This is a genomic window from Brevundimonas sp. UBA4553 (genome assembly GCF_002387245.1).
Lineage (GTDB): Bacteria > Pseudomonadota > Alphaproteobacteria > Caulobacterales > Caulobacteraceae > Brevundimonas.
In genome coordinates this window covers 107,044-156,574 of the sequence record NZ_DGLD01000006.1, presented here as the reverse complement: position 1 = coordinate 156,574, position 49,531 = coordinate 107,044, and the positions used below count along the sequence as shown (strand labels likewise).

Below are 49,531 nucleotides of genomic sequence, written 5' to 3'. Positions count from 1 at the left end.
CACCCTCGAACGCGTCCGCAAGATCGTTATCGACCACCTGGACGCCGATCCGGACAAGGTCACGGAAAAGGCCTCCTTCATCGACGACCTGGGCGCCGACTCGCTCGACAACGTCGAGCTGGTCATGGCCTTCGAAGAAGAATTCGACGTCGAGATCCCGGATGACGCCGCTGAGCACATCCAGACCGTTGGCGACGCTGTGAAGTTCATCGACGAGAAGCTGGCTGGTTAATCCAGCTGCGATCCGTCGCACTTCCAAATGATGGCCGCCGTGGCGGGCCCCTAGCGGGACCGTCCGGCGGCCATTATTGTTTTCGGTCACGATTCTTATAGTCCAAGGAGCGCGAACCATGCGCCGCGTCGTCATCACGGGCCTCGGCCTTGTCACTCCGCTCGGTTCGGGCGTGGAGCATGTCTGGCAGGGCATCGTCGAGGGCCGCTCGGGCATCGGTCCTATCACCGCCTTCGACACCGAGGGCTATGGCTGCACGATCGCTGGCGAAGTGCCCTCCGTGGACGGTCGTGGCCGGGGCGCGCCTGATCAGCCGGGCGTGTTTGATCCCGATCAGGTGATGTCGGCCAAGGATCGCAAGCGTGTCGACGACTTCATCCTGTACGCCATCGCGGCCGCCGACGAGGCGCTGGCCGACGCCAACTGGAAGCCTGAGACCGAGGACGACAAGGAAGCCACCGGCGTCATGGTCGGCTCCGGCATCGGGGGGCTGGGCCCCATCGCCGACACCGCCATTGTTCTGAAGGAACAGGGCGTGCGCCGCGTCAGCCCCTTCTTCATTCCCTCGGCCTTGATCAACCTGGCATCGGGCCAGATCTCGATTCGCCACGGCCTGAAGGGCCCGAACCACTCGGTCGTCACCGCCTGCGCCACCGGCGCCCACGCCATCGGCGACGCGGCCCGCATGATCGCCCTGGGCGACGCCGAGGTCATGGTGGCGGGCGGCGCCGAAAGCTCGGTCGTGCCTATCGGCATCGCCGGGTTCCTGGCCTGTAAGGCCCTTTGCACCGCCTACAACGACACGCCCGAGAAGGCCTCGCGCCCCTATGACCGCGGCCACGCGGGCTTCATCATGGGCGAGGGCGCCGGCGTCATGGTGCTGGAAGAGTACGAACACGCCAAGGCGCGCGGCGCCAAGATCTACGCCGAGGTCGTCGGTTACGGCATGAGCGGCGACGCCTACCACATCACCGCTCCGTCCGAGGACGGCGACGGTGGTCTGCGGGCCATGAAGGCGGCTTTGAAGCGCGCGGGCCTGCAACCCTCTGACCTGGACTACGTCAACGCCCACGGCACCTCGACCATGGCCGACTGGATCGAGCTGAAGGCCATTGAGCGTCTGGTCGGCGATCACGCCAAGGACGTCGCCGTCTCCTCAACCAAGTCGATGACGGGCCACCTCCTGGGCGCCGCCGGCGCTATCGAGAGCATCTTCTCGGTCCTGGCCATCCGCGACCAGATCGCGCCCCCGACCATCAACCTGGACGACCCGGAGATGGAGACGCTGATCGATCTGGTGCCGCACAAGGGCAAGCCGATGAAGATCGACGTCGCCATGTCCAACAGTTTCGGATTTGGCGGCACCAATGCGGCCGTGATCTTCAAGAAGGTCGACTGATTTGGCCAAGGCTCCGTCGCGTCGCCCCCCGAAGGTCCGTATTCCCAAGTCGCGGGTGCCCAAGAAAGGTGGCGGAGCACCAAGGTCCAGTCTGGGGGTCGGTCTGATCACCGCCGCCGGGACCCTGGGACTGTTTGTCATTGCGGCTCTGATCGCCTTGTGGGCCGTCTACTGGGGACCGGGGCCGAAGGCGGTCGAGGGTGACACCACCGTCGTCACCCTGCCGTCCGGCGCCGGCGTGCCCGCCATCGCGGCCAGCTTGAAGTCGGCAGGTGTGATCCGTTCGACCGACCTGTTCCGCGCCGCCGTCAGCCTGAGCGGCGCCGACCGCAAGATACGCGCGGGTGAATATGAGGTGCCGTCGGGCGCGTCGCTGGCCACGGTGGTGGGCCTCTTGGTGGACGGCAAGGCGGTGCGCCACTACGTGACCTTGCCCGAGGGCTGGTCCAGCGCCCAGGCGGTCGACATCCTGATGAAGCAGCCGGTCCTGACCGGCGAAGTCGAGGTGCCCGCCGAGGGCAGCCTGTGGCCCGATACCTATGAGGTGGCGCGTGGCGAGACCCGCGCCTCGGTCGTCGCCCGCATGCAGCGGGCGGCCAAGTCCAAACTGGACGCTCTGTGGGCCACGCGGTCGGCGAACACCATCGTCACCACGCCTGAGGAAGCCATGGTGCTGGCCTCAATCGTCGAGAAGGAAACGGGGCTGGCCTCGGAACGGCCCGAGGTGGCGGCGGTCTTCACCAACCGTCTGCGGCTGGGAATGCGGCTGGAGAGCGATCCGACCATCGTCTACGGCGTCACCAAGGGCCGTCCGCTGGGCCGCGGCATCCGCGCCTCGGAACTGCGCGCCCAGACGCCGTGGAACACCTATCTGATCGACGGCCTGCCGCCGACGCCCATCGCCAACCCGGGCGAAGAGGCGCTGAAGGCCGTGCTGAACCCGCCGCGTTCGGAATACGTCTTTTTCGTCGCCGACGGCACCGGCGGCCACGTCTTCGCCCGCACCTACCCCGAGCACCTGCTGAACGTCGCGCGTTGGCGTGAGATCGAACGGCGCAAGGCGGGTCTTCCGCCCGGTCAGACCGCTTCCGTGCCCGGCGCGACATCGACGCCGATGGCTGAAGGAGAGGCGACGCCCGTGGTCATCCCGCCCGGCGCCAAGGTCATCTCCGTGCCGACGGCGGTCGCGCCATGAGTGCGCCTATTTCAGGCATGACCGGCTTCGGCCGTGCCGACGGCGCGCTGGACGGCTGGACCTGGACGGTCGAGGCGCGTTCGGTCAACGGACGCTCGCTGGAGGTTCGCTATCGCGGTCCCGGCGGTTTCGAGAACCTGGAACGCCTGGCCAAGACGGCGGCGCAGGCGCGTCTGAACCGGGGTCAGGTGACGCTGGGCGTTCAGGCCAAGCGGGCCGAGGGGGGCGAGCCCGCGCCGCGCGTCAACGAGGCCGTGCTGGCCACCTACCTGAGGTTGGCGAACCAGTTGGCGGAAGAGGGGGCCGTGCCGCCTTCGGCCGATGGTCTGCTGTCGCTGCGCGGCGTCATCGAAGTGGCCGAAGAGGTCGAGGACCCCGAGGCTCATGCCGCTGTTGAGGCTGCGATCGCCGCGACTGTCGAGCAGGCGCTGGACGCCCTGAAGCTGTCGCGTCAGCGTGAGGGCGAGCAGCTGACGCCCGTGATCCACGACTTTGTCGGGACCATTGAAGCCCTGGTTGCGCGCGCCGAGCAGGAAGCCGCAAGCCAGGTCGAGGCGATCCGCGAACGTTTCACCCGCCGCATCAGCGAACTGGCCCCCGACGCGCCGGGCCTGGACGAGCGAATCTTCCTTGAAGCCGCAGCTCTGGCGACCAAGGCGGACGTCCGCGAAGAGCTGGATCGCCTGACCGCGCACGTCGCTTCGGCCCGGACACTGTTGCAGCAACCCCCCGCCGGGCGGAAACTCGACTTCCTGATGCAGGAATTCATGCGGGAAGCGAACACGCTCTGCTCGAAATCCGCTACCACGCCGCTCACCGGAATCGGCCTCGAATTGAAGGCCGTCATCGAGCAGCTTCGAGAACAAGTTCAGAATGTCGAATAACCGCACCCCCCGCCGTGGCGTCCTGCTGATCGTGGCCAGTCCGTCGGGGGCCGGGAAGACGTCGTTGTGCCGACGCCTGATGGCGGATCACAAGGGATTGGAGTTGTCGGTCTCCATGACCACGCGGGGCATCCGTCCGGGCGAAGTCGACGGCCGTGACTACAACTTCGTCAGCCACGAGGAATTTCAGCGCCTGATCGACGGCGACGCCTTCCTGGAATGGGCCGACGTGCACGGCAACCGCTATGGCTCGCCGGCGGCCCCGGTGAATCGCGCTCTGGCTGAGGGCCGCGACGTCCTGTTCGACATCGACTGGCAGGGCGCCCGCGATGTCGCCGCCAAATGCCCCGGCGACGCCGTTCGCGTCTTCGTGCTGCCGCCCAGCCTGGAGGAACTGCGCCGCCGTCTGGTGACGCGCTCGCAGGACGCCGACGACGTGATCGAACGCCGCGTCGCCAACGCCAAGGGCGAGATCGAACACTGCGACGAGTTCGACTACGTCCTGGTCAACGAGGACTTCGACAGCAGCTACGCCGAACTGGCGCACATCTATCACGCCGAACGCAGCCGCCGCGCCCGCAATCTCTGGGTCGAGGGTTACAAGGGCGCTCTGCTGAAGGAAGTGGTCTGACCGTCTAGCGGAAGACCACCCGCACGCCCGGCTTGACCCGCGACGCCAGCTGTTCGGCGTCCCAGTTGGTCAGGCGCACGCAGCCGCTGGAGAAGGTCTTGCCGACCTTGGACGGGTCCGGCGTGCCGTGGATGCCATAGGTGTCGCGCGACAGGTCGATCCATACCGAACCGACCGGATTGTTCGGCCCCGGCGGCACGATGACCTTGCGGTCGCCCCGGTCATAGCTGACGCGGTCGGGGTCGTAGGTGTAGTTGGGCTCGGGCGCGACGCCGATCACGCTCAGATCGCCCGACGGCGCCGGCCTGGCTGAACTGCCGATGGTGGCCGGGTAGAAAGCCAGAAGTTGGTCATTGGCGTCGTAGGCGCGGACAGAGCGTTCGGCCTTGTCCACCACGATGCGCGCCACATCGGCCGCCAAATCAGTCTGGGCGACCGACGCGACCACGATCTTCTGACCTACCTTGCCGAAATCAACGCCGGGATTGAGGGCGCGAAGCAGACCTTCGGTCATATGGAACTTCTCGGCCAGGGCTTCCAGCGGCGTGGCGTATCCGACGGTCGTCAGCTTCGACATGGCTTGCAAGTCCGACGGGACTTGCCCGATGAATGGCCCGCTCAGATCGGCGGTGGTGATCGTGTAGTCAGCCGTGACGCGGCCGTTGTCGCCTGCGGTCAGTCGTTGAAAAACCTCTGCGTCCAGCACCCCATCCTCAGGCAAGCCGGCGGCCTTCTCGAACGCAGCGATGGCTTGACGCGTATTGTCGCCGCCCAGGCCGTCGATCACGCCAGGCGAGAAGTTGGCGCGGTCCAGCAGGATCTGGGCGCGTGCGATCGCCGGATCGGGCGAAACAGTCGTCGTCTGGTCGTTGGCGGGCGGCGGCGCGGCCTCGAACACTGCCGCTTCAATTGCCTCTCGCGTGAGCGTAGGCATCGGTGCAGCGGCGGGTGGTTGTTCCGGTTTTGGCGTCTCGGCAGGCGATCCGCAGGCGGTCAGGAAGACCAGAGCGAAAGGCAGGGCGGCGGAAGCAAAGAGACGCGATTTCGACATGAAGGCTCCGAAGGTTTCGGGCTCTGTCGAACGCCCCTAGGCGCTGAGACGTTCCTCGGCGGCCGCTGTTCTGGCGGCGAAGAAGGACTTGATGCGGGCCAGGGCGTCCTCGACCTGGGCCGTTGAGACGGCGAAGCTGAAGCGGATGAAGCGGTGGCCGTTGACCGGGTCGAAGTCGACGCCGGGGGCGGTGGCCACGCCGGTTTCGCGCAACAGGGCCTCGCAGAAGCCGATACTGTCGTCGGTCAGGTGGCCGATGTCAGCGTAGATGTAGAAGGCGCCGTCGGGCGGGGCGATGGAGCGCAGGCCCATGGCCGGCAGGGCGTCCAACATCAAGGCGCGATTGGCGCGGTAGACGTCGATATTGGCCTCCAGCTCGTTCTCGCAGTCCATGGCGATCAGACCGGCGTGCTGGCTGAGCGTGGCGGGGGTCAGGAACATGTTGCCGACGCGGGCGCGGGCCTGGGGCACCTCGGCCTCAGGCAGGATCAGCCAGCCCAGACGCCAGCCCGCCATGCTCCAGTATTTGGAGAAGCTGTTGACGATCAATGCGTTCGGCTCGAACTGAAGCATGGATGGAGTTGGACCGGTGTAGGATAGGCCGTGGTATATCTCGTCCGAGATGACAGAGATGTTCCGCTCGCGGCAGACCTCGGCGATGGCCTTAAGTTCGGTCTCGGGGATGATGGTGCCGGTCGGGTTAGCCGGGCTGGCGATGATGACGCCTGCGGGCGCCGAATTCAGCGCGCGCAGGGCCTCGGCGGTCAGTTGGAACCGCACCTCGGGGCCGCAGTCGATCTCGACCGGCTCCATGTGCAGGGCCTTCAACGTGTTACGATAGGCGACATAGCCAGGACGGGCGATGGCCACGCGGTCGCCGGGCTGGAAGCGCATCATCAAAGCCAGCACCAGCGCGGGCGAGGCGCCCGCCGTCATCACCACTCGCTCGGGATCGACGGTCACGCCATAGCGATCGTCGTAGAGCTTGGCGATGCGGGCGCGCAGGGCCGGGCTTTCCCAGTAACCGCCAGGCTCTGAGTCCAGAATGTGGTGCGCCTGGGCGATGGCGGCGGCGGGCGCCCCGGTCGAGGGCTGACCGAACTCCATATGGATGATCGAGCGGCCTTGTGCCTTCAGTTCATGGGCCAGTCGGCTGACGCTGATGGCGCGGAAGGGGTCGATTGCAACGGTCATTGCAGGGCGTCTGCCAGGCGGAGGAAGCCAGCGATGTCGATGACTTCGGCGCGGGCGTCGGGTTCGATGCCGGCTGTTTCGCACAGGGCGGCGCCGCCGAGCTGTTTCAGGCTGGAGCGCAGCATCTTGCGGCGCTGGCCGAAGGCGGCGGCGGTGACGCGTTCCAGCTTCTTCAACCGTTCAGGCGAGGGACGGTCAGCCAGCGGGACCACGTGCACGACCGCCGAGGCCACCTTGGGCGGCGGGGTGAAGGCGGCGGCTGGCAGGTGCATGACGATGCGGGCCTCGGCCACCGCCTGGGTGATGACGGCCAAGCGGCCATAGGCGTCGTCGCCGGGCGTGGCCACGACCCGTTCGGCCACCTCCTTCTGGAACATCAGGGTCAGGGCGCAGGGCGTCCATGGCCCGGTCAGCCACTTGATCAACAGCGGCGTGCCGACGTTGTAGGGCAGGTTGGACACCAGGTGGGCGGGACCCTCGACCAGTTCGGCCTCTCGGACCTTGAGGGCGTCGCCTTCGACAATGGACAGACGGCCCGAACCGTCATCCAGTTCGGACAGAAGAGGGATGAAGCGCGGGTCCTTCTCGACCAGCACCACCTTGCCGGCGTCGCTTTCCAGAATGGCGCGGGTTAGGCCTCCGGGGCCGGGGCCGACCTCGATCACGGCGCGCCCGTCGAACGGTCCGGCGTAGCGGACGATCTTTCGCGTCACGTTCAGGTCCAGCAGGAAATGCTGACCGAAGCTCTTCTTGGCCAACAGGCCGTGGGCGTCGAGCGTCTCGCGAAGGGAAGGAAGGTCCGTCATACGGACGCCTTAGCGCGTGGCGCGCGCCACCGCCATCTCTGACGCCAGTCGCACAGCGGCGATGAAGCTGTCGGCGCGGGCGATCCCCTTGCCGGCGATGTCGAAGCCGGTGCCGTGGTCAGGTGAAGTGCGCACGATGGGTAGGCCGAGCGTTGCGTTGACCCCGCCCCAGAAGTCGAGCGTCTTGACCGGGATCAAGGCCTGGTCGTGATAGAGGCAGACGGTCGCGTCGTAGCGGGCGCGGGCCTCCTCGTGGAACAGGGTGTCGGCGGGCAGGGGGTCGGTGATGTTCAACCCCTCAGCGCGCAGCGCGGCGGCGGCGGGGCGCAGCACTTCGATTTCCTGCAAGCCGATGGCCCCCCCTTCGCCCGCGTGGGGATTCAGGGCGGCCAGCGCCAGGCGCGGCGCGGCGATGCCGAAATCGCGCTTCATGGATTCGTGGACGACCCGGGCGACGCGCATGACGCGCTCGGCGGTCACAAGCTCTGGCAACTGGTCGATTGCGACGTGGATGGTCACCAGGCACGCGCGCAGGTCCTTGGCCGTCAGCATCATGACCGGGCCGCGCGTGCCGCCGAAGGGCATGTCTGCGGTCAGTTCGGCGATGAACTCGGTGTGACCGGGAAACCGGAAGCCTGAGGCGTACATCGGCGCCTTGGCGATGGGGGCTGTAACAACCCCGCAGGCTTCTCCCGACAGGGTCAAACCTACGGCGCGTTCTATCCAGTCGGCCACAGCAGGCGCGTTGCGCGGATCTGGCTGGCCCGGCGTCACCGGCGCAGGAGCGGGTGCGTGGAGGACGGGAATCGCGCGACCGAACACGGCCACGGCGTCGGACGGGGCGAAGATCCGCTCGACCTTGGCGCCCCGGGCCGAAAGCACGTCGGCGTCGCCGATGACAGCAAAGGGGGTGACGGGCGCCAGAGGGCCGGGCGGCGTGGCCAGAATGGGCCACGCCTTGGCGATGATCTCCGGCCCCACGCCGGCGGGGTCGCCCATCGTGACGATGAGCGGCCGTCCGGTCATCACTGCTTGATTTCGATCAGGGCGTCGGCCCGCAGATCGCGTAGATAGCGACGGCCCAACATGGCGTAGTTCTGATTCTGCAGGCGCGATTCAACCTGTTGGGCCGAGGGCGCTTCGGGGCCGCCCAGGCGGCGACCGCAGACGGCCAGGATGTGCACGCCCAGCGGGGTGCGCACGACGCTGCTGACGGTTCCGACATCGGCCGACCGGGCGACCTGCTGGAACTGGGGCAGGAGGTTGGCCACATCGCTTTCGCCGAGGTCAGCACCTAGCATCCCTTGCTCTGCACGTGCGCGTTGCAGGATGTTGTCGCAGGTCGTCCCGCTGCGGATGGCTTCCAGACGCTGGGTTGCGGCGGCGACCTCCGACTCGCTGGCGGTCTCCGGAACCTCGATCATGATCTGCTTCATCTGGACCAGGCTGGTTGCGGCGCCCGATCGCTTGTCACGCATGTACAGAATGTAGACGCCGCCCTCGACGGGAATCGGGTTGGACAACTGACCGACGCTGAGGGCTTCCATCGCCTGCTCAAGCGCGGGCTGGACCGTGCCCTGGACCACCCAGCCTGCGTCACCACCGCGTGCGGCGGAGGGAGCGGCCGAGAACTGGCGGGCGACGGCCATGAAGGGGGCACCCTGAACCATCTGCTGGACCAGTTGGCGTGCGCCGTTCATGGCTTCCTGCATGCCGCCGACGCGGCTGGCCTCAAGGTAGATTTCGCCGACGAGATATTGGGGCTTGGTGGCGGATTCGGTCATCTGCCGCATGGCCTGATCGACCTGGGCGCGGCTGACCTTGGCGCGATCGCGGAAACGACCGCCGACCAACTCACGCCAGCCGATCTCGGTGCGAAGCTGTTCGCGGAACGCCTGGGGGCGAATGCCGCCCTGTTCGAGGAAGGCCAGATAGCTGGGCCCCGTGGTGCCGGCCTCGCGCGCCATGGCGGCGATTTCCTCGTCGACTTCCTGGTCCGAAATCTTGAGCGTCTCGTACTTGGTCAGTTCCGCGGCCTGCAGGTGTTGTTCGATCAGATCGTTCAACGCCTGTTGCTGGATGGCGGCGATATTTTCTTCGGTCGGCTGAACCTGCGACATGGCCATGATGACGAGCATGCGCTGGCGCAGGTCGAAGCCTGTGATGATCCTGTCATTCACAGTGGCGATGATGCCGTCCGACAGGCGGAACTGCGGCGCAGCCGTGGCCCGTTGAGGCGCTTCCTCAGCAGCCGGATTAAGCGTTCCTGCAGCCGGCGCCGGTTGGGCCGGCGTCGTCTGAGCAGCGGACTGACCGACAGCCGTCCCAGCCATGAGGGCGGCCATGGCCACGCCCGTCGTGTAACGCATCAAACGCATCGTCAGTCCTGATTCCCTAAAGCCGTCTCGTCCCCCGTTCAGCGGCGTCATGGACGATGCTGAACCGCGGAGGGCGCGCGCCCCTGTACGCCATGCTTAGCGCATATCATCGCGTTCATAGCCTGAACCTCCAAAAGTGGCGAGGTTAAGTCGAATATAGACCCCTTCCGAGGGCCCGGTTGGGCGCACCCGAGTATTGTCGCGACGCCAACCCAACTCAACACGGAAGCAGTCATCGTCAAAGAGGAGCCCGACTTCCGAGCGGGTGATGATGTCGCGTTCCAGATCGGCGATGCCGTTCACCGTGACGCCCCAGTTGCCGTAGACGAATTGCTGGCCCGTAAGCTGGACGAATTCGTAGTTGCGGTTCAGCGGCCCGGCGACCGGGTTCGAGCGGTCGATGATATAGCTGAGGCTGGCCAGGTTGCGTCGGCCCCATCGACCATCGACGGTCGTCTCAGCCCGACGCACCTCGCCGTTCGGATCGATCGTGGCGTGCGCCCAGCCGCGAATGCGGTCCGACGGCGCGAAAGTCGCCTGAACCACCCAGTCCGAGGTGCGACCAGCAAGGCCGGACGGGTCGTAGAGACGGTCCGGATCATCCGGCGTCGGGGTCAGGAAGGCCGGCTGATCGTCAGCGCGAATGCTGCGGCCGATGAACAGGCTGGCGGAACGATTGTCGCTCCAGCGCAGGGTCGCGCGAGCGCCGGCCGTGAACCGCAGGCCGCCTTCCATCAGATCGTAGCCGGGGAAACGATCCATCCGGAACAGGGACGAATGGTCGAGTTCCAGCGTCTGGCTGTCCTCATTGGGGATGCGCGGGTCCAGATCGGCGTCGGTCGATATCGAAACCTGGGCCATCGGCTCCAGAATTAGATCGGATTCCGCGCTCAGGCGACGATAAAGCGGGTAGCTGACGTCGACGCCGGCGCTGGCTCTGCCCCGTGTGAGAATGTCGTTCGAATCAACACCCATCATCGGCGGCAGGTCATCGACGGAATAGACGTCGTAACGCGCATCTACGAACGGCTCCCATCGCACGCCCAGCGGTGAGATCACCGTGCGCCGCCAATCGACCTGACCGGTGATGCGGCGGCTGTCGACCCCGGGGAGGCCGTCGGTCGGTCCGGGCGGAATCAGCTCGGGCGACAGGGTAGGAGAGCCGACGTAGGCGTCGCGCGTCAGGGCCACGGCGGACCCCCGCAAGCGTAGTCGGCCGCCGAACACCGGGTTGTCCGCTTCCCACCGCCCATCGATCAGCGGTGCGACCAGGGGCAGGGTTTTGTCGTCTTCAAAGACGTTAAGGGCGGGCGTCACCGGATCGAACTCCGCCACCCGCAGGCTCTGCATCGTGAACGCCGCGATCGACAGGTAGGATCTTTGAGTCTGGCGCTCGGCGTACAGCTGGCTGATCAGCCGGCGCCGGTCGCCGTAGTAGAGGCCGTTATCTTGATAGGTGTCGCGGATGCTGTAGCGGTCGAACAGGGTCTTGTCCGAAGTGCGCTCGGCCGTGAAGCCCCAGCGCCAGGGCCCCTGAAGATCAAACTCGCCGTGCGACAGAAGATAGCTGCGGCTGGTTCTGTCGCCGAAACGGACATTGCTCTCGGCGTCACCGTCGCCGTCCTGGTCGAAGTCACCGAAGTTGCGCTCATAGGTGTAACCGCCGCGGACGACGATCGTGCCGGTGTCGAACCGTCGGCGCCATTGCAGGTTCAGGAAGGGCGCGACATCGGTGTTGATCTGCGGGCTGATCAGCCAATCCTCGGATGGCGAGACGACATGCAGATACGGAACTTCCAGCGAAACCCCGCGCCCCTCGTCGAAATCGGGGAAGGGAATGAGGAAGCCTGACGCCCGTTCCACGCTGGGATCGGGGTGGGCGAAGGCTGGCAGGTAGAAGATCGGAACGCCGCCGAGGCGGAAGACGACGTTGCGATACAGGATGGCGCGCAGGTCCTGATCCTGAACAGCCTTGTCGGCCTGGATCGAAATGCTGGGCTGCTTCGGTCCGTTCACGTCGCAGATCGGGCAGGGCGTGAAGATCACGCGGTTCAGTTCGCTGACATTCTCGGACCGTCGCACGGCGGTCGCAGCCATCAGGCTCGCGCCATTGGCCAGACGCATGGCCAGATCCACCGCGACCCCGGCTTCAAGATCCGATTCCAGCTCGAGCCGGCTGGCGTGAACGACCGACCCGTCAGGCGCTATGATTTCAGCGCGCCCCTCTGCGGTCGCGACACCACTGCTGGTGTCATACGTGAGGTGTTCGGCTCGCAGACTATGGTCGCGGATGCGAGCGAAGATTCGATCTGTAGCCGTCCCCTCGGCGGTGATGACGTCGCCCTGACGGCTGGCGGAATTGGCGTCAACGTAGAGGGCGCCAGGCTCCAGCCCGTCCGCGCCGGCCTGGCTTGGCGCTGTGGGCGCTTGGGCAGGGCGCGATTCGCTCTGAGCCATCGCCGGCAGGGCGTGAAAGCAGGCGACAACCGCAGCACCGGCCAGGAGCCGGGCGCGCAGGGCTCCGTTTCGGTTGGTGCTGCGATCACTCATACGGAATCCACTCATTGCCCGGCGACCGGAAGCCGTCCGATTAGCCGTCTTCGGTATAGAACAGCAAGGTAAAGGCGGCGAGCGCTGTCAGCACTGGGGGGAGCCAGGCCGCCAGGAACGGTGGCACCACCTCGGCCGAGCCCATGGCCGACGAGAACTGATTCACGAAGAAGAAGGCGAAGCCGAGCACGACGGCCGCCACGGCCATCTTCGCCAGATCACCCAGCCGCATCAGGCGCAGCGAGAAGGCTGCCGCCAAGATGGACATGGCGGCGAACATCAGCGGCGTCGCCAGCAACTGTTGCAGGCGCAAGCGATAGGCGGTCGAAGCGAAGCCCGCGTCCTCGATCCGCTGAATCTGGTTCGGCAGGGACCAGAAGGGCGTCGACTGAGGCCGAGCAAATCGCTGGAAGGCTTCCTTGTCTGCAAGGTTCGAAGGAAGGTCCAGGGTGGCGTAGCGCACCGCACGCTGGCCGGTTTGAGCGCCTGTGGCGTCGGTCAGGCGCCAGCGGCCAGCCGTCAGCGAGGCCGAAGCGGCGTCGATCCGTTCGGTAAAGGTTCTGCGTCCGCTGGCCGTGGTCGTGTAGATGAAGAAGGTGGCGTCTAGCAGCCGCCCTGTCGCCTGTTCCTGCCGCGCGCCGCGGATGATCATCTGACGGGCGGCGTCCCCTTCGCGCAACCAGACGGCTTGCTGGGTCTCGGCGCCGGGAGACGTGCCGGAAATCCTGCTCCTTTCACGCTGCCACATGCCGTCGCCCGCTGCCGCCAGGGGGCCGAGCAGGGTGACGGTCAGAACGCCCAGAACCAGTGCGCAGCCAGCAGCAGGCAGAACGAAGCGCCAGGCTGAAACGCCCGCCGCCCGCATGGCGATCAGCTCGCTTCGCCGGTTCAGGCCTACGAAGGCCGCCAGAGTGCCGAACAGGAAAACGAACGGCAGCAACTGGATGACGACTGACGGGGACTTCAGCAAAACGAGGCCGAAGATCCGGGCGCTCGACAACTCGCCCGACGAGTTCAGGCCTCGCGAGACTTCGACAAAGTCGATCAGCATCACCAGGGCGGAAATGACGGCGAGGGCGACGGCCAGAGCGCGTAGCTGCTGGACCAGAACATAGCGCTCGATGCGGCCAAGACGTATGCTCACGCGAACCTCGCCTTGAAGCGTTCGAGGGGCACCCAAACGCGGCGGCGGTGCGGCTTGAGCGCACGAAACAGCAGGCGCAACGCCACGAAGCAGGCCGCCAGGGGCAGCAGATATTGCAGCATGTTCAGAGCGCCGTTCCATGCGCTGGCTGCAACCAATCCATATCCGACGACGCGGACCACCAGAAAGACGCCGGCCGCCTTGGCGATGCGGCGACTATAGCCCGTTCGACTGAACGAGCCGCCCAGGATGGCTGTCAGGGCCAGGGCCATCGCGGTCAGAGCGTAGAGGGGGGAAGCCAGGCGCGAATGAGCTTCGGCCGCCAGTTCGCCTCTTGTGCCCGCGCTGTCCAGCAAGGCGGGGGTCGGATCAAACAACTCCGTCAACCAAAGGTCCGACGGCTTGAAGCGGATGCGTTCATTCGTCTTGGTATACGGCGAAAGGTCGAACACCTGCTGATCGAACGAGAGTTGGTTCAGCACGTCGCGAGAGGAATAGCGCTGCATCGATCCGTTCTGCATCGTCAGAACAGGGAGGCCGTCGACGCGCCCGAAGCGAGCGCTTTCGGCGTCCCATGTCGTGACGGTCTTGCCGTTGTCCAGGTAGACGAACAGGTTCTTCAGCAGGCCATTCTGCTCGATCTGCTGAACATAGACGGTCAGGCCGCCCGGGCCCTGGACGAAGCGGCCTTCCTCGACCAGCAGGGCGGCCAGGTCGGTGCGGATGGCGAAGGCCTGACGGCGCGCCTCGCGCTGGGCCCACGGCTGGACGAAGACATTGGTGATTAGGGCGACAACGGCCACGATGACGGCGATCTGGATTGCGGGCCGGATCAGCGACCAGCGGCTTACGCCCGCGGCGTAGGCGGCGGTCAATTCCTGTTCGCGCTGCAGCCGTGTGAGGGCGATCAGCGCGCCCACGAACAGGCCAATGGGCAGGATGACAGCGATTAGTTGGGGAAGAGCCAGCAAGGTCAGCTTGGCCATGACCCAGACGCTCTGGCCGCGTTCAACGATCACTTCAAGCTGGTCAAGGCTCTGACTCAGCAAGCCTATGCCGGCCAGCGCTGCGCACGCCGCCACGACAGGCAGGCCGATCTGGCGGAAGAGGTAGCCCTGAATCAGCGTCATGATCTGGAAAGGAAGCGTTTCGGGGGGCGACTGAGTTGCAGCCGCGAGCGATGCGGGCCATGTAATACACATCCGGGCGCCCCGGCGAAACTGCTGGTGCGCCCTTGTCCGATTCAAGCATGACCGGGGCACAGAACCTCGGCCTGGAGTAGGTTTTATGAAGATCGAGTTCGTCGCTTCCCCCAGCGCCGCAGAAATCCTTGCCGTTCTGGTCCATGAGGGCCGGTCGCTGGCGGGAACGGGCGCGGCGCTCGACGCCGCAGCTGCGGGCGCTCTGACCAAGGCGATGACGAACAGCCGCTTCACCGGCGGGGCCAACAGCAGCCTGAATGTGGCGGCCCCCTCGGGCGTCGACGCCAACGCCGTCTTGCTGGTGGGTGCTGGCGCAGCTGACAGGTTCGATGATCTCGCGGTCGAAACCGCCGCCGCCGCCGCCTATCACGCTACCAAGCTCTCGGGCGCTGAAGCCCTGACGATCGACGCCGCTCATCTGTCGGCAGAACAAGCCGCGCGCGCCGGCTTCGCCGTGCGTCTGGCTGCTTATCGTTTCGTCAAATATCTGACCAAGCAGAAGGCCGACAAGATCCCGTCGGTCACCACGGTCCGCGTTGTCACCTCGGACGTCGCGGCCGCAGAAGCCGCTTTCCAGCCCTTGTCCGCTATTGCCGACGCCGTCCTGTTCTCGCGCGATCTGGTCGCTGAACCCGCCAACGTCCTCTACCCGGCCGAGTTCGCACGGCGTGTGAAGGCGCTGGAAAGCCTGGGCCTGGAAGTCGAGATCCTGGGCGAAGCCGAGATGGAAAAGCTGGGCATGAACACCCTGCTGGCCGTCGGCGTCGGCTCTGAGCGTGAAAGCCAGCTCGCTGTGATCAAATGGAACGGCGGCAAGGTGGGCGAGGCCCCGATCGCCTTCGTCGGCAAGGGCGTCTGCTTCGACACCGGCGGCATCTCGTTGAAGCCGGCCGACGGCATGGAAGAGATGAAGTGGGACATGGGCGGCGCCGCCGCAGTGGCCGGCCTGATGCATGCTTTGGCTGGTCGTAAGGCCAAGGCCAATGTCGTCGGGGTTCTGGGCCTGGTTGAGAACATGCCTGACGGCAAGGCCCAGCGTCCGGGCGACGTGGTCGTGTCCATGTCGGGTCAGACGGTCGAAGTCCTGAACACCGACGCCGAAGGCCGCCTCGTTCTGGCGGACGCCCTCTGGTACACGCAGGAGCGCTTCAAGCCGAAGTTCATGATCGACCTGGCCACCCTGACGGGCGCCATGATCATCTCGCTGGGCCTGGAATATGCGGGCGTCTTCTCCAATGACGACGAAGTCGCCAACGGCATCCTGGCCGCTGGTCCGAAGGTGGGCGAGAACGTCTGGCGCATGCCGATCCCGACGCAATACGAACGTCACATCGACAGCCCTATCGCCGACGTAAAGAACACCGGCAACGGTCGCGCGGGCGGTTCCATCACGGCGGCGCTGTTCCTGCAACGCTTCACCAACGGCACGCCGTGGGCGCACATCGATATCGCCCCGACCGCCTGGGTCAAGGACAGCCGCAATCCGACCGTGCCGGACGGCGCCGTGGGTTGGGGCGTGCGTCTGCTCGACCGCATGGTCGCCGACAAGTACGAAGCCTGATCTGACGCATTCAGGGGTAGGGCCGGATGGCTGACGCAAAGCCGGAAATCTGGTTCTACCACCTGGAGCGATCAACGCTGGATCAGGTGCTGCCGGGCCTGCTGGAGAAGACCCTTCAGCGGGGCTGGCGCGCCTTGGTGCGCGGGGTGGCGTCTCATCGCTTCGACGACATCGACGAGCTCCTGTGGACCTATCGCTCTGACAGTTTCCTGCCGCATGGGCTCGCTTCGGAACCCTATGCCGCTCGTCAGCCCATCCTGCTGTCCGAATCGGGTGAGAACCTGAATGACGCTCAGGCGCTGTTCATCGTGGATGAGTCAGAGCTGGGGGCCACGGAAGGGTACGAGCGGTGCTTCATCATTTTCGACGGTCGAAACGAACAGGCGTTGCAGCACGCGCGCGAACGCTGGCGCACGCTGAAGGCCGCCAACGCCGATCTGGCCTACTGGAAACAGACGGACGAAGGGCGCTGGGAAAAGGCGGCCTGATCATCCTGGGACTGGCGGCCATCGCCGGCTGCTCGTCATCTCCCCCGTCAACGCGTCCTTCGGCGCCCAGCGTGGTCGAGCAGGCGCGTCAGAACCAACCTGTCGGCACGCGGACGCCTCCGATCAACGCCGACATGTGTAAGGCCGCTGAGCTTCAGTGGCTGGTCGGGAAACCCCGCACCGAGATTCCCGTTCCGGTAGATGTCGTCACTCGCCGGGTGGCCTGCACCACCTGTCCAGTGACGGAAGACTATTCACCTTACCGCTTGAATATATTCTATAATCAGCAAACCGGCATCGTCGAGCGCGTGAGCTGCGGCTAGGCCAGAACGGAGAGACGCCATGAAAACGATTCTGATGCTGACGGCATTTGCAGGCGCGGTCGCGCTTTCGGCCTGTGCGCCGACGCAAGAGGGCGGCTCCTCGGCCGGCGGCGAGGCTACGCCGGTGGCGTGCAAGGCCGGTGATTATCAGGAGTATGTCGGCCGCAATCGTTCGACCATTCCCGCCGATGCGCCGCGCGGCCGCATCTTCCGCGTCCTGTGCAGCAGTTGCGCCGCGACGATGGATTATCGCGATAACCGCGTGACCTTTACCTACGACGACAAGACCAATCTGGTGACGCGCGTCAGCTGCGGCTGACCAGGCGTTCCGTCGGGATGCATGCGGAGCGGGGCGGGTCTAGCGACCTGTCCCGCTTTCGCGTTGTAGAGCGTAGATCGCGTCGGCGATGTCCTCGGCCTTGGCCGTGACTACGGTCTGGGCGTCGGCCAGACCACGGTTGTAGAACCAACCGCCAATCTGCCCGCCAAAGAATTCCAGCACCATCTCGGCCTGGAGCTGGCTGATGTCCTGATCCAGCTCCTTGCTGAAGAAGTCGCGGATGCGGCCGCCGATGGCCTTGCGTTCATCCTTGGTGAACACGATCGGCTTGGCCATCAGGACACCGCCGCCAAGGCTTCCTCGGCTTCCATCCAGGCGGCTTCGGCGGCTTCCAGTTCGGTCTGGGTCTTGGCGCGGGCGCGCGTCAGGCCTTCCAGCGCCTTGGGGTTGGACACGGCGGCGTTGGCCAGGTCGTCGTCGATACGGGCGACCTCGGCGGCCAGGGCGGCCATGCGCTCCTCGGCCTTCTTGACCGCGTGACGCAGGGTCGAGGGCGAGGGACCGGACTTCTTGTCGTTCTTCTTCTTGCTGTTCTGAGTGGGCGTCGCCGCCGTTGCGGCCTCCTGCTTGATCTGGCTGGGCTTGACGGCGGCGGCCTTGGCGCGGTCGAGGACGAATTTCTGATAGTCGTCCATGTCGCCCTCATAGGGCTTCACCGTCCCGTCGGCGGCCAGCCACAGGCGGTCGGCGACCAGTTCCATCAGTGAGCGGTCGTGGGTGATCAGGATGACGGCGCCGTTGTAATCGTTCAGTGCGTCCAGCAGGGCGCGGCGGCTGTCGATGTCCAGGTGGTTGGTCGGTTCGTCGAGGATCAGGACGTGGGGGGCGTCCATCGCCACCATGTTCAGCAGCAGGCGGGCGCGCTCGCCGCCGGACAGGCTCTCGACCGTGGTTTCCTGTTTCTCAAAACCCAGGCCGAACTGGGCCAGCTTGGAACGACGGCTGCTCTCGTTGGCGTCCGGCATGGCCCGGCGGATGATTTCCAGCGGGGTGTCGGTCGGATCCATGGCTTCGATTTGATGCTGGTGGAACCAGCCCACGCGCATCTTCTTGTCGCGGTGCAGTTCGCCTTCCGACACATTCAGCGCGCCGGCGATCATCTTGGCGAAGGTCGACTTGCCTGCGCCGTTGACGCCCAGCAGGCCGATACGGTCGTCCAGATCCATCCGCAGGTTCAGATTGCGCAGGATGGGCTTGCCGGTCTCATAGCCGACGTTGGCGCGTTCCAGACGGATCAGCGGCGGCGCCAGCGGACGCGGCGGCGAGGGCAGGGTAAAGGGGGCGACGCGTTCCTCGATGGTGGTCGAGACCGGCTCCATCTTGGCCAGACGCTTCATCCGCGACTGGGCCTGGGCGGCCTTGGAGGCCTTGGCCTTGAAGCGGTCCACGAAGGCCTGCAGGTGGGCGCGCTCGGCGTCCTGCTTGGCCTTGGCCGACAGTTGCAGGCGGGCCTTCTCGGCGCGCGCCTTCTCGAACATGTCGTATCCGCCCGTGTAGAGCTCCAGTTTACGGCTCGCCAGGTGCAGGATGTGGGTGCAACTGTTGTTCAGCAACTCGCGGTCGTGGCTGATGATCAGGGCGGTGTGCGGATACTTCTGCAACCGGCTTTCCAGCCACAGGGCGCCTTCCAGGTCGAGGTAGTTGGTCGGTTCGTCGAGCAGCAGCATGTCCGGCTCGGCGAACAGGGCCGCCGCCAGGGCCACGCGCATCCGCCAGCCGCCCGAGAACTCGGACATGGGGCGCTGCTGGTCGGCCTGGCTGAATCCCAGACCGGCCAGGATTTCACCGGCGCGGGCGGGGGCCGAGTCGGCGTCGATGTCGATCAGGCGCGCCCAGATCTCGCCCATCTCTTCCGGCTCGGCGGTCTCCAGCCGGCTCATCAGGTCATGCCGCTCGACGTCGGCTTCCAGAATCGTGTCCAGGACGCTGTCAGGCGTGGCGGGGTGCTCCTGATCGACCGAGCCGACGCGGGCGGTCTTGGGCAGGCTGACTTCGTCGCCGTTGGCGGCCAGTTCGCCCAGAATGAGTTTGAACAGGGTCGACTTGCCGATGCCGTTGCGGCCCACCAGGCCGACCTTCGAGCCGGGCGGTAGGCTGACGGAGGCGTCGTCGAGGAACTGGCGGCCCCAGGCGTTGAACGTCAGGTTGGTGATCTGGAGCATGGAAAACGACTGACGTTGAGGTGGCGGTTGGAAAGCGGGGAGGGCGCCGCTATAAGCCCGCGACCCTCAAACTACCAAACCGCAAAGAGTCTTCCCATGACCGAACGCACCTTCTCGATCATCAAACCCGACGCCACGCGCCGCAACATCACCGGCGCGATCAACGCTGTCATCGAAACCGCTGGCCTGCGCATCGTCGCCCAGCGCCGCATCAAGCTGACCGAAGCCCAAGCCAAGAAGTTCTACGAAGTGCACGCCGAGCGTCCCTTCTACGGCGAACTGGTCTCGCAGATGATCGCCGAACCGGTCGTCGTGCAGGTTCTGGAAGCCGAAGGCGCCGTCGCCAAGTACCGCGAAGTCATGGGCGCCACCAACCCGAACGACGCCGCCGAAGGCACCATCCGCAAGCTGTTCGCCCTGTCGATCGGCGAGAACTCGGTCCACGGCTCGGACTCGCTGGAAAACGCCGGCATCGAGATCGCCCAGTTCTTCACCGACGCGGACATCGTCGGCTAAGCATTCCTTGTCGGGCAGGCTGCATGGCCTAGCTCTGCAATAATACGGCCCGTCTCCGGAACCGGAGGCGGGCCGTTTCGTTTTCACGGCACTGTTACCTGTTCAGCCATCAAAGGAAGACCGCCATGAAGACGATCCTCAAACTGGCTCCGGTCATCGGCCTCGTGGGCCTGCTGGCGGCCTGCGGCACGACGACGGAACAACGCGCAGCCACTGGTGCCCTGGGCGGTGCAGTCGCCGGTCAGGCCATTGGCGGCAATACCGGCGCGACCGTCGCCGGCGCTGCGATCGGCGCGGTCGCAGGTGCGGCGACCACGCCCAAGAAGCCGAACTGATTTCACCGGCGCACGCCAGATAGAATAACGGCGTCAGCTTCGCAGCTGACGCCGTTTTCGTTCGGTTACTGGCTATCGCGCCCTACCAGATGCGGGCGCGGCTCTCGGGGGCGATGAACTGCGCCTGATCCGGGGTCACGCCGAACGCCGTGTACCAGGCGTCGATGTTGCGCGGCGGGGTCGATGCGCGGGCGGAACCCGGCGAGTGGGGGTCGGTGGTCAGTTGCTCCTTCAGCGCCGCCTCGCGTGACTTTTCACGCCAGACTTGCGCCCAGCCGAGGAAGACGCGCTGTTCGCCGGTCAGGCCGTCGATGACCGGTGCGGGCTGGCCGTTCAGGCTGCGGTGGTAGGCGTCCAGCGCCATCAGCAGACCACCCAGATCGGCGATGTTCTCGCCCATCGTCAGTTCGCCATTGATGGGGGTGCCGGGAATGGGCTGCTGAGCGTCATAGATGGCGCCCAGCACCTTTGCGCGGGCTTCGAAGCGAGCGGCGTCCTCTGGCGTCCACCAGTCGCGCAGAACGCCGTCAGCGTCGGACTTGCGGCCCTGGTCGTCGAAGCCGTGGGTGATTTCGTGGCCGATGACGGCGCCGATGCCGCCGTAGTTCACTGCTGGATCAGCCTTGGGATCGAAGAAGGGCGGTTGCAGGATCGCGGCTGGGAAGACGATCTCGTTGCGCGGTGGGTTGTAGTAGGCGTTCACCGTCTGAGGCGTCATGCCCCATTCCAGCGGATCGACCGGCTGGCCGATCTTGCCGCGCTTCCACGCCCAATCGAAGGCCGAGGCGCGCTCGACATTCCCGTAGAGGTCGTCGGCCGACAGTTCCAGCCCGTCATAGCTGCGCCATTTCTCAGGGTAGCCGATCTTTACGCCGAACTTGGACATCTTCAGCAGGGCCTGCTCGCGCGTCGGCTCGCTCATCCAGTCCAGATTCTTCAGGCGCTCGGTCATTGCGGCGCTGAGGTTGGCGACCAGAGCCTCCATCTGGGTCTTGGATGAGGCGGGGAAGTGCAGGCGGACGTATTCCTGGCCCAGAACCTCGCCCAACTGGCCGTCGACCAGGGCGACACCCCGGTTCCAGCGTGGGCGATTCTCAGGCTGCCCGCGCAAAGTCTTGCCGCGGAACTCAAAGCGCGAGTTCACGAAGGCGTCGGACAGATAAGGGCCGGCCTGATCGACGATCTGGAAGGCTTCCCACGCCTTCAGCGTGTCCAGCGAGGTGTCGGCGAAGACCTGGGCGATGCCGGGGATGGCGGTGTTTTCCATCAGGACGATGGTCGGCACGTTGGCGATCTGGGCACCTTGCAAGAAGGCGGTCCAGTCAAAGCCGGGGGCCAGTTTGGCCAGATCTGCGGTGGGGGCCGGGTTGTAGATCTTGTCGATCTGGCGGCGTTCGACCGTGGTCCAGTGCTTCTCGGCCACCTTGGTCTCGAAAGCCAGGATGTCGGCGGCGGCCTGCGCCGGGTTGTCCCAACCGGCGGCGGTCAGGGCGCGGGTGACATAGGCGACATAGGCCTCACGTTGAGGCGCGAAGTCGGCCTTCAGATAGTAGTCGCGGTCGGGTAGGCCGAGGCCGCCCTGGCCCATGTAGGCCGAGTTGAGGTTGGGGTTCTGCAGGTCCTCGAAGACGTCAACGCCGAACAGCGAACCGCCGAAACCGGCGTGGCTCTCGCCCATCAGACGGGCCATGCCGCTGTGGTCGGGGACGGCGCGCACTGCGGCCAGATCAGCGGCGAGCGGCTGGGCGCCCAGCTGGTTGACGCGCGCCTCGTCCATGAAGCTGGCGTAGAGGGCGCCGACCTTTTGCGCATTGGCGTTGGTCGGATTGGCGGCGCTGGCCTCGATGATGGATTTCAGCTGGCTTTGAGCGTTCTCATACAGAACGTCGAACGGGCCGAAGCGGGCCTTGTCCGAAGGGATCTGGGTGTTCTTGAGATAGGTCCCGTTGGCGTATTCGTTGAAGTCGTCGCCCGGCTTCACGGCCAGATCGCGCCCGTTGAGGTCAAAGCCCCACGGGTGGATGGCCGGTGCGGCTTGTGCGTCCTGGGCCGAAGCGGCTTGAGCGGAGAGCGCGAAAGCAAGCGCCAGGCCGGCGGCGCTCATCAGGCGAGTCTTGAACATCGGGTCTTCCCATGTGGAACAGACGAAAGGGCGTCGACAGGGCGCACCGGTCGTTGCGGGAAACTGCTCCCGCCTGCGGCAGCATGTCGCATTAAAAATCGTTAAGGTTGGCGGCGTGCCTGACGTGTGACGAAGGCCGCCAATGATCGGGGATAGAGATCGTGCTCAGCGGTCTTCACCCGCTCGGCCAGGATGTCGGGCGTGTCGTGGGGCAGGATCGGCACGCGCGTCTGGCCCAGGACAGGGCCTTCATCAACGCCCTCGGTCACGATGTGGACGGTGCAGCCAGCCTCTTTATCGCCGGCTTCGAGGGCGCGGGCGTGGGTGTTGAGGCCGGGGTAGAGAGGCAGCAGCGAAGGATGGATGTTGATCATCCGCCCGGCCCACTTCTGCACCAGCCAAGGCGTCAGCAGCCGCATATAGCCAGCCAGGGCGACAACCTCGACTTTATGCTGGATCAGCAGGGCGTCGATGGCGCGCTCATGCGCTTCGCGGTCCTTGCCATAACTCCGGTGTTCAACCGTCAGGGCTTCGACACCTGCGGCGCGCGCCCTGTCCAGACCCGCCACGCTGGCGACGTTGGAGACGACGATCACGACCTCATAGGGAGCGTCCGCAACCTGACCCGCCGCGATCAGCGAGGCCATGTTGGTGCCGGAGCCGGAGATCAGGACGGCCACGCGCGTCTTGGGCTGGGCGGTTTCGGTCGGCATGGGGCGGCTCGGTCGCAATCGGGGAGGTGCGAGGGATGCGTCTGCAGCCGCCGCTTGGCAAGTCCGTAGCGTTACAAAGTCCGTTGCCGGAACGGTCAGCTTGGCGCTAGCGTCCCGGCGCCGGATGTCCGGCGTGTTCAGGGGGAGTTCCAATCATGCGTCATCTGCTCACCGCCGTCTGTGCGACGGCGCTGCTTGCTGCGCCAATGGCCGTCATGGCCCAGGAAGCGTCGAGCGCGGGCTCGGGCCCGATCCGATCGGCCTCTGATCGGCTGCGCAACGTCACCGCCGAGCAGGTCGAGCGGAACTGGGCGCGCGCCACGCCGGAGGAAAAGGAGGTGACGACCAGCCATTCGATCACCGCCCATGGCCGCGCGATGCGCTACAAGGCCACGGCTGGCACCCTGACCATTCGTGATGACGCGGGCATGCCGACGGCCAGCCTGTTCTACGTCGCCTACACCCTGGACGGGCAGCCGGTTGGTCGCCGGCCGGTGACCTATCTCTACAACGGCGGGCCAGGGTCGCCGACGGTCTGGTTGCACATGGGCGCTTTCGGCCCCGTGCGAGTCCTGACCGATGATCCGGTGGTGGAGCGTCCGGCGCCCTTCAATGTCGGTCCGAACGACATGACCTTGTTGGACAAGACCGATCTGGTCTTCATCGACATGGTCGGCGCCGGCTACTCGCGTCCGCTTGGCGAGACGCCGGGTTCGGCCTTCTGGGGGGTGGATCAGGACGCCGACGCCTTCACCCGCGCCATCATGCGCTACGCGACCAAGTTCAATCGCTGGTCCAGCCCGAAGTATGTCCTGGGCGAAAGCTACGGCACGCTGCGCACGGGGGCTGTGGCTCATCAACTGGAAGACCGCGGCATGTCGCTGAACGGCGTCATCCTGCTGTCCTCGATCATGAACTACGGCGTGCGCCAGCCGGGCTACGCCCAGAACTTCATCACCCTGCTGCCGACCTATGCGGCGACGGCCTGGTATCACAACAAGGTGCCGAACCGCTCGGCTACGGTCGAGCAACATGTCCAGCGCGCCCGTGACTTCGCCATGGGGCCCTATGCGGCGGCCCTGGCCAAGGGGCATATGATTCCCGACGCGGAGCGCGCCCAGATCGCCCAGCAGATGAGCGAACTGATCGGCGTCTCGCCGACCTTCATCGACAACGCCAACCTGCGCGTCGAACTGTCGCCGTTCCGCAAGGAACTGCTGCGGGATCGGCGCGAAACCATCGGCCGCCTTGATACCCGATACCTGGGCATGGACGCCGACGCCGTAGGTGGTTCGCCTGAGGAAGACCCGTCCAGCAGCGCCATCACCGGAGCCTATTTCGGCGTCTTCAACGATTACATCGCGAATGCGCTGAACTTCCGCACGGACATGGACTATCGCCAGTCGGCGCGGGGCCTGCAGGGCTTCAACTGGAACTGGAGCCACCGTCCGCCGGTCGGCGGCCCGCAGACCACGCCGAACACCGCAGTCGATCTGGCCACGACGATGCGGCGCAATCCGCATCTGAAGGTGTTGGCGCTGAACGGCTACTACGACGCCGCCACGCCCTTCTTCTCGACCGAGTTCGACCTGGCCCAGATGATGCTGGAGCCCAAGCTGCGTCAGAATCTGGAGTTCACCTACTATGAGGGCGGTCACATGATGTACACGAGCCGCAAGGCGCTCGAAGAGCTGCACGTCGACTTGGCCAGGTTCTACGACGAGACCCAGAACGGCGGAGTGCGCTAACCACACCGCCCAATGAAAAGGCCCCGGTCTCGCGACCGAGGCCTTTGTCGTTTCATACGTCGGAAGTTCAGGCGACTTCCAGTTGTCCGCAGATGAAGGCTTCCTCGCCCGCGTTCAGCAGGGCGGCGAGGACCGGCTCGGCGTTCTCGGGCGAGACGATCAGGATAAAGCCGACGCCGCAGTTGAAGGTGCGGCGCAGTTCGTGGTCGGAGATGCCGCCGACCTGACCCAACCATTCGAACACCGGCGGTAGGGACCAGGCGTTCCAGTCGAATGCAGCCTGCAGGCCCTCGGCGATACAGCGCGGCGGGTTTTCGATCAGACCGCCGCCCGTGATGTGGGCGGCGCCCTTGATCAGGCCGGCCTTCATCAGCGGCAGGACCGGCTTCACATAGATGCGGGTCGGCTCCATCAGGGCCTGGGCCAGGGTGCGGTCCTTGGCGAAGGGGGCGTCGTCGCCCCAGGCCAGGCCGGACTTCTCGACCACCTTGCGGATCAGCGAGTAGCCGTTCGAGTGCGGACCAGACGAGGCCAGACCGATGATGATGTCGCCGGCCTTCTGCTGGTCCAGGTAGGGCAGGACCTGACCACGCTCGACCGCGCCGACCGAAAAGCCGGCCAGATCATAGTCGCCGCCGGAATACATGCCCGGCATTTCGGCCGTCTCGCCGCCCACCAGGGCGCTGCCGGACTGGCGGCAGCCTTCGGCGATGCCGGCGACGACGCGGCGCGCGGCGTCCACGTCCAGCTTGCCCGTGGCGTAGTAGTCCAGGAACATCAGCGGCTCGGCGCCCTGCGCCAGCAGGTCGTTGACGCACATGGCGACCAGATCGACGCCCACGCCATCATGACGGCCGGTTTCGATGGCGATCTTCAGCTTGGTGCCGACGCCATCCGTCGTCGTGACGATCAGCGGGTCTTCAAAACCGGCGGCCTTCAGGTCGAACAGGGCACCGAATCCGCCCAGCGAGGCCTCGGCTCCGGGACGGCGAGTCGACTTGGCCAGGGGTTTGATCGCATCGACCAACATTTCTCCGGCGTCGATATCCACGCCTGCATCGGCGTAGGTGAGGCCGTTTTTCAGGGCTTCGGGGGTGTCGCTCATCGGTCACGGCTCGATATCGGGGGCGAAAATCTGTCGCGGCGCTCTTGCCACAACGGCGTCGCGCGGGGCTATAGCATCGGAATGACGCCAATCACCACCAATGACGCGCTGATCGAGTTCTGTGAACGTCTGGCCAAGGCCCCGTTCATCACGGTCGATACCGAATTCATGCGCGAGACGACCTACTGGCCCAAGCTGTGCCTGATCCAGGCCGCTTCGTCGACGGACGCCGCCATCATCGACCCCATGGCCGAGGATCTGGACCTTGAGCCCTTCCTCGCGCTGCTGCGCGACGAATCGATCATCAAGGTCTTCCATGCCGCTCGCCAGGACGTTGAAATCTTCAACCGCCTGGGCGCCATGCCCAAGCCCATGTTCGACACCCAGGTCGCCGCCATGGCCGCCGGCTTCGGCGATCAGGTCAGCTATGAACAACTGGTCCGCCAGATGCTGCGCCAGGAACTGGACAAGGGCAGCCGCTTCACCGACTGGGCGCGCCGTCCGCTGTCGGACGCGCAACTGACCTATGCCCTGGGCGACGTGACCCACCTGGCCGCGCTTTATCCGAAGCTTCGGGATAGGCTGCAGAAGGAAGGCCGTCTGGACTGGGTCATGTCCGAAATGGGCGCCCTGACCGATCCGGCCCTCTACGACACCACGCCCGAGAATGCTTGGAAGCGTCTGAAACCCAAGAAGTTCAGCGCCAAATATCTGGCCGCTTTCGTCGCTGTCGCCGTCTGGCGCGAGCGCGCGGCGCAGGAACGCGATCAGCCGCGCGGCCGAATCCTCAAGGACGAGGGGATCGACGAGATCGCGGTTCAGGCCCCGACTGATCCCGAGGCTTTCAACCGCCTGCGTTCGGTGCCTAAAGGCTTTGGCGGTTCACGCCTGGGTCTGGAGCTAGCGGCCGAGTTGAAGCGTGTCCTGGCCGACCCGGAAGCCCATGCGCCCAAGCTGGAACGCCCGGCCCACAGCCAGCCGGCTCCGCCCTCGGTGGTCGAACTGCTGAAGGTCCTGCTGAAGGCCAAGAGCGACAACGCCGGCGTGGCCACTAAGCTGATCGCCAACGTCGCCGATCTCGAAAAGATCGCCAACGACGACAACGCTGACGTCGAAGCCATGAAGGGCTGGCGTCGCCAGTTGTTCGGCGAGGATGCATTGAAGCTCAAGAAGGGCGAGATCGCTCTCGTTCTTAACGGCTCGCGGGTCGAAGTCGTCGAAATCGAAGGCTGATCAGGCAGACGGCGACGCCGCCGGCTCCCACAGCTCGATCGGATTGCCCTCGGGGTCATGGATGCGCGCGAAGCGTCCGATCTCGGGGGTGGCGTCCCACTCCGCCTTGGTGATGACCTCAATCCCTGACGCTTTCAGCGAGGCGATCAGGTCGTCCAGCCCCTCGACCCGCAGGTTCAGCATCCAGCGGTGGTCGGCGGCGAAATAGTCGCTGTCTTCCTTGAAGGGGGCGAACACGGTCGGTCCCGCCTGCTGGTTCCAGATCCAGACGTCTTCCGGCGCCCCTACGCCGAGGTGCGTCAAATACCATTCGGCCAAGGCCTTGGTGTCCTTGGCGCGAAAGAAGAAGCCGCCGATTCCGGTAACAGGCATGGGATCGCTCCTTTAGATCTTTAGCGTCAGGTTCATCGCCTCGGCCAGGGCCTTGGCCCGGCGACGGGTCTGTTCGCCCAGCAGCATGTCGGCGTATCCCTCAGCGGCTGTGATCCGCAGAGCGCCCTTCTCGACCGTCGCGGCGGCGTTGGCCAGCAACTGGGGCGAGCGGCCCGATAGGTCGCAGGCTAGCCGCATGGCCAACCCAAGCGCACGTGCCCGCTTCTGGCCCTTTTCCGGCAACAGGCGGTCAACGGCGCCGGGCGACGGTGTCTTGGCCTCGCCGCCGTAACGGGCGTTCATGGCGACAGCCAGGAAGGCGCGCTCGGCATGGGTCTGGCCCGGAATGGGCGAGCGCAGCACCTGATCGAAGACCAGATCAACCCGGTGGTCGGGGTGCAGCCGCGCGCCGAGGTCCGCCAGACGGCAGACCGAGGCGGTCAGCAGGGCGTCACGTTCCTCGCCAAAGGCCTCAGGCATGGCTGACACCACGGGTTGCAGCCAGCCATCCAACGCGCGCGGCAGGGCCGGATCCACGCCCTGACGGCCGCCCCAGGCCGAACAACCGGCCAACAGGGGATCGACAGCCGCCATCTCGGGCGACAGGCCAGCGTAGAGCAGACCCTCTCGCACGCCCCAGGCGGAGAAGGTGATGGCTTTCAGGCCGAGCGCTTCAATCAGTCCGTCCAGCACCAGGGCGGCGTAAGGCAGCGTCTCTGCCCGGCGCTTGGATACGCCCGGCAGTTTTTCCAGCGAAGCCTTGGACTGACGAGCCACCAGGCGCGTTAGATCGCGCGCGTCGGCGGCGGTCATGGCGTATTCATGGACGATCCGCAGCGGATGATCGGTCATGGCCATGTGCATCTGCGCCAGGCTGCGCCAGGCCCCGCCCACGGCGTGAAGGTCGGTCGTGGCGTAGGGGGCTGCGATCGGCGCAAGCCTTTTGGCGATGCGCGAGCGCAAACGGTCGACGTCGAAGCCTCTGGTGTCGGTCAGGGCGAACGGGCCGAGAGGCAGAGTCACGCCTCTGTCGAGCGAGCGATTGCGTCCTCCGTCGCCGATTCGGGTCAGCTCAAGACTGGCGCCGCCCATGTCGGCCGCCACGCCGTGCGATCCAGGCGCGCCAGCCAGGACGCCGAGCGCGGAATAGCGGGCCTCTTCTTCGCCGCTGAGGACGCGGACCTGTAGTCCTGTTTCAGCGGCTACCAGAGCGCAGAACTCAGCTCCATCCTCGGCCTCGCGCACGGCGGCGGTAGCGGCGATGATGGTCTGATCCGGCTGGACGCCCTCGATCACGGCGGCGAAACGGCGCAGCGCCGTCATGGCGGACACGACGCCGGGAACGGACAAGCGTTTTGTCGCGGCAAGATCACGGCCCAGACCGGCCAAGACCTTTTCGTTGAACATGGTCCAGACGGCCCGGCCTTCCAGCCGATAAAGCACCAAGCGCACCGAGTTGGAACCGATGTCGATGACGGCGATCTGACGCGATGGGTATTCGACCTCGACGCCCATCAGCGACGTTTCCGGGGCTTGAGGCCGGCATAGGACAGGGCGCCAGGCAGGGTCTTCACCTTACGACCACGGCCCGAAAGGCTGGGGTTGGTCATGAAATACTTGTGCGCCGAGAAGGGACGTTCAGGTCCGGAGGGCGTGACGCGGTGATAGGTTCCATCCGCGGCCAGGGTCCAGCTCTGGGCGTCGTCTTTCAGGTTGGCGACCATGATCTGATCAAGCACCTGATCGTGCACGGTGGCGTTCAGGATCGGCGTCATCAGCTCGACGCGCCTGTCCAGATTGCGCGGCATCCAGTCGGCGGACGAGATGTAGAGCTTGGCCTTGTTGCTGGGCAGGTCGTGGCCGTTGGCGAAGGCGACGATACGGCTGTGCTCGAGGAAACGGCCGACGATAGACTTGACCCGGATGTTCTCCGACAGGCCCGGCACCCCGGGGCGCAGGCAGCAGATGCCGCGGATGACCAGTTCGATCCGCACGCCCCACTGGCTGGCGCGGTAGAGGGCGTCGATAATCTCCGGATCGACCAGGGCGTTCATCTTGGCCCAGATCGCGGCGGGCTTGCCCTTGGCGGCGGCGGACATCTCCTTGCCGATCATCTCCAGCAGGCTTGCCTTCATGTTCAGCGGAGAAACGACCAGGGCCTCCAGTTCATCGGGGGCGGCATAGCCGGTGATGTAGTTGAACACCCGCGTCGCATCGCGTCCCAGCACCGCATCGCAGGTGAACAGACTGAGGTCCGTGTAAATCTTGGCCGTCGTCGGGTGATAGTTGCCAGTGCCAAAGTGGCAGTATGTGCGCAGGGCGTCGCCCTCGCGTCGCACCACGACGCTCAGCTTGGCGTGGGTCTTGTATTCCACAAAGCCGAAGACGACGTGGACGCCAGCTCGTTCCATCTGTCGCGCCCAGCGCAGATTGGCCTCTTCGTCGAAGCGCGCCTTCAGTTCGATCAGGGCGGTGACGTTCTTGCCGTTCTCGGCCGCCTCGATCAGGGCGGCGACGATCGGGCTGTCCTTGGAGGTACGGTACAGGGTCTGCTTGATGGCGATGACGTGCGGGTCGCGCGCGGCCTGCCGCAGGAACTGCACCACCACATCGAAGCTCTCGAACGGGTGGTGGATCAGCATGTCCTTTTCGCGAACCGCGGCGAAGATGTCGCCGCCGTTGTCGCGCACCCGCTCGGGATAGCGGGGTTCATAGCCCTTGAACTTCAGATCCGGGTGACCGCCGGGAATCAGCTCGGCCAGTTGCGCCAGGCCGAGCATCCCCTCGACCAGAACCACGTCCTGCGGCTGAGCGTGCAGTTCGGCGATGATGAAGTTGCGCAGGTCCTCGGGCATGGAGGCCTGGATCTTGATGCGGACGACCGAGCCCATGCGGCGCTGCTTCAACGCCTCCTCGAACTCCATGACCAGGTCTTCAGCCTCTTCCTCGATCTCGATGTCCGAGTCGCGGATGAGACGGAAAAGACCCTTCTCCAGGATTTCGCAGCCCGGGAAGAGGTGGTCAATGAAGAGCAGCAGCAGGTTTTCCAGCGAGACGAACCGCTTGCGGCCCGGCGCAGAGCGGCCGTCTGTCGCCAGAGCCCAGAAACGCCGCACCTGAGTCGGCACCGGCACCAGAGCGTAGAGCACGCGGTTGTCGCTGTTCCGTCGCAGCTTCAGCGCCAGCGAGAAGCCGAGGTTAGGCAGAAAGGGGAAGGGGTGGGCGGGGTCGATCGCCATGGGCGTCAACACGGCGAACAACTGATTCAGGAACTCGGGTTCCAGCCGCTCGCGCTCGGTGCGCGTGATCTTTGAGCCTTCGACGACCTCGATTCCGGCGGTGGCCATCTCCTTGCGCAGAACCCGCCAGCGACGCTGCTGCTCGGCCATCAGGCCCCCAGCTGCGGCATTGACCTGATCCAGTTGTTCAGCGGGCGTCAGGCCGTCAGGCGAGACGACACGGACCCGCTCGCGAACCTGGCCTTTCAGACCCGCCACGCGCGTCATGAAGAACTCGTCCAGATTGTTGGCCGAGATCGACAGGAAGCGAACCCGTTCCAGCAGGGGGTGGCCCTCGTTCGCAGCTTCTTCCAGCACGCGGCCGTTGAAGGCCAGCCAGGACAGTTCGCGATTGATGAAGCGTTCGGGCGAGGCCATCAGCGCTTCGGACAGCTCCAACTGCGGGGCGCGCGAGGAGGGGACTTCCTCTCCGGTGGTGTCGACGGCGATGGGCGCGATTTCGGTCATCTGACTGTTGTCGCGCGGGCCTGTGACGGCTGCAACCGCGATATGACCTTATCAGTCAGACAGTTCGTCGCTGTCGCCCAGAACCTGTCGGGCCAGAACGCGGGTGACCGGACGGTGGCAGGCATCCAGCCGGTCGACGATGTGCTCGACAGCGTCGGCCGAGCGGTCGATGCGACGGGCCAGATAGTCGATGACCTCGTCGCCCGGCGTGATGTTGCGGGTGGCGAACGCGCGTTTGAGCATGGCGCCCAGAACGGCGTCGTCCGGCGCATCTAGACACACAGTGCGAATGGCGTTGAGGCGCGAGCGCAGGTCGGGCAGTTCGCAGGCCCAGGCGCCCGGCGGATCGCGCGACACCAGCAGCAGGGCGCCTCCTCCCGACTGGGTCAGGTTGATCAGATGGAACAGGCTTTCGTCATCAGCGTCCTGGGCTCGGTCCAGCAGGACCATCTGGCCTTCGAGTTCGCGTGGATCGACCAAGGCGGCCTCCGCCCCGTGAAGGGCGATGGCGCCGGTCCGCTCGACCCAGGCGGCGGCCAGGTGACTCTTGCCGCTGCCGGACGGGCCGAAGATCGACAGGACGGATCCTGCCATTTCAGGCCATGTCGACAGCACTGAAGCGGCCGCCGAATTGGATTCGGACACCACGAAATCCGCCGCGCTTTGCGGCGCTTCCTGTCGCAGGGGCAATCTCAGTTGCAGCGTGTCGGAACCGGGGGCGGTCATGAGCAAACCATAGCAGAGGCCATTCAGCGCGCTGTGAACAGGTTCCGGGCGACGGTGGACAACCGTGCGGCGCTGTGGATTTAGCCGCCAGCCTTGACTTTCCGGGGCGATGATGGGCCTTTCGCCCCTCCTAATTCACGCTGTTCCGCAGCCGTTTTCAGACGATATCCGATCATGCACGCCTATCGCACCCACACTTGCGGCGCCCTCCGTTCGACGGATGCGGGCGCGAATGTTCGTCTGTCCGGCTGGGTTCACCGCAAACGCGACCACGGCGGTCTGCTGTTCATCGACCTGCGCGACCACTATGGCCTGACCCAGTTGGTGCTGCACCCCGAGACGCCCGGCTTTGACGCCGTCGAGCGCCTGCGCGCTGAAAGCGTCATCAAGATCGACGGCGAAGTGGTCAGCCGCTCGGCCGAAACCACCAACGCCAACCTGCCCACCGGCGAGATCGAAGTGCGTGTCCTGTCGGTCGAAGTCCTGTCGGAAGCTGCGGAACTGCCCCTGCCGGTCTTCGGCGAGCCGGAGTACCCGGAAGAGATCCGTCTCAAGAACCGCTTCCTCGACCTGCGTCGCGAGACCCTGCACAAGAACATCGTCCTGCGCTCCAAGGTGATCCACTCGATCCGTCAGCGCATGGTCGAGCAGGGCTTCCTTGAATACCAGACTCCGATCCTGACCGCCTCGTCTCCGGAAGGCGCGCGCGACTTCCTGGTGCCGTCGCGTATGCACCCGGGCAAGTTCTACGCCCTGCCGCAGGCTCCGCAGCAGTTCAAGCAACTGCTGATGGTCTCGGGCTTCGACCGCTACTTCCAGATCGCGCCTTGCTTCCGCGACGAAGACCTGCGCGCCGACCGTTCGCTGGAATTCTATCAGCTCGACGTCGAGATGAGCTTCGTGACGCAGGAAGACGTCTTCGCCGCCATTGAGCCGCTGATGAACGGCGTCTTCAACGAGTTCGGCGAGGGCAAGCCTGTGTCGCCGATCGACGGCGTCCACACCTTCACGAACGATTTCGGCGACACGTTCGAGCACAAGGGCTTCGAGCGTCTCACCTTCGCGCAGTCGATGAAGTGGTATGGCTCGGACAAGCCGGACCTGCGGAACCCGATCAAGATGCAGGACGTGTCCGATCACTTCCGCAATGGCGGCTTCGGCCTGTTCGCCAAGATCCTTGGCGCTGATGAAAAGAACGCCGTCTGGGCCATTCCGGCGCCGACCGGCGGTTCTCGCGCCTTCTGCGATCGCATGAATTCCTGGGCGCAGGGCGAGGGCCAGCCGGGCCTTGGCTACATCTTCTGGTCAGACGATCAGCAGGCCTGGGGCGGTCCTATCGCCAAGAACCTGGGACAGGAGCCCACCGAGGCCCTGATGACCTCCCTTGGTCTGGGCAAGGGCGACGCCGCTTTCTTCACCGCCGGTCTGCCGTCGGTCTTCGCCAAGTTCGCCGGCCTGGCCCGCACCCGCGTCGGTACCGAGCTGAAGCTGGTCGACGAAGAGCAGTTCAAATTCTGCTGGATCGTCGACTTCCCGATGTTCGAATGGTCGGAAGAAGAAAAGAAGGTCGATTTCAGCCACAACCCGTTCTCGATGCCGCAAGGCGGTCTGGAGGCTCTGGAGACCCAGGATCCGCTGACCATCCGCGCCTATCAGTATGACATCGTCTGCAACGGCTATGAGCTGTGCTCCGGCGCAATCCGGAACCACAAGGCCGAGATCATGCTCAAGGCCTTCGAGATCGCAGGCTACGACGCCGCGGTGGTTGAGGAGCAGTTCGGCGGCATGCTGAACGCCTTCCGCTTCGGCGCCCCGCCGCACGGCGGTCTGGCTCCCGGCATCGACCGCATCGTCATGCTGCTGGCCAACCAGACGGCTATTCGTGAAGTCATCGCCTTCCCGCTGAACCAACAGGGCCAGGACTTGCTGATGAGCGCACCGGCCGAGGCTGCCGACAAGCAGTTGAAGGAACTTTCGATCCGCACGGCCCTGCCGCTCAAATAGGCGGCGCAGCGACTTTGAATTGGATAGGGGCGGCCTTTGCGGGCCGCCCCATTCTTTTGTCTCGTGATGGGCCTTAGCGCCCGGAAGCGACGACCAGGTTGCGCTGACGCGGCGGGACGGGCGGCGCAGGAGGGGCCGGGGGCGTTCGGATGACACGGATGCCGCCCCCGCAGGACCGCACGGTCAGGCCGCTAGGCAGCCGGGTTGCGCCGTCGCCGCAGGCGTCATGCACCTGATCCTGCGTAAGGCCGCGCGCGCCCGACAGGTCGGCCCCGCGAATATCGGTCCGGTTCATCGAAGCGCCTGAGAAGTTGGCGCGATCGAAGCTGCTGCCGGTCAGGCGGGCGCTGTCCAGCGAGGCGTTGCGGAAGGATGCGTTGTCAAATACGCCGTTGGAGAGGTTTGATGCGTTGACCTCGGCGTTCGAGAAGTCTGCGCCAAGGGCGCGAACATTGGCCAGGGTGGCGCCGAACATTTCGCTGCTGTTGAACTTGGTGCGCGTAAGGACGGCGCGGTTGAAGTTCGCGCCGTTCAACTCTGCAGACGACAGGTTGGCGTCCTGGAAGTTGGTCCCGATCAGGTTCGCGCCGGTGGCTTCCGCGCCAGTCAGGTTGGCGCTGGTGAACACGGCATTGGTGAAGTTCGCCCCGAGCATTTCGACGCCACGCATATCCGCGCGGCTGAAGTCGCTGCCGGAGAAGTTCGAACCGAGCAACTCAGCGCCACGCAGGGTCGCGCCGACCAGGGTGGCGTTGGTGAAGCTGGCGCCCGTGAAGGTGGCGCCCGACAGATCACGACCGGACAACTCGCAGCGGTTGCAACTGCCGCCCAGGGAGACCATGCGGGCGACGTCGCGATCCTGCATTTGAGACAGGCTCACCACGCCTGCAAAAGCTGGGGCGGCGACCAGCACCCCGGACATGGCTGCGGCTGCTGGAGCAAGGCGACGGAGGAGGGCGAGCGGGCGTTTCATCACGCTACCTAGATGCGCCCATCGCCCGCATAACCCTACTTAAATCGCGGTAACGAAGGCGCCCGTCAGCAGGCCGGAATGCGCAAGCCAGACGGCAAGACAGTGGCGTCGTCGCCGCAGGCCTGGTTGAGCTGGCTCTGCGTCAGGCCTACGGCCCTCGCCAGTTGTGCGCCGGACAGGTTGGTCCCGTTCAGCCTGGCGCCCGACAGCGTTGCGCCGTCCAGATAGGCTCCGACGAAGCTGGCGTTGCTGAGATCGGCGCCAGCAAAGTTCGAACTCGAGAAGACCGCGCCGTAAGCCTCCACGTCGCGCATGTCGGCGCGAGAGAAACGGGTGCGGTTCATGACCGTCAGGCTGAGATCGGCCTGACGCAGGCGGGCTCCGGCCAGGTTGAGGCCGCGCACCTCCATGCCCGAGAAGTCACCCTGGAACAGGTTGCAGCCGGGGCAGCTGGCGCCGCGGCGTACCTGACTGATCTGCGAGGCGTTCTGGGCGACCGCCGGCATGGCCGTCGCGGCGACCAGAGAGACGACAAGTGCTATAGCGAGACGGTTCATGCATAGGCTCCGGGCTTTGCATCAGCCAAGCAAGAAACAGGCCGAGAGGCGGCGAGGGGTCAGCCCTGCATCTGCGGGGATGCGCCGCATGTGTCGCAGATCCAGCCGCCGCCGCGATTTTGCAGGGAGAAGTCGCCGCATTCTGGACAAGCGACGGCTTCCGTCGGGGGCGCGCTGCTGGAGCTGGCCGGCTTCCTGCCGAACGGGACGACCACCAGGTTGTCGGGCGCCGCGCCGCGAGCGAACCCCTTGGAAATAAAGCGTGCTGCAGGCACAGGTTCGGCGTCCTCGACGACGCCAAGACCATCGGGGTTCAGCCCTTCCGGCTCGGCGTTGGCCAGTTCCTGGCGTTCCAGATAGGAAACCCCAAGCTCGCGGAAGATGTAGTCAAGGATCGAGGTCGCCGAGCGGATCGAATCATTGCCTGTGACGCGCCCGGCCGGCTCGAAGCGGGTGAAGACGAAGGCGTCGACGAACTCGTCCAGCGGCACGCCGTATTGCAGACCGATCGAGATCGCGATGGCGAAGTTGTTCATCAGGCTGCGGAAGGCGGCGCCTTCCTTGTGCATGTCGATGAAAATCTCGCCTAGTTCGCCGTCTTCGTATTCGCCGGTGTGGATGTAGACCTTGTGGCCCCCAACGGCCGCCTTCTGGATATAGCCCTTGCGACGATCCGGCAGTTTACGGCGCATACGGTCGCGCTCGACGACTTTCTCGACCACGCGTTCGACCGGTTTGATCTCCGGCTCGATGCGACGTTGAGACGGGACGTCGGCTTCAGGCAGATCCAGGCGGAAATCGGCGGGCGGCGTGGCGCGGCGTAAGACGACGGCGCGTCACCCCTCCCGGGCGGCTTCACCAAGAGCGCGCGCCGCTTGCAGCGGGCCCGCGCGCCAGTCGATCAGGTCAGGAGACACATCCGGCACGTCGCTGAACGGCTCGATGGCGCGGCGCATCTGGGCCTCCAAATCGCCTGCATCGGCGGACAGGAGGCTACGCAAGGCTTCGGGTGCAGCCTCCCATTCCGACAGGTTGGGGCGACCGAAAGCGGCAGTGCGCGCCGCCTCAATGGCGGCGTCATCGAAGCCCAGGCGGGGCAGCAGGTCGGCGCCATTCGCGACCGACAATCCCAGAACGTCACCGATGAAGCCGGCGTCCAGCACGGGCGGGGCGAAGACGGCAGACAAAAGCTCTGTCTGGCTCAAGGCGGCTTCGATGGCCTCAAGCTCGAGATCGGTGAAGCCCAGGTCGCGCAAAGCCGAATGGTTGACGCCTGGCGCGCCCACGAGGGTCCGGCGGCCGAACAAATGACGCTCGGCGTCCTCGACGTCGCCGCCGGCGCGGGCGATTGTGCGGGCCAAGGAAGGGCGTAGGCGACGCTGCGTCTCGCCGTCATCCGTCTGGAAGACGTCGGTGGCGTCAAAGGGCGAGGCGCCGAGCTTTAGAGCCAACTCGGCGTCATGTACGAACAGGTTGATGGCGGCGTGGCGGCGACCGCAGCCTTTCAAGCCGTCGATGCCCTGATTGCGCTGGACGGCGGCGTCCACGACTTCGTCCCTGACGGCCTCCCACTCGGCGCAGGGGCCAAGAAGGGACGCAAGTTCAACGGAAGTAGCATTGGCGGCGGCCGAAACCCGAGCGCCGACTGAAGCGGCGAGAATGACCGGGTCTGCGCCGTTTGCGGCGACCGCCCAGTCAGCCAGCCCGGACAAGCCGAGGGCGATGGGGCGTGCAGCATCGCGTCGGGGGGCGTCGCCGGCGATGGCGATCTCGATCTCCAGGGCGACGACCCACAGTCGTGTCAGATCTTCCAGAGCCTCACCGAAGGCCTCGCCCGTGAAGATGTTCAGGGCGGGCAGGTACAGGCTGACGCGTGCCTCAAGGGGGGCGTCGGACAGGGCCTCGGCGTCTCGGGGTGAAAAGGTCAGGGCCAGGTCGGCTTCCAGAGCGGCCGCGGCCACGGCGGCGGCTTCGGGGCCCCCCGAAGCGATGCGGTCGCGTGAGGTCAGGACGGACACAGGGCTGCGCCGGGCGGGGGCGGGAGGGGCGATGATCGGGATTTCGCCCTCGATCGCGCGAATGATGTCGGCGTCGCTGGCGCCGCAGCGGCGGGCGATATTGGCGGCGCGGGCCAGAGCGGGATTGGCGGACGGATCGGCGCAGGCGTCGCGCGGGCCTTCGCACCGATCCACGGCCTCGGCCACGCTCCTGAGCGCAGCGGACAGGGCCTCGGCGGCCTGGGCTCCCAGACGTTCGCCACGACAGGCGGCGGTCAAGTCCGCCAACCGCAGCGCGGCCCCGGGTTCATGGAGAGACAGGCCGGCTGATGCAGTTGCGGCAAGGGTCTCGCCGGGCGCGGCCAAGCCTAACAGCAGCGACGCCGACAGTTCGTCGGTGAAGGACTTGGCGTCGTCGGCGCTGTCGAACAGGCCGTGCTCCCGGCCCCAGGCGCCAAGACGATACGCCCAGCGATCAACGGCGCCCCCAAGGAGGGAGGCGGGATCGCCGTTCAACGCGGCGACGTCTTGCGGCAGGTCGGTTGGAAGGCGCTCGACCCAGTCCAACCAGGCTTCGACGCGCGCATCGGACCAGTCAGCGGGCGCCAACGTCGGCGTCATGACGCCAGGGCGTTCAATCAGTCGAGGCTCGACCGCCACGGTGGCGGCTAAGGGGGCGAAACGGGGCTTGATGCGCATCAGACGTCTCCGCGCGTGTCCTGACTTCGACATTAACGATGGCGCGCAAAGGGGTTCAATAAATCTTGGGCCTGAGGAGCGGGTTACCCCCAAGATGTTGATGCTGGGTCGCGCTCCGCTGTGTCTGTCCCGGACTGGACGCGGGCCGCTCCGGTTTCTATGATCGGGCCGCGTCGCCGGACCTCCCTGAGCGACGGGATACAAGTGAGTACGACGACGTGCTGAGCAAGATCTTCACCTGGTGGAACGGCGCCACGATTGGCACCCTGTTCACGGTCGGCAAACGCGGCCAACTGGTCGGTACGGACGAGTTCGGCAACCGCTATTACCAGTCGCGCGACAACGTCAGCTATGACGGCCGCAAGCGCCGCTGGGTCATCTATGATGGCTACGCCGAGGCGTCGAAGGTTCCGCCGGAATGGCAGGGCTGGCTGCGCTACACCTATGACGAGACCCCCGTCGAAAGGCCGTTGCCGCGTCGCGCTTGGGAAAAGGATCATCTGCCCAACCTGACGGGCACGCCGATGGCGTGGCGTCCGCAGGGCTCTCTGGCCAACGAGGGCAAGCGCCCCGCCGCCACCGGCGACTACCAGGCGTGGAGCCCGGAATGACCCCGCGCCGCCTCCTGCTGATCGGCGTGGCCGCGGCGGGGCTGGCGGTTTCGGGAGCGGGCGTCGCCGACGCCTTGCTGGATCTGCCGCAAGACGCCGTTCCGGTTCAGGATCCTGTGGGCGATCTGCTGCGGGACACGAATCGCGCGCCGTTGCAGGGATCGCAATCCACGCCTCCTGCTTCGACCGCCCCAGTTCAGAACGTGTCGCCTCCGACGGATCCGACCGCCGCGCCAGGCACTCCTGTCGTCGTGGTGACGCCCGAAGCTGAGATCGCAGCCGTTCAGGAAGACGTCCCGCCCGAAGCCGAGATCGAGGCGCCGAAACCGGCGGCGGAAACGGTCGCCACGCCCGGTCGCCGCCAACGACGCCCTACGGCCATTATCCAGGCCATCGACAAGGTTACGGCTGAATCCATGCGGTTCGAAGTCGAGGTCGGCGGCCGTCCGGTGCGATTCAACAAGACCCTGATCTTCAGCGTCCGCGCCTGCGAGATTTCAGCCTCAGACGAGCAGACCGAAGACGCGATCGCCTATCTGGAAGTGGGTGTTCAACCGCGCGGGATCGCCGTGCCGACCGAGGCTAGGCAGATATTCAAGGGCTGGATGTTCGCCTCATCGCCAGGCGTCAGCGGTCTGCAACACCCGATTTACGACGCCTGGGTGGTCGGCTGTAAGGCATAGATCACGGCTTCCGCACCCGTCAGGGGCGCGGTGAGGGCTGACTTGTCCGGCGTCAGGCGCAGGGCGGGCTTGAGCAGCCGCAGGTAGGCCGCTTGTGGAGTCTCGACTGCGCCGAACTGGCTGAGGTGGTCGGTCAGGAACTGGGCGTCCAGAAGACTCCAGCCGCCTTTTCGAAGTCGCGCGACCAGATGCACCAGGGCGACCTTTGACGCATCGCGGGCGCGACTGAACATGCTCTCGCCGAAGAAGGCGCCGCCCAGCGTCACGCCGTACAGGCCGCCGACCAGAACCTCGTCCTGCCAGCACTCCAGGCTGTGAGCGTGCCCACGTGCGTGCAGTTCCAGATAGAGGCGGCGGATTGGATCATTGATCCAGGTGTCCTCGCGCCCAGGCATTGAGGCGGCGCAGGCATCGAGAACTGCGACGAAGGCCGTGTCGGCCCTCACCTGAAACGGCTCGCCCCGAACAGTGCGTCGCAGGCGCGTCGGAATGTGAAAGCGATTGAGGGGGACGACGCCCCGCTGGTCCGGTTCGACCAGAAAGACTCGCGGATCGTCGCGCGCCTCGGCCATCGGAAACACGCCCCGAGCGTAGCAGGCCAGCAACTCCTCGGGCCCGAAGACGCTTGAGGGGCTGCTGGCGCTGAACTCGGGTTCGTCCAAGACGCGTTAGGCCTTGGCCTTCTGGGCGGCCGCCCACTTCTCCAGCCAGTGGATGTCGTAGTCGCCCGACAGGATGTCCGGCTCCTGCAACAGCTTCTGGAACAGGGGGATGGTGGTGTCGACGCCGCCGATGACCATTTCGCCCAGGCTGCGCTTGAGTCGGGCCAGGGCCTCCTCACGGTCGCGACCGTGCACGATCAGCTTGCCGATCAGGCTGTCATAGTAGGGTGGGATGGAATAGCCGGCGTAGATGGCGCTATCCAGACGCACGCCCAGGCCGCCTGGGGCGTGGAAGTCCGTGATCGTGCCGGGCGACGGGGTGAAGGTCTCGGCGTTCTCGGCGTTGATACGCACCTCGATGGCGTGGCCTTCGAAATGGATGTCGTCCTGGGTGAAGGACAGCGGCAGGCCGGCGGCGATGCGGACCTGTTCACGGACCAGATCGACGCCGGTGATCATTTCCGTGACCGGGTGTTCGACCTGAAGGCGGGTGTTCATCTCGATGAAGAAGAACTCGCCATCTTCCCACAGGAACTCGATGGTGCCGACGCCAAGATAACCGATGGCGGCGATGGCCTTGTTGACCGTCTCGCCGATCTTCTTGCGGCCCTCTGCCGACAGGGCGGGCGAGGGGGCCTCTTCCAGCACCTTCTGGTGGCGGCGTTGCAGCGAGCAGTCGCGTTCACCCAGGTGGACCACGTTGCCGTGGCTGTCGGCGATGACCTGGATCTCGATGTGGCGCGGCTTCTGGAGGTAGCGCTCCATATAGACGGCGCCGTTGCCGAAGGCGGCCTTGGCCTCGGTCTGGGCCGTCTGCACGGCTTCGACCAGATCGTCGGCGGTCAGGGCGACCTTCATGCCGCGACCGCCGCCGCCGGCGGCGGCCTTGACGATCAGCGGGAAGCCGATGGTCTTGGACGCCTCGATGGCGGCCTCAACGGTTTCGACCTCGCCGTCAGAGCCGGGGACGACGGGGATGCCCGCGTCCATGACCGTCTTCTTGGCGGTGATCTTGTCGCCCATGACCCGAATATGCTCGGGCTTGGGACCGATGAAGGTCAGGCCGTGGGCCTCGATGATCTCGGCGAAGCGAGCGTTTTCCGACAGGAAGCCATAGCCCGGGTGGATCGCCTGAGCGCCGGTGATTTCCGCCGCTGCGATGATCTGCGGGATGTTCAGGTAGGACTTGGCCGCCGGGGCCGGGCCGATGCAAACGCTTTCGTCGGCCAGCCGCACCCACATGGCGCCGCGGTCGGCTTCGGAGTGCACGGCGACGGTGGAGATGCCCATCTCCTTGCACGCCCGGTGGATGCGCAGGGCGATTTCGCCGCGGTTGGCGATCAGGACCTTGGTGAACATATCAGGTCTCAGGCTTCCAGCAGGACCAGGGCTTCGCCGAACTCGACCGGCTGGGCGTCGCCGACCAGGATTTCCGACACGACGCCGTCACGCGGGGCCTGGATCGGGTTCATGGTCTTCATGGCCTCGACGATCAGCAGGGTCTGACCCTTCTTGACCTTGTCGCCCGGCTTCACGAACTGCGGGGCTTCCGGCGAGGGTTGCAGATAGGCGGTGCCGACCATCGGGGACTTCACTTCTTCGCCCTTGCGCGAAACGAGAGCGGCAGGGTCCGACGGCATCGAGGCCGGTGCGGCGGCGGCCGGCGCTGCGTGGGCGATCGGCGCGGCGGCGTACTGGATCGGCGCGGCGGCCGTCACGGTCACTTCACGGGCGACGCGGATGCGCAGTTCGCCGCGCTCGACCTCGATCTCGGTCAGGTCGGTCTCGTTCAGGATGTCAGCCAGGCTGCGGATCAGGCCGGCGTCGATGCCTTCGTTCTTGTGCTTGTCGTCGGACATGGTTCTGTCTCTCTTCAGGTCTTGGGCGAACGAGCCCCGGCCGCAGCGCGTTCCCGCGCCAGCCGAAGGGCGGCCTTGACGGCCAGTTCGTAGCTGTGGGGGCCGAAGCCCGAAATGACGCCGGTCGCAACCAGCGAAACATAGGAATGACGCCGGAAATCCTCGCGCGCGGCGGGGTTCGACAGATGACATTCGACGACGGGGACGCTGAGCGTTTTCAACGCATCCAGCAGGGCCACGGAGGTATGGGTGAAGGCGGCGGGGTTGATCACCAGGGCGCTGGCTTCCTCGCGCGCCTCATGGATCCAGTCGACCAACTGGCCTTCGTGGTTTGACTGGCGGAACACCACGTGCGCGCCCTCGGCCGCCGCTTCGCACATCGCCTGGACGTCGGCCAGGGTCTCGTAGCCATAGATGTCCGGCTCCCGAACCCCCAAAAGGTTCAGGTTAGGCCCGTTCAGGACATACAGGGTGAGGGTTTCGGGCATTCGCTCGCAAAACAGGCGCGCCGTGTCCGCGCGGAATCGAGCGCGCGTTGTAGCTCAGGTGTGGCGCGCCGCAAAGCGGGTGGATGAAAAGGTTGACGCTGGGGCAGTCGAGGGGCGTGGAAGCGTGCTTGGAGATGCGCTACGGACGCCGCGATTTGATGTCCTGAGCCGAACCTTTCATTGTTCGAGCCATTCGATGGAGGGTCGGCCTCCGCGTGTACCCCTTTGGAGCGAACAGCTTGCGTATCGAAGTCAACGGCGAGGGGCGGGACACCGCCGCTACGACCATTCTGGGTCTGGTTCAGGAGTTGTCCCTGGACCCGAAGAAGGTGGCGGTCGAGCGCAATCTGGAGATCGTGCCGCGCTCCCTGCACGGCGAGACGGCGCTGGCTGAGGGCGACCGGATCGAACTGGTGCAGTTCGTGGGCGGCGGCTGACCCATCAAATCCCGTGACGCCGCTTCCCCCGGACGACCGGCGGCGCTAGGTCAGGAACATGACCGATACCGCCCCCCGCACCGACAGCTGGACCGTCGCCGGCCGCACCTTCAACTCGCGCCTGATCGTGGGCACCGGCAAGTACCGGGACTATGCCCAGAACGCCGCGGCGGCCGAGGCCTCTGGCGCCGAAATCGTCACCGTGGCCGTGCGTCGGGTAAACCTGACCGATCCGAACCAGCCGGTGCTGACGGACTTCATTGACCCGAAGAAATATACCTACCTGCCCAATACGGCGGGCTGCTTCACCGGCGAGGACGCGGTGCGGACCCTGCGTCTGGCGCGCGAGGCGGGTGGTTGGACCCTGGTCAAGCTGGAAGTCCTGTCGGACCAGCGCACCCTGTTTCCCGATATGGAAGAAACCCTGCGGTCGCTGAAGTTGCTGACCGCCGAGGGCTTCGAGGTCATGGTCTATTGCACCGACGACCCGGTTTATGCGCGCAAGCTGGAGGACGCGGGCGCCGTGGCCATCATGCCGCTGGGCGCGCCGATCGGCTCGGGGTTGGGCGTTCAGAACCCCATCAACATTCGTCTGATCGTCGAGCAGTCCAAGGTGCCGGTCCTGGTCGACGCGGGCGTCGGCACGGCTTCGGACGCCGCGATCGCGATGGAGCTGGGCTGCGACGGCGTGTTGATGAACACAGCCATCGCCGAGGCGCGTGACCCGATCCTGATGGCCAGCGCCATGAAGCACGCCGTCATCGCCGGGCGAGAATCCTATCTGGCCGGACGGATGAAGAAGCGCCTCTACGCCGATCCGTCGTCGCCGCTGGCGGGTCTGATCTAGGGCGCGACTCCAGGGCCGCTTGCCGGTGCGCGAGCGGCGGCGCACTCTCGATCCAACTCTGGGGAGAGGAAAATGCGTTTTGGATTGATGGCCTGCTCGGCCTTGGCTGCCTGTCTGATCGGACCGATGGCGGTCGCTGACGCGACGGCGGACAAGGCGGTGCGCGACATGCTGGATCAGCCGCAGGTCTGCGGCCCTGGCGGTTCGGCCATCGAGGCTGTGCCGACCAGCGATATCGTCATGGTCGAGGGCTTCGGAACCGGCGGCTTCAAGATCGACACGGTTAACCCCGAGGCCCAGGCCTGGTTCGATCACGGCGTGCGCTTGCGTTGGGCGTTTGAACACACCGAGTCCGTGCGCGCCTTCCGCAAGGCGCGGGCGCTGGATCCGTCGTGCGGCATGTGCGCCTGGGGCGAGGCCTGGGCCATCGGTCCCAACCTGAACGGCGGCGGTCAGGACGAGGCCTCGATCGCGGCCGCCCGAGAAGCCGCGCGCGACGCTCGTCGTCTGGCCCGAGACGCCACGCCGGTCCAGCGTCAGATGATCGACGCCCTGATCCAGCGCTACTCTGGCGAGGAAGATAGCCGCGCCGACCGCTTCGCCAAGCGCATGGATCGCATCGCGCGGCAGAACCCCGACGACGTCGCCATCGCCAATATCACCGCTGACGCCTGGCTGCTGGCCGCCGACGAATGGTGGGATGACGAGGGGAAGGCGGCTGATCTGGCCATCCCGCGCGCCATGGGTCTGCTGGAACAGGCGCTGGCCAAGGACCCCGACGATCCGGGCGCGATCCACCTCTATATCCACCTGACCGAGTGGTCGGATGACCCGCACAAGGCCATCCCCTACGGCGAGAAACTGGCCTTGCTGGCTCCCGCGGCCAGCCATCTGGTGCACATGCCGTCGCACACCTATTACCGCGTCGGCCGTTATCGCGATGCGATGATGTCGAATGTCAACGCCGTGGCGCTGGACCGACGCTATGACGCCCTGGCCAAGCCGCCGGGCGGGGTGCCGGCGATGCGGCTGCACGCGCACAACATCCATTTCGGCATGGGCGGCGCCCTGATGGCCGGAGGCGGCGAGGAAGGGTTGAAGCTCGCCGAATGGTTTCTGGCCACCTATCCGAACATCGGGGCTCACGAGTACTGGCGTCAGATCGTCGCCAACAACGCCTACGCTCTTTATGGGCGTTTCGGCGCGCCCGAACAGGTGGCTGCGCTTAAGGAGCCGCCGGCGACCCACCCCTTGCTGCGCATCAGTTGGCGCTACGCCCGTGGCGAAGCGGCGGCGAGGGCGGGTGACGCCGTGGCTGTTCGCGCCGAGGCTGACGCTATCAGGGCCTTGCGCGAAGCCACGCCCTTCACCGGCCCAATGGCCGAGCAGCGGGCGGTCTTCACCGAGTTGTCCCAGCGCATTCTGGAAGGCCGAGCGGCCATGATCGAGGGCAATGCGCCCGCAGCAGTGGCCGCTTTCACCCGCGCCGCAGAGATTCAGGCCATGGATGATGAGGGCGGCGACCCGCCGATCATCTGGTATCCGACGCGCCGCAGCCTGGCCGCGGCGATGCTGGCCAACGGCGACGCCGCCGGGGCCAAGGCCAAGGTTGAGGAATTGCTCAAAGACTGGCCCAGCGATCCCTACAGCTACTTCGTCCTGGCCGAGGCTGAGCGGCAGCTTGGCGACACGGACGCCGCCGCCGAAGCGACCCAACGCGGAAACATCGAGTGGATCGGCGGCGAACGGACGCTGGCGGCCGCCTAGCGCTTGGCGGCTTCGATCATCTTGGCGACTTCGCCCGGCTCGATGCTGGCGCTGGCCTTGCCGTTGATGAAGAAAGTCGGGGTGCCTTGCAGGCCGAGGGTCGCGGCGACCGTGTGGATGTCGGTGACGTGGCGGGTCATCTCGGGCGATGCGATCGCGGCCTGCGCCTTGGTCATGTCCACACCGTGGGCGACCAGGATGCCGTCGATCGCGGCGCGGTCCAGAGCACGCTCGTTCATCAGGGCGTCGTAGACTTCAAGATACTTGCCTTGCTGATGCGCGGCCAAGGCGGCGCGGGCGGCATATTGCGAAGTGACGTCGTCGCCCCGGTCCAGGATCGGCCAGTCCTTGAAGACGAAGCGGACCTCGGGGTGGGCGGCCATCAGGGCGCGGTAGTCGTGAGCCACAGCCTTGCAGCCCGGGCAGCGGAAGTCGAAGAATTCGATCACCGTCACCTTGGCGTCGGCGGGACCGAAGCTGGGGTCGCGCGCGTCATGCGCCAGTAGGGAAGGGTTGGCCTTGACGGCGGCGTTGATGGTCTGGACGCGGGACTGTTCCTCGTTCGCCTGACGGGCCGCCAGAACCTCGTCCAGCACCTGCGGGTTCGCGACCAGATAGGCCCGCACCCGTCCGCCGAAATCGCCGCCAGTCAGATAGGGAACTGCGGACAAGCCCAGCGCCAGAACCGAAACCGCCAAGGCTGCACCGGCTAGGGTCTTGCCGGACAGCGACGACAGGATGCTGCCTTTCGGGGCGGGCGTAGGGCTATTGGGGGCGTCTGGGCGTGCGTCGTCGGTCATGCAGGTCTCGGTGTCGGGAAGGTGGGCGCGTCAGCTGTTGGGCAGGATGACGCCGCGGTTGCTGCGCTGTTCGTTGCGGCGCTCGGCGTCCGTGATGTCTTTTTCGGAGGCGCCGGACGACAGGACAATGTCGGTGGCGCGGCGCCATTCAATGGAGTTGCGATCCAGCATGTCACGTGCGCGCATGGCGAACTGGTTGGCCTGTTCGGTGCGGCCTAGGGCGAACCAGTATTCGGCCGAAGCAAGCCGTGCCTCGCCTTCCTTACCCTGGCTCGCATAGGCCTGGGACAGAAGACGCCACGCCAGGCTGTTGTCTTTCTCCAGCGCTATGGCGCGTTTCAGCTGGTCGATGGCGGCGTCCAGATTGGCGATGTCGTTGGTCTCGATCAGGGCGTGGGCCAGGTTGATGCGCAACAGCGGCGCATCAGGCTTCAGATCGACCGCCTTCTGATGGGCCCCGATGGCCTCGGCCGGCCGGCCTTCCTCGAAGAGAATCTGACCCTTCAGCTCCCAGAAATAGGGATTGGCCGGCTGTTCCGTCAGCAGGGCGTCGACGGCGTCGAGGGCCTTGTCCGTCTGGCCGTCGCGATACCAGGCGATGGCGCGGGCGTAGCGGGCGGGAAGGGAGGTATCCGACGACGGATAGTCCCGCAGCGTGGCATTGGGCGAATCCATGAACGAGCGGATCTTGGCGATCACCAAGGCGTGCTGGGCCATCCGCTCGGGGCTGTCCCGATGTCCGTAGTGTGCAGCGGCCTCGACCGGCCGGCGCAGGGCCTCGATGCGTTGGGACGACAGGGGGTGGCTGCGGAAATAGGGATAGCGGCGCTGATCCGAGAAGACTTCCTGAGCCCGGAAGTTCTCGAAGAACTCGACCATGCCCTTGCCGGATTCCCCAGCGCGTTCCAGGGCGCGGGCGCCGGTGATGTCGGCTTCGCCCTCCTGACTCTGCATGTAGCGTAGCGCGCCGAGGGTGCCGAAGTATTGGCTGGAAGCCAGCAGGGCGGCGCCCGCATCGGGCGCACCGGCGATGGCGGCCAGGGCGCCCAGGGCCATGGTCATGATCATGGGCTGCATGCCGGCGTTCTGGGCGCCGTCGCGCAACGTGTGGCGGTTCTTGATATGGCCCGCCTCGTGGGCGATCACGCCCAAAAGCTGGTTCGGAGACTTGGTCTGCAGGATCAGACCGGTGTTCAACCCCATGATTCGCCCGCGTGTGGCGAAGGCGTTGAGGTCATTGTCGTTGATCAGCAGGATCTCGACCTCTGCCGGATCAAGCCCCATGGCGTCCAGCACCGGCTCGGACCACTCATGAATGATGCCTTCGACCTCGGTGTCGCGAATGAGGCTCTGGGCCGAGGCTGATCCTGCCGCCGCCAGCACCGCCACGACAGCCGTGGCGGAAACGAGGATGCGGGTTGCAACACGGGTTGCGACACGGGGAAGCCTGGTCATGACGTACTCCAGAGCGACAGTCTCCCCCGTGTCTTCAAGCCTAATCGTGTCCGATCAACGGCGCCACCAGCCGCGTTTGGGCTTCGCGGGCGGGGCGCCGATCTGGTTGGGATCTTCGGCGATGATCGCGGCCACGTCGACTTCAGGCGTGGGCGCCGGCGTCACGACGGCTAGGACCACCGCGTCCGCCTCGAGCGCCTGCTCAATGGCGGCCTCGATCTTGGCGGCCACCACGGGTTCCACATCCAGCTCTGCAGGGATGACCACAGGGACGATTTCGACCTTGGCTTCCGCCTCGACCGGCGTTTCGACGACCGCCTCGCCGGCGACGTCGGCGCTGGCCTTGCGTCGCACGCGGCGACGTTTGGGCGCTTCAACGATCTCGGCCACGACTTCCGGCGCGTCGACGACATCATCTTCAACCACGATCACAGTGGCGATCGGCGTGTCCGGCGAGCCGACGGGCGGCAGGCCTTCATTCACGGCGCGGTCCTCGACCTTGGCGTCGTGCGGCAGGCCGCCACGATCGCGGCCGCGGCCGCGGCCGCGACGACGACGCGAACGCCCGCCTTCGCGTTCGGCGCGCTCGCCCTCAGAACGTTCGCCGGCCACTTCCTCAGTCTCGCGGGCCTCCGACGCTTCGACCGGCGTGCGTTCGGCGCGCGGAGCGGGGTTGATCGGGTCGAACCAGACATAGGGATCGTCCAGCGACGGCGTGCGGCCACGCACCCAGGTGAAGGCGTCGCGATCGCCGTCCTCGCGCATCCGGCGACCGCCACGACGGCCGCGACGGCGGCGACGACCGGCCTCGCTGTCGTCTTCTTCGTCGTCGGCGGCGACCACTTCGGTCGATCCCGTCTCGTCCGAGCCTTCCTCGTCACGGCGACCGCCACGACGGCGGCGGCGGCGTCCGCGCCCGCGCCCTTCACCGTCATGCGATTCCGAACGCTCGCGCGGCTCGTCGTCGTCGCTGTCTTCACGGTCCAGATCGGCGTCGTCATCGTCATCGCTGGCGATGACCTCGTCGTCCTCGTCTTCGTCCTCGTGGTCAAACGCGCTGTCGTCGAAGCCGTCGTCCAACTCCGCGGCCGAGATGTGGGTGACGACCGGCACGAAGTCTTCGTTGGTCGAGGTGCGCTCGATGGCGTGTTCACCCTGGGCCAGGCTGTCGTCGATCTGGATGACGACGTTCAGGCCGCGTTGGTCCAGCAGGCGCTGCAGATAGCTGCGCTTGTGGTTCAGAATATAGAGGGCGACGGCGGTCGAGACGCGCAGGTTGATCGAACCGGCGCCGTTGCGGCCCGCCTCGATGTCCACGGCGCGCAGGGTAGTCAGGGCCGCCGATTCCGCCGAGCGGATGCGACCAGCGCCCTGGCAGCAGGCGCAGACCTCGGTGGCGCCTTCAATCACGCCCAGGCGGCGGCGCTGGCGGCTGATCTCCATCAGGCCGAAACCCGAGATGCGGCCCATCTGGATACGCGCGCGATCCTTGGCCAGAGCGTCCTTCAGCGCCTTCTCGACGGCGCGGTTGTTCTT

Annotated in this window: 46 protein-coding genes (1 of these 46 cut by a window edge); 18 read left to right on the top strand and 28 right to left on the bottom strand. The window is 65.9% G+C overall.

Annotated elements, in window-relative coordinates; genetic code table 11:
* The 5 genes from B4A39_RS05585 to gmk all read left to right on the top strand — a co-directional run.
* Positions 1 to 232, top strand: a 232-nt coding sequence (locus B4A39_RS05585; protein ID WP_292034197.1) for an acyl carrier protein, incomplete at its 5' end; no start/stop codon positions are given.
* 118 nt (positions 233 to 350) lie between these two features.
* Positions 351 to 1,631 (top strand): beta-ketoacyl-ACP synthase II, encoded by a 1,281-nt coding sequence (gene fabF / locus B4A39_RS05580; RefSeq protein WP_292034196.1) that lies wholly within the window; start codon positions 351 to 353, stop codon positions 1,629 to 1,631.
* A 1-nt stretch (position 1,632) separates the two neighbouring features.
* A complete protein-coding gene (gene mltG, locus B4A39_RS05575) occupies positions 1,633 to 2,826 on the top strand; it encodes an endolytic transglycosylase MltG (protein WP_292034195.1) in 1,194 nt (397 codons plus the stop codon).
* Positions 2,823 to 3,710, top strand: a complete 888-nt coding sequence (locus tag B4A39_RS05570) for a YicC/YloC family endoribonuclease (protein ID WP_292034194.1) — start codon at positions 2,823 to 2,825, stop codon at positions 3,708 to 3,710. Before mltG ends, B4A39_RS05570 begins: the two co-directional genes overlap by 4 nt.
* Positions 3,700 to 4,341 (top strand): guanylate kinase, encoded by a 642-nt coding sequence (gmk, locus tag B4A39_RS05565; protein WP_292034193.1) that lies wholly within the window; start codon positions 3,700 to 3,702, stop codon positions 4,339 to 4,341. The genes B4A39_RS05570 and gmk overlap by 11 nt, the downstream gene beginning before the upstream one ends.
* A gap of 4 nt (positions 4,342 to 4,345) precedes the next feature.
* Here the strand turns inward: gmk and B4A39_RS05560 are convergent, their stop codons facing one another.
* The 8 genes from B4A39_RS05560 to B4A39_RS05525 form a co-directional block, all read right to left on the bottom strand.
* Complete coding sequence (locus tag B4A39_RS05560; RefSeq protein WP_292034191.1) at positions 4,346 to 5,392, bottom strand: L,D-transpeptidase family protein; 1,047 nt, start codon at positions 5,390 to 5,392, stop codon at positions 4,346 to 4,348.
* Between the two features lie 36 nt (positions 5,393 to 5,428).
* Positions 5,429 to 6,586 carry a pyridoxal phosphate-dependent aminotransferase gene (locus tag B4A39_RS05555; protein ID WP_292034189.1) on the bottom strand — a complete coding sequence of 386 codons (1,158 nt, stop codon included), beginning with the start codon at positions 6,584 to 6,586 and terminating at the stop codon, positions 5,429 to 5,431.
* Complete coding sequence (rsmA, locus tag B4A39_RS05550) at positions 6,583 to 7,392, bottom strand: 16S rRNA (adenine(1518)-N(6)/adenine(1519)-N(6))-dimethyltransferase RsmA (protein WP_292034187.1); 810 nt, start codon at positions 7,390 to 7,392, stop codon at positions 6,583 to 6,585. The genes B4A39_RS05555 and rsmA overlap by 4 nt, the downstream gene beginning before the upstream one ends.
* Positions 7,393 to 7,401: 9 nt before the next feature.
* Entirely contained in the window at positions 7,402 to 8,418 is a 1,017-nt protein-coding gene (gene pdxA / locus B4A39_RS05545; RefSeq protein WP_292034185.1) for a 4-hydroxythreonine-4-phosphate dehydrogenase PdxA, read from the bottom strand.
* Complete coding sequence (locus tag B4A39_RS05540; RefSeq protein ID WP_292034183.1) at positions 8,418 to 9,770, bottom strand: peptidylprolyl isomerase; 1,353 nt, start codon at positions 9,768 to 9,770, stop codon at positions 8,418 to 8,420. The genes pdxA and B4A39_RS05540 overlap by 1 nt, the downstream gene beginning before the upstream one ends.
* A gap of 96 nt (positions 9,771 to 9,866) precedes the next feature.
* The gene (locus B4A39_RS05535) at positions 9,867 to 12,320 is read right to left on the bottom strand and encodes an LPS-assembly protein LptD (RefSeq protein ID WP_292034182.1); all 2,454 of its coding nucleotides are present in this window, start codon (positions 12,318 to 12,320) and stop codon (positions 9,867 to 9,869) included.
* 40 nt (positions 12,321 to 12,360) lie between these two features.
* The gene (lptG, locus tag B4A39_RS05530) at positions 12,361 to 13,464 is read right to left on the bottom strand and encodes an LPS export ABC transporter permease LptG (protein WP_292034180.1); all 1,104 of its coding nucleotides are present in this window, start codon (positions 13,462 to 13,464) and stop codon (positions 12,361 to 12,363) included.
* Complete coding sequence (locus B4A39_RS05525) at positions 13,461 to 14,594, bottom strand: LptF/LptG family permease (protein WP_292034178.1); 1,134 nt, start codon at positions 14,592 to 14,594, stop codon at positions 13,461 to 13,463. The genes lptG and B4A39_RS05525 overlap by 4 nt, the downstream gene beginning before the upstream one ends.
* 157 nt (positions 14,595 to 14,751) lie before the next feature.
* Between B4A39_RS05525 and B4A39_RS05520 the strand changes: the two genes are divergently transcribed.
* From B4A39_RS05520 to B4A39_RS05505, 3 genes are all read left to right on the top strand, one after another.
* The gene (locus tag B4A39_RS05520) at positions 14,752 to 16,227 is read left to right on the top strand and encodes a leucyl aminopeptidase (protein WP_292034176.1); all 1,476 of its coding nucleotides are present in this window, start codon (positions 14,752 to 14,754) and stop codon (positions 16,225 to 16,227) included.
* Positions 16,228 to 16,253: 26 nt separating this feature from the next.
* A complete protein-coding gene (locus tag B4A39_RS05515) occupies positions 16,254 to 16,715 on the top strand; it encodes a DNA polymerase III subunit chi (RefSeq protein WP_292034174.1) in 462 nt (153 codons plus the stop codon).
* A 342-nt stretch (positions 16,716 to 17,057) separates the two neighbouring features.
* Entirely contained in the window at positions 17,058 to 17,357 is a 300-nt protein-coding gene (locus tag B4A39_RS05505; RefSeq protein WP_292034173.1) for a hemolysin, read from the top strand.
* A gap of 39 nt (positions 17,358 to 17,396) precedes the next feature.
* Here the strand turns inward: B4A39_RS05505 and B4A39_RS05500 are convergent, their stop codons facing one another.
* Both B4A39_RS05500 and B4A39_RS05495 read right to left on the bottom strand, forming a co-directional pair.
* Positions 17,397 to 17,654: a DUF2164 domain-containing protein gene (locus tag B4A39_RS05500; RefSeq protein WP_292034172.1), complete on the bottom strand. Its 258-nt coding sequence runs from the start codon at positions 17,652 to 17,654 to the stop codon at positions 17,397 to 17,399.
* Complete coding sequence (locus B4A39_RS05495; protein WP_292034170.1) at positions 17,654 to 19,540, bottom strand: ABC-F family ATP-binding cassette domain-containing protein; 1,887 nt, start codon at positions 19,538 to 19,540, stop codon at positions 17,654 to 17,656. Before B4A39_RS05495 ends, B4A39_RS05500 begins: the two co-directional genes overlap by 1 nt.
* A gap of 96 nt (positions 19,541 to 19,636) precedes the next feature.
* Here B4A39_RS05495 and ndk point away from each other — a divergent pair, with 96 nt between their 5' ends.
* Positions 19,637 to 20,056 carry a nucleoside-diphosphate kinase gene (gene ndk / locus B4A39_RS05490; RefSeq protein WP_292034168.1) on the top strand — a complete coding sequence of 140 codons (420 nt, stop codon included), beginning with the start codon at positions 19,637 to 19,639 and terminating at the stop codon, positions 20,054 to 20,056.
* A 125-nt stretch (positions 20,057 to 20,181) separates the two neighbouring features.
* Positions 20,182 to 20,391, top strand: a complete 210-nt coding sequence (locus B4A39_RS05485) for a glycine zipper 2TM domain-containing protein (protein ID WP_292034165.1) — start codon at positions 20,182 to 20,184, stop codon at positions 20,389 to 20,391.
* Between the two features lie 82 nt (positions 20,392 to 20,473).
* Here the strand turns inward: B4A39_RS05485 and B4A39_RS05480 are convergent, their stop codons facing one another.
* On the bottom strand, positions 20,474 to 22,513 hold the full coding sequence (locus tag B4A39_RS05480; protein ID WP_292034163.1) for a M13 family metallopeptidase: 2,040 nt from the start codon (positions 22,511 to 22,513) through the stop codon (positions 20,474 to 20,476).
* A gap of 101 nt (positions 22,514 to 22,614) precedes the next feature.
* Positions 22,615 to 23,226: a phosphoribosylglycinamide formyltransferase gene (purN, locus tag B4A39_RS05475; protein ID WP_292034161.1), complete on the bottom strand. Its 612-nt coding sequence runs from the start codon at positions 23,224 to 23,226 to the stop codon at positions 22,615 to 22,617.
* A gap of 155 nt (positions 23,227 to 23,381) precedes the next feature.
* Here purN and B4A39_RS05470 point away from each other — a divergent pair, with 155 nt between their 5' ends.
* Positions 23,382 to 24,974, top strand: coding sequence for a S10 family peptidase (locus tag B4A39_RS05470; RefSeq protein WP_292034159.1), 1,593 nt, complete (start codon positions 23,382 to 23,384; stop codon positions 24,972 to 24,974).
* A 67-nt stretch (positions 24,975 to 25,041) separates the two neighbouring features.
* Here the strand turns inward: B4A39_RS05470 and purM are convergent, their stop codons facing one another.
* Entirely contained in the window at positions 25,042 to 26,079 is a 1,038-nt protein-coding gene (gene purM / locus B4A39_RS05465; protein ID WP_292034157.1) for a phosphoribosylformylglycinamidine cyclo-ligase, read from the bottom strand.
* Positions 26,080 to 26,160: 81 nt separating this feature from the next.
* On the opposite strand from purM, the gene rnd reads away from it, so the two are divergent.
* Entirely contained in the window at positions 26,161 to 27,312 is a 1,152-nt protein-coding gene (rnd, locus tag B4A39_RS05460; RefSeq protein WP_292034155.1) for a ribonuclease D, read from the top strand.
* On the opposite strand, the gene B4A39_RS05455 is transcribed toward rnd, so the two are convergent.
* The 4 genes from B4A39_RS05455 to B4A39_RS05440 are packed head-to-tail and all read right to left on the bottom strand — an operon-like array spanning position 27,313 to position 32,156.
* A complete protein-coding gene (locus B4A39_RS05455; protein ID WP_292034153.1) occupies positions 27,313 to 27,684 on the bottom strand; it encodes a VOC family protein in 372 nt (123 codons plus the stop codon).
* Between the two features lie 12 nt (positions 27,685 to 27,696).
* Positions 27,697 to 29,199, bottom strand: coding sequence for a Ppx/GppA phosphatase family protein (locus tag B4A39_RS05450; protein ID WP_292034150.1), 1,503 nt, complete (start codon positions 29,197 to 29,199; stop codon positions 27,697 to 27,699).
* Positions 29,199 to 31,430: an RNA degradosome polyphosphate kinase gene (locus tag B4A39_RS05445; RefSeq protein ID WP_292034148.1), complete on the bottom strand. Its 2,232-nt coding sequence runs from the start codon at positions 31,428 to 31,430 to the stop codon at positions 29,199 to 29,201. Before B4A39_RS05445 ends, B4A39_RS05450 begins: the two co-directional genes overlap by 1 nt.
* 51 nt (positions 31,431 to 31,481) lie before the next feature.
* A complete protein-coding gene (locus B4A39_RS05440; protein WP_292034146.1) occupies positions 31,482 to 32,156 on the bottom strand; it encodes a DnaA ATPase domain-containing protein in 675 nt (224 codons plus the stop codon).
* A 174-nt stretch (positions 32,157 to 32,330) separates the two neighbouring features.
* Here B4A39_RS05440 and aspS point away from each other — a divergent pair, with 174 nt between their 5' ends.
* Positions 32,331 to 34,160 carry an aspartate--tRNA ligase gene (aspS, locus tag B4A39_RS05435; protein WP_292034145.1) on the top strand — a complete coding sequence of 610 codons (1,830 nt, stop codon included), beginning with the start codon at positions 32,331 to 32,333 and terminating at the stop codon, positions 34,158 to 34,160.
* Between the two features lie 73 nt (positions 34,161 to 34,233).
* Here the strand turns inward: aspS and B4A39_RS05430 are convergent, their stop codons facing one another.
* The 4 genes from B4A39_RS05430 to B4A39_RS05415 all read right to left on the bottom strand — a co-directional run bounded on the left by B4A39_RS05430 (position 34,234) and on the right by B4A39_RS05415 (position 38,386).
* The gene (locus B4A39_RS05430) at positions 34,234 to 35,133 is read right to left on the bottom strand and encodes a pentapeptide repeat-containing protein (protein WP_292034144.1); all 900 of its coding nucleotides are present in this window, start codon (positions 35,131 to 35,133) and stop codon (positions 34,234 to 34,236) included.
* Between the two features lie 65 nt (positions 35,134 to 35,198).
* A complete protein-coding gene (locus tag B4A39_RS05425) occupies positions 35,199 to 35,690 on the bottom strand; it encodes a pentapeptide repeat-containing protein (protein WP_292034143.1) in 492 nt (163 codons plus the stop codon).
* 59 nt (positions 35,691 to 35,749) lie between these two features.
* The gene (locus B4A39_RS05420) at positions 35,750 to 36,412 is read right to left on the bottom strand and encodes a hypothetical protein (RefSeq protein ID WP_292034141.1); all 663 of its coding nucleotides are present in this window, start codon (positions 36,410 to 36,412) and stop codon (positions 35,750 to 35,752) included.
* A 114-nt stretch (positions 36,413 to 36,526) separates the two neighbouring features.
* A complete protein-coding gene (locus B4A39_RS05415) occupies positions 36,527 to 38,386 on the bottom strand; it encodes a hypothetical protein (RefSeq protein WP_292034139.1) in 1,860 nt (619 codons plus the stop codon).
* Positions 38,387 to 38,604: 218 nt separating this feature from the next.
* Between B4A39_RS05415 and B4A39_RS05410 the strand changes: the two genes are divergently transcribed.
* Positions 38,605 to 38,997, top strand: a complete 393-nt coding sequence (locus B4A39_RS05410; RefSeq protein ID WP_292034137.1) for an NADH:ubiquinone oxidoreductase subunit NDUFA12 — start codon at positions 38,605 to 38,607, stop codon at positions 38,995 to 38,997.
* Positions 38,994 to 39,680 (top strand): DUF2155 domain-containing protein, encoded by a 687-nt coding sequence (locus B4A39_RS05405; RefSeq protein WP_292034135.1) that lies wholly within the window; start codon positions 38,994 to 38,996, stop codon positions 39,678 to 39,680. Before B4A39_RS05410 ends, B4A39_RS05405 begins: the two co-directional genes overlap by 4 nt.
* Here B4A39_RS05405 and aat read toward each other — a convergent pair.
* Genes aat through aroQ form a run of 4 tightly spaced genes read right to left on the bottom strand, consistent with a single transcriptional unit; the run spans position 39,647 to position 42,689 of the window.
* Positions 39,647 to 40,342: a leucyl/phenylalanyl-tRNA--protein transferase gene (gene aat, locus B4A39_RS05400; RefSeq protein WP_292034133.1), complete on the bottom strand. Its 696-nt coding sequence runs from the start codon at positions 40,340 to 40,342 to the stop codon at positions 39,647 to 39,649. The genes B4A39_RS05405 and aat overlap by 34 nt on opposite strands.
* A 6-nt stretch (positions 40,343 to 40,348) precedes the next feature.
* Positions 40,349 to 41,701, bottom strand: a complete 1,353-nt coding sequence (gene accC / locus B4A39_RS05395; protein ID WP_292034131.1) for an acetyl-CoA carboxylase biotin carboxylase subunit — start codon at positions 41,699 to 41,701, stop codon at positions 40,349 to 40,351.
* An 8-nt stretch (positions 41,702 to 41,709) separates the two neighbouring features.
* The gene (gene accB, locus B4A39_RS05390) at positions 41,710 to 42,201 is read right to left on the bottom strand and encodes an acetyl-CoA carboxylase biotin carboxyl carrier protein (protein WP_292034128.1); all 492 of its coding nucleotides are present in this window, start codon (positions 42,199 to 42,201) and stop codon (positions 41,710 to 41,712) included.
* Positions 42,202 to 42,215: 14 nt separating this feature from the next.
* Positions 42,216 to 42,689 (bottom strand): type II 3-dehydroquinate dehydratase, encoded by a 474-nt coding sequence (gene aroQ, locus B4A39_RS05385; protein ID WP_292034126.1) that lies wholly within the window; start codon positions 42,687 to 42,689, stop codon positions 42,216 to 42,218.
* Between the two features lie 239 nt (positions 42,690 to 42,928).
* Here aroQ and thiS point away from each other — a divergent pair, with 239 nt between their 5' ends.
* The 3 genes from thiS (at position 42,929) to B4A39_RS05370 (ending at position 45,740) form a co-directional block, all read left to right on the top strand.
* Positions 42,929 to 43,126 carry a sulfur carrier protein ThiS gene (gene thiS, locus B4A39_RS05380; protein WP_207826766.1) on the top strand — a complete coding sequence of 66 codons (198 nt, stop codon included), beginning with the start codon at positions 42,929 to 42,931 and terminating at the stop codon, positions 43,124 to 43,126.
* Positions 43,127 to 43,184: 58 nt separating this feature from the next.
* Positions 43,185 to 43,973: a thiazole synthase gene (locus B4A39_RS05375; protein WP_292034120.1), complete on the top strand. Its 789-nt coding sequence runs from the start codon at positions 43,185 to 43,187 to the stop codon at positions 43,971 to 43,973.
* 72 nt (positions 43,974 to 44,045) lie between these two features.
* Positions 44,046 to 45,740, top strand: a complete 1,695-nt coding sequence (locus B4A39_RS05370; RefSeq protein ID WP_292034117.1) for a tetratricopeptide repeat protein — start codon at positions 44,046 to 44,048, stop codon at positions 45,738 to 45,740.
* Here the strand turns inward: B4A39_RS05370 and B4A39_RS05365 are convergent.
* The 3 genes in view from B4A39_RS05365 to B4A39_RS05355 are tightly spaced (at most 54 nt apart) and all read right to left on the bottom strand, a layout consistent with a single transcriptional unit that may run on beyond the window.
* Positions 45,737 to 46,540 carry a thioredoxin domain-containing protein gene (locus B4A39_RS05365; RefSeq protein WP_292034115.1) on the bottom strand — a complete coding sequence of 268 codons (804 nt, stop codon included), beginning with the start codon at positions 46,538 to 46,540 and terminating at the stop codon, positions 45,737 to 45,739. The two genes, B4A39_RS05370 and B4A39_RS05365, sit on opposite strands and share 4 nt — an antisense overlap.
* A 30-nt stretch (positions 46,541 to 46,570) precedes the next feature.
* A complete protein-coding gene (locus B4A39_RS05360) occupies positions 46,571 to 47,995 on the bottom strand; it encodes a M48 family metalloprotease (RefSeq protein ID WP_292034113.1) in 1,425 nt (474 codons plus the stop codon).
* A 54-nt stretch (positions 47,996 to 48,049) separates the two neighbouring features.
* A protein-coding gene (locus B4A39_RS05355) for an Rne/Rng family ribonuclease (RefSeq protein ID WP_292034111.1) crosses the window boundary here: on the bottom strand, positions 48,050 to 49,531 show its 3' portion. The gene runs 1,182 nt beyond the window's last position; 1,482 of the gene's 2,664 nt are visible here — the last part of the coding sequence; the start codon falls outside the window, past its right edge — the gene reads right to left on this strand; it ends in the stop codon at positions 48,050 to 48,052.

Coding starts and splice junctions, on each gene's coding strand:
- B4A39_RS05560 (WP_292034191.1), bottom strand. CDS start 5,392: ATGTCGAAATCGCGTCTCTTTGCTTCCGCCGCCCTGCCTTTCGCTCTG.
- B4A39_RS05370 (WP_292034117.1), top strand. CDS start 44,046: ATGCGTTTTGGATTGATGGCCTGCTCGGCCTTGGCTGCCTGTCTGATC.
- B4A39_RS05365 (WP_292034115.1), bottom strand. CDS start 46,540: ATGACCGACGACGCACGCCCAGACGCCCCCAATAGCCCTACGCCCGCC.
- B4A39_RS05440 (WP_292034146.1), bottom strand. CDS start 32,156: ATGACCGCCCCCGGTTCCGACACGCTGCAACTGAGATTGCCCCTGCGA.
- B4A39_RS05470 (WP_292034159.1), top strand. CDS start 23,382: ATGCGTCATCTGCTCACCGCCGTCTGTGCGACGGCGCTGCTTGCTGCG.
- B4A39_RS05485 (WP_292034165.1), top strand. CDS start 20,182: ATGAAGACGATCCTCAAACTGGCTCCGGTCATCGGCCTCGTGGGCCTG.
- B4A39_RS05415 (WP_292034139.1), bottom strand. CDS start 38,386: ATGCGCATCAAGCCCCGTTTCGCCCCCTTAGCCGCCACCGTGGCGGTC.
- pdxA (WP_292034185.1), bottom strand. CDS start 8,418: ATGACCGGACGGCCGCTCATCGTCACGATGGGCGACCCCGCCGGCGTG.
- B4A39_RS05375 (WP_292034120.1), top strand. CDS start 43,185: ATGACCGATACCGCCCCCCGCACCGACAGCTGGACCGTCGCCGGCCGC.
- ndk (WP_292034168.1), top strand. CDS start 19,637: ATGACCGAACGCACCTTCTCGATCATCAAACCCGACGCCACGCGCCGC.
- B4A39_RS05525 (WP_292034178.1), bottom strand. CDS start 14,594: ATGACGCTGATTCAGGGCTACCTCTTCCGCCAGATCGGCCTGCCTGTC.
- aroQ (WP_292034126.1), bottom strand. CDS start 42,689: ATGCCCGAAACCCTCACCCTGTATGTCCTGAACGGGCCTAACCTGAAC.
- purN (WP_292034161.1), bottom strand. CDS start 23,226: ATGCCGACCGAAACCGCCCAGCCCAAGACGCGCGTGGCCGTCCTGATC.
- B4A39_RS05360 (WP_292034113.1), bottom strand. CDS start 47,995: ATGACCAGGCTTCCCCGTGTCGCAACCCGTGTTGCAACCCGCATCCTC.
- gmk (WP_292034193.1), top strand. CDS start 3,700: ATGTCGAATAACCGCACCCCCCGCCGTGGCGTCCTGCTGATCGTGGCC.
- B4A39_RS05445 (WP_292034148.1), bottom strand. CDS start 31,430: ATGACCGAAATCGCGCCCATCGCCGTCGACACCACCGGAGAGGAAGTC.
- B4A39_RS05495 (WP_292034170.1), bottom strand. CDS start 19,540: ATGCTCCAGATCACCAACCTGACGTTCAACGCCTGGGGCCGCCAGTTC.
- B4A39_RS05425 (WP_292034143.1), bottom strand. CDS start 35,690: ATGAACCGTCTCGCTATAGCACTTGTCGTCTCTCTGGTCGCCGCGACG.
- rnd (WP_292034155.1), top strand. CDS start 26,161: ATGACGCCAATCACCACCAATGACGCGCTGATCGAGTTCTGTGAACGT.
- B4A39_RS05405 (WP_292034135.1), top strand. CDS start 38,994: ATGACCCCGCGCCGCCTCCTGCTGATCGGCGTGGCCGCGGCGGGGCTG.
- aspS (WP_292034145.1), top strand. CDS start 32,331: ATGCACGCCTATCGCACCCACACTTGCGGCGCCCTCCGTTCGACGGAT.
- fabF (WP_292034196.1), top strand. CDS start 351: ATGCGCCGCGTCGTCATCACGGGCCTCGGCCTTGTCACTCCGCTCGGT.
- B4A39_RS05520 (WP_292034176.1), top strand. CDS start 14,752: ATGAAGATCGAGTTCGTCGCTTCCCCCAGCGCCGCAGAAATCCTTGCC.
- accC (WP_292034131.1), bottom strand. CDS start 41,701: ATGTTCACCAAGGTCCTGATCGCCAACCGCGGCGAAATCGCCCTGCGC.
- B4A39_RS05555 (WP_292034189.1), bottom strand. CDS start 6,586: ATGACCGTTGCAATCGACCCCTTCCGCGCCATCAGCGTCAGCCGACTG.
- B4A39_RS05535 (WP_292034182.1), bottom strand. CDS start 12,320: ATGAGTGATCGCAGCACCAACCGAAACGGAGCCCTGCGCGCCCGGCTC.
- B4A39_RS05505 (WP_292034173.1), top strand. CDS start 17,058: ATGAAAACGATTCTGATGCTGACGGCATTTGCAGGCGCGGTCGCGCTT.
- B4A39_RS05570 (WP_292034194.1), top strand. CDS start 2,823: ATGAGTGCGCCTATTTCAGGCATGACCGGCTTCGGCCGTGCCGACGGC.
- B4A39_RS05540 (WP_292034183.1), bottom strand. CDS start 9,770: ATGCGTTTGATGCGTTACACGACGGGCGTGGCCATGGCCGCCCTCATG.
- B4A39_RS05450 (WP_292034150.1), bottom strand. CDS start 29,199: ATGGGCGTCGAGGTCGAATACCCATCGCGTCAGATCGCCGTCATCGAC.
- accB (WP_292034128.1), bottom strand. CDS start 42,201: ATGTCCGACGACAAGCACAAGAACGAAGGCATCGACGCCGGCCTGATC.
- B4A39_RS05455 (WP_292034153.1), bottom strand. CDS start 27,684: ATGCCTGTTACCGGAATCGGCGGCTTCTTCTTTCGCGCCAAGGACACC.
- purM (WP_292034157.1), bottom strand. CDS start 26,079: ATGAGCGACACCCCCGAAGCCCTGAAAAACGGCCTCACCTACGCCGAT.
- rsmA (WP_292034187.1), bottom strand. CDS start 7,392: ATGACGGACCTTCCTTCCCTTCGCGAGACGCTCGACGCCCACGGCCTG.
- B4A39_RS05430 (WP_292034144.1), bottom strand. CDS start 35,133: ATGAAACGCCCGCTCGCCCTCCTCCGTCGCCTTGCTCCAGCAGCCGCA.
- B4A39_RS05480 (WP_292034163.1), bottom strand. CDS start 22,513: ATGTTCAAGACTCGCCTGATGAGCGCCGCCGGCCTGGCGCTTGCTTTC.
- B4A39_RS05515 (WP_292034174.1), top strand. CDS start 16,254: ATGGCTGACGCAAAGCCGGAAATCTGGTTCTACCACCTGGAGCGATCA.
- B4A39_RS05500 (WP_292034172.1), bottom strand. CDS start 17,654: ATGGCCAAGCCGATCGTGTTCACCAAGGATGAACGCAAGGCCATCGGC.